The 55642-nt window shown below is 73.0% G+C and carries 54 protein-coding genes (1 of these 54 running past the window's edge); 16 read left to right on the top strand and 38 right to left on the bottom strand.

What is annotated here, in order from left to right; translation table 11 throughout:
• From IF19_RS0102150 to IF19_RS0102175, 6 genes are all read right to left on the bottom strand, one after another.
• Positions 1–560: the 5' end (the start) of a collagenase gene (locus IF19_RS0102150; RefSeq protein WP_234310341.1), read on the bottom strand. The gene continues 1702 nt to the left of window position 1, outside the view; 560 of the gene's 2262 nt are visible here — the first part of the coding sequence; the start codon lies at positions 558–560; its stop codon lies beyond the left edge, outside the window.
• Between the two features lie 346 nt (positions 561–906).
• A complete protein-coding gene (locus tag IF19_RS0102155; RefSeq protein ID WP_078580402.1) occupies positions 907–2040 on the bottom strand; it encodes an ABC transporter ATP-binding protein in 1134 nt (377 codons plus the stop codon).
• Positions 2037–3107 carry an ABC transporter ATP-binding protein gene (locus IF19_RS0102160; protein ID WP_030114702.1) on the bottom strand — a complete coding sequence of 357 codons (1071 nt, stop codon included), beginning with the start codon at positions 3105–3107 and terminating at the stop codon, positions 2037–2039. Before IF19_RS0102160 ends, IF19_RS0102155 begins: the two co-directional genes overlap by 4 nt.
• 3 nt (positions 3108–3110) lie before the next feature.
• Positions 3111–4097: an ABC transporter permease gene (locus IF19_RS0102165; RefSeq protein WP_030276100.1), complete on the bottom strand. Its 987-nt coding sequence runs from the start codon at positions 4095–4097 to the stop codon at positions 3111–3113.
• On the bottom strand, positions 4094–5065 hold the full coding sequence (locus IF19_RS0102170) for an ABC transporter permease (protein WP_030114699.1): 972 nt from the start codon (positions 5063–5065) through the stop codon (positions 4094–4096). Before IF19_RS0102170 ends, IF19_RS0102165 begins: the two co-directional genes overlap by 4 nt.
• Before the next feature lie 20 nt (positions 5066–5085).
• Positions 5086–6831 (bottom strand): ABC transporter substrate-binding protein, encoded by a 1746-nt coding sequence (locus IF19_RS0102175; protein ID WP_030114698.1) that lies wholly within the window; start codon positions 6829–6831, stop codon positions 5086–5088.
• Positions 6832–7141: 310 nt separating this feature from the next.
• Here IF19_RS0102175 and IF19_RS0102180 point away from each other — a divergent pair, with 310 nt between their 5' ends.
• Both IF19_RS0102180 and IF19_RS0102185 read left to right on the top strand, forming a co-directional pair.
• Positions 7142–8605, top strand: a complete 1464-nt coding sequence (locus IF19_RS0102180) for an aminopeptidase P family protein (RefSeq protein WP_030119810.1) — start codon at positions 7142–7144, stop codon at positions 8603–8605.
• 171 nt (positions 8606–8776) lie between these two features.
• Positions 8777–9487, top strand: coding sequence for a GntR family transcriptional regulator (locus IF19_RS0102185; protein ID WP_030114695.1), 711 nt, complete (start codon positions 8777–8779; stop codon positions 9485–9487).
• A gap of 190 nt (positions 9488–9677) precedes the next feature.
• Here the strand turns inward: IF19_RS0102185 and IF19_RS0102190 are convergent, their stop codons facing one another.
• The 7 genes from IF19_RS0102190 to IF19_RS0102225 all read right to left on the bottom strand — a co-directional run bounded on the left by IF19_RS0102190 (position 9678) and on the right by IF19_RS0102225 (position 16735).
• Positions 9678–10631: an ornithine cyclodeaminase family protein gene (locus tag IF19_RS0102190; RefSeq protein WP_030114694.1), complete on the bottom strand. Its 954-nt coding sequence runs from the start codon at positions 10629–10631 to the stop codon at positions 9678–9680.
• The gene (locus tag IF19_RS0102195) at positions 10628–11782 is read right to left on the bottom strand and encodes a proline racemase family protein (protein WP_078580403.1); all 1155 of its coding nucleotides are present in this window, start codon (positions 11780–11782) and stop codon (positions 10628–10630) included. Before IF19_RS0102195 ends, IF19_RS0102190 begins: the two co-directional genes overlap by 4 nt.
• Positions 11779–12780 (bottom strand): proline racemase family protein, encoded by a 1002-nt coding sequence (locus IF19_RS0102200; protein ID WP_030114692.1) that lies wholly within the window; start codon positions 12778–12780, stop codon positions 11779–11781. The genes IF19_RS0102195 and IF19_RS0102200 overlap by 4 nt, the downstream gene beginning before the upstream one ends.
• A 1-nt stretch (position 12781) precedes the next feature.
• Positions 12782–13705, bottom strand: a complete 924-nt coding sequence (locus tag IF19_RS0102205) for a dihydrodipicolinate synthase family protein (RefSeq protein ID WP_050490830.1) — start codon at positions 13703–13705, stop codon at positions 12782–12784.
• A gap of 9 nt (positions 13706–13714) precedes the next feature.
• On the bottom strand, positions 13715–15106 hold the full coding sequence (locus tag IF19_RS0102210; RefSeq protein ID WP_234310340.1) for an NAD(P)/FAD-dependent oxidoreductase: 1392 nt from the start codon (positions 15104–15106) through the stop codon (positions 13715–13717).
• A gap of 208 nt (positions 15107–15314) precedes the next feature.
• Positions 15315–15578: a (2Fe-2S)-binding protein gene (locus IF19_RS0102220; RefSeq protein ID WP_030114689.1), complete on the bottom strand. Its 264-nt coding sequence runs from the start codon at positions 15576–15578 to the stop codon at positions 15315–15317.
• A complete protein-coding gene (locus IF19_RS0102225; protein ID WP_030276096.1) occupies positions 15575–16735 on the bottom strand; it encodes an NAD(P)/FAD-dependent oxidoreductase in 1161 nt (386 codons plus the stop codon). The genes IF19_RS0102220 and IF19_RS0102225 overlap by 4 nt, the downstream gene beginning before the upstream one ends.
• 144 nt (positions 16736–16879) lie before the next feature.
• Between IF19_RS0102225 and IF19_RS0102230 the strand changes: the two genes are divergently transcribed.
• Complete coding sequence (locus IF19_RS0102230) at positions 16880–18523, top strand: aldehyde dehydrogenase (NADP(+)) (protein ID WP_078580405.1); 1644 nt, start codon at positions 16880–16882, stop codon at positions 18521–18523.
• Between the two features lie 291 nt (positions 18524–18814).
• On the top strand, positions 18815–19750 hold the full coding sequence (locus IF19_RS0102235; RefSeq protein WP_078580406.1) for an alpha/beta fold hydrolase: 936 nt from the start codon (positions 18815–18817) through the stop codon (positions 19748–19750).
• A 68-nt stretch (positions 19751–19818) separates the two neighbouring features.
• Here the strand turns inward: IF19_RS0102235 and IF19_RS0102240 are convergent, their stop codons facing one another.
• The 3 genes from IF19_RS0102240 to IF19_RS0102250 form a co-directional block, all read right to left on the bottom strand.
• The gene (locus IF19_RS0102240; RefSeq protein WP_050490831.1) at positions 19819–20886 is read right to left on the bottom strand and encodes an FUSC family protein; all 1068 of its coding nucleotides are present in this window, start codon (positions 20884–20886) and stop codon (positions 19819–19821) included.
• 137 nt (positions 20887–21023) lie between these two features.
• Positions 21024–22487: a glucose-6-phosphate dehydrogenase gene (gene zwf / locus IF19_RS0102245; protein WP_030114682.1), complete on the bottom strand. Its 1464-nt coding sequence runs from the start codon at positions 22485–22487 to the stop codon at positions 21024–21026.
• Positions 22487–23965 (bottom strand): sugar porter family MFS transporter, encoded by a 1479-nt coding sequence (locus IF19_RS0102250; protein WP_030114681.1) that lies wholly within the window; start codon positions 23963–23965, stop codon positions 22487–22489. The genes zwf and IF19_RS0102250 overlap by 1 nt, the downstream gene beginning before the upstream one ends.
• A 444-nt stretch (positions 23966–24409) precedes the next feature.
• On the opposite strand from IF19_RS0102250, the gene IF19_RS0102255 reads away from it, so the two are divergent.
• The gene (locus tag IF19_RS0102255) at positions 24410–25213 is read left to right on the top strand and encodes a hypothetical protein (protein WP_030114680.1); all 804 of its coding nucleotides are present in this window, start codon (positions 24410–24412) and stop codon (positions 25211–25213) included.
• Between the two features lie 292 nt (positions 25214–25505).
• Positions 25506–25787, top strand: a complete 282-nt coding sequence (locus IF19_RS0102260; RefSeq protein ID WP_030114679.1) for a hypothetical protein — start codon at positions 25506–25508, stop codon at positions 25785–25787.
• 199 nt (positions 25788–25986) lie between these two features.
• On the opposite strand, the gene IF19_RS0102265 is transcribed toward IF19_RS0102260, so the two are convergent.
• Positions 25987–26574, bottom strand: coding sequence for a DoxX family membrane protein (locus IF19_RS0102265; RefSeq protein WP_030114678.1), 588 nt, complete (start codon positions 26572–26574; stop codon positions 25987–25989).
• Between the two features lie 107 nt (positions 26575–26681).
• Here IF19_RS0102265 and IF19_RS0102270 point away from each other — a divergent pair, with 107 nt between their 5' ends.
• The 3 genes from IF19_RS0102270 (at position 26682) to IF19_RS0102280 (ending at position 28942) form a co-directional block, all read left to right on the top strand.
• Positions 26682–27011, top strand: coding sequence for a hypothetical protein (locus IF19_RS0102270; RefSeq protein WP_030187040.1), 330 nt, complete (start codon positions 26682–26684; stop codon positions 27009–27011).
• A gap of 265 nt (positions 27012–27276) precedes the next feature.
• The gene (locus IF19_RS0102275) at positions 27277–28032 is read left to right on the top strand and encodes an SDR family NAD(P)-dependent oxidoreductase (protein ID WP_030114676.1); all 756 of its coding nucleotides are present in this window, start codon (positions 27277–27279) and stop codon (positions 28030–28032) included.
• Between the two features lie 64 nt (positions 28033–28096).
• Positions 28097–28942 (top strand): helix-turn-helix transcriptional regulator, encoded by an 846-nt coding sequence (locus tag IF19_RS0102280; protein WP_030276092.1) that lies wholly within the window; start codon positions 28097–28099, stop codon positions 28940–28942.
• Positions 28943–28981: 39 nt separating this feature from the next.
• On the opposite strand, the gene IF19_RS0102285 is transcribed toward IF19_RS0102280, so the two are convergent.
• The 5 genes from IF19_RS0102285 to IF19_RS0102305 form a co-directional block, all read right to left on the bottom strand.
• On the bottom strand, positions 28982–29749 hold the full coding sequence (locus IF19_RS0102285; RefSeq protein ID WP_030187033.1) for a glycosyltransferase: 768 nt from the start codon (positions 29747–29749) through the stop codon (positions 28982–28984).
• Positions 29750–29766: 17 nt separating this feature from the next.
• On the bottom strand, positions 29767–30354 hold the full coding sequence (locus IF19_RS0102290; protein ID WP_030114671.1) for a class I SAM-dependent methyltransferase: 588 nt from the start codon (positions 30352–30354) through the stop codon (positions 29767–29769).
• 155 nt (positions 30355–30509) lie between these two features.
• Positions 30510–31274: a PIG-L deacetylase family protein gene (locus tag IF19_RS0102295; protein WP_030119799.1), complete on the bottom strand. Its 765-nt coding sequence runs from the start codon at positions 31272–31274 to the stop codon at positions 30510–30512.
• Positions 31271–32260, bottom strand: coding sequence for an acyl-CoA dehydrogenase family protein (locus IF19_RS0102300; RefSeq protein WP_078580411.1), 990 nt, complete (start codon positions 32258–32260; stop codon positions 31271–31273). Before IF19_RS0102300 ends, IF19_RS0102295 begins: the two co-directional genes overlap by 4 nt.
• Positions 32261–32478: 218 nt before the next feature.
• Positions 32479–32943, bottom strand: coding sequence for a DUF6389 family protein (locus IF19_RS0102305; protein WP_050490832.1), 465 nt, complete (start codon positions 32941–32943; stop codon positions 32479–32481).
• Positions 32944–33137: 194 nt separating this feature from the next.
• Between IF19_RS0102305 and IF19_RS0102310 the strand changes: the two genes are divergently transcribed.
• Together IF19_RS0102310 and IF19_RS0102315 are read left to right on the top strand one after the other, a co-directional pair.
• Positions 33138–33713 carry an SsgA family sporulation/cell division regulator gene (locus IF19_RS0102310; RefSeq protein ID WP_050493742.1) on the top strand — a complete coding sequence of 192 codons (576 nt, stop codon included), beginning with the start codon at positions 33138–33140 and terminating at the stop codon, positions 33711–33713.
• 153 nt (positions 33714–33866) lie between these two features.
• Positions 33867–35117 carry a GNAT family N-acetyltransferase gene (locus IF19_RS0102315; protein ID WP_030114665.1) on the top strand — a complete coding sequence of 417 codons (1251 nt, stop codon included), beginning with the start codon at positions 33867–33869 and terminating at the stop codon, positions 35115–35117.
• 53 nt (positions 35118–35170) lie between these two features.
• Here the strand turns inward: IF19_RS0102315 and panD are convergent, their stop codons facing one another.
• On the bottom strand, positions 35171–35596 hold the full coding sequence (gene panD, locus IF19_RS0102320) for an aspartate 1-decarboxylase (RefSeq protein WP_030114664.1): 426 nt from the start codon (positions 35594–35596) through the stop codon (positions 35171–35173).
• Positions 35597–36389: 793 nt separating this feature from the next.
• On the opposite strand from panD, the gene IF19_RS1000000138060 reads away from it, so the two are divergent.
• On the top strand, positions 36390–36695 hold the full coding sequence (locus IF19_RS1000000138060) for a hypothetical protein (protein ID WP_030276090.1): 306 nt from the start codon (positions 36390–36392) through the stop codon (positions 36693–36695).
• Here IF19_RS1000000138060 and IF19_RS0102330 read toward each other — a convergent pair.
• Positions 36642–38120, bottom strand: a complete 1479-nt coding sequence (locus tag IF19_RS0102330) for an MFS transporter (RefSeq protein ID WP_030114663.1) — start codon at positions 38118–38120, stop codon at positions 36642–36644. The two genes, IF19_RS1000000138060 and IF19_RS0102330, sit on opposite strands and share 54 nt — an antisense overlap.
• 628 nt (positions 38121–38748) lie before the next feature.
• The gene (locus tag IF19_RS1000000137530; protein WP_156095445.1) at positions 38749–38886 is read right to left on the bottom strand and encodes a FeoB-associated Cys-rich membrane protein; all 138 of its coding nucleotides are present in this window, start codon (positions 38884–38886) and stop codon (positions 38749–38751) included.
• 162 nt (positions 38887–39048) lie between these two features.
• On the opposite strand from IF19_RS1000000137530, the gene IF19_RS0102340 reads away from it, so the two are divergent.
• Positions 39049–39318, top strand: a complete 270-nt coding sequence (locus tag IF19_RS0102340) for a hypothetical protein (RefSeq protein WP_030114662.1) — start codon at positions 39049–39051, stop codon at positions 39316–39318.
• Positions 39319–39340: 22 nt separating this feature from the next.
• Here the strand turns inward: IF19_RS0102340 and IF19_RS1000000135835 are convergent.
• The 3 genes from IF19_RS1000000135835 to IF19_RS0102355 form a co-directional block, all read right to left on the bottom strand.
• Positions 39341–40086, bottom strand: a protein-coding gene (locus IF19_RS1000000135835; RefSeq protein WP_172674260.1) for an IS5 family transposase whose coding sequence is annotated in 2 segments (ribosomal slippage) — positions 39341–39801 and positions 39801–40086 — 747 coding nt in all. Because the reading frame shifts where the segments join, the coding sequence is not laid out codon by codon here.
• A gap of 346 nt (positions 40087–40432) precedes the next feature.
• On the bottom strand, positions 40433–41761 hold the full coding sequence (locus IF19_RS0102350) for a class I SAM-dependent RNA methyltransferase (protein ID WP_030114660.1): 1329 nt from the start codon (positions 41759–41761) through the stop codon (positions 40433–40435).
• 114 nt (positions 41762–41875) lie between these two features.
• The gene (locus IF19_RS0102355) at positions 41876–43954 is read right to left on the bottom strand and encodes an APC family permease (protein ID WP_030119795.1); all 2079 of its coding nucleotides are present in this window, start codon (positions 43952–43954) and stop codon (positions 41876–41878) included.
• 322 nt (positions 43955–44276) lie between these two features.
• Between IF19_RS0102355 and IF19_RS0102360 the strand changes: the two genes are divergently transcribed.
• Together IF19_RS0102360 and IF19_RS0102365 are read left to right on the top strand one after the other, a co-directional pair.
• Positions 44277–44945 carry a potassium channel family protein gene (locus tag IF19_RS0102360; RefSeq protein ID WP_030114657.1) on the top strand — a complete coding sequence of 223 codons (669 nt, stop codon included), beginning with the start codon at positions 44277–44279 and terminating at the stop codon, positions 44943–44945.
• Positions 44945–45652: a potassium channel family protein gene (locus IF19_RS0102365; RefSeq protein ID WP_030114656.1), complete on the top strand. Its 708-nt coding sequence runs from the start codon at positions 44945–44947 to the stop codon at positions 45650–45652. Before IF19_RS0102360 ends, IF19_RS0102365 begins: the two co-directional genes overlap by 1 nt.
• Before the next feature lie 105 nt (positions 45653–45757).
• On the opposite strand, the gene IF19_RS0102370 is transcribed toward IF19_RS0102365, so the two are convergent.
• From IF19_RS0102370 to IF19_RS0102405, 8 genes are all read right to left on the bottom strand, one after another.
• Positions 45758–46546 carry a DUF3159 domain-containing protein gene (locus tag IF19_RS0102370; protein ID WP_030114655.1) on the bottom strand — a complete coding sequence of 263 codons (789 nt, stop codon included), beginning with the start codon at positions 46544–46546 and terminating at the stop codon, positions 45758–45760.
• Between the two features lie 3 nt (positions 46547–46549).
• A complete protein-coding gene (locus tag IF19_RS0102375; protein WP_170757205.1) occupies positions 46550–46975 on the bottom strand; it encodes an OB-fold nucleic acid binding domain-containing protein in 426 nt (141 codons plus the stop codon).
• A gap of 108 nt (positions 46976–47083) precedes the next feature.
• Entirely contained in the window at positions 47084–47779 is a 696-nt protein-coding gene (locus tag IF19_RS1000000138065; RefSeq protein ID WP_030114653.1) for a response regulator, read from the bottom strand.
• A 231-nt stretch (positions 47780–48010) separates the two neighbouring features.
• Entirely contained in the window at positions 48011–50554 is a 2544-nt protein-coding gene (locus tag IF19_RS0102385; protein ID WP_030119794.1) for a sensor histidine kinase, read from the bottom strand.
• Between the two features lie 227 nt (positions 50555–50781).
• The gene (locus IF19_RS0102390; RefSeq protein WP_030114651.1) at positions 50782–51516 is read right to left on the bottom strand and encodes an ABC transporter ATP-binding protein; all 735 of its coding nucleotides are present in this window, start codon (positions 51514–51516) and stop codon (positions 50782–50784) included.
• Positions 51517–51699: 183 nt separating this feature from the next.
• Complete coding sequence (locus IF19_RS0102395) at positions 51700–52473, bottom strand: DUF3710 domain-containing protein (protein WP_030114650.1); 774 nt, start codon at positions 52471–52473, stop codon at positions 51700–51702.
• Position 52474: 1 nt separating this feature from the next.
• Entirely contained in the window at positions 52475–53005 is a 531-nt protein-coding gene (dut, locus tag IF19_RS0102400; protein WP_030114649.1) for a dUTP diphosphatase, read from the bottom strand.
• Positions 53002–53586 (bottom strand): PaaI family thioesterase, encoded by a 585-nt coding sequence (locus tag IF19_RS0102405; RefSeq protein ID WP_030114648.1) that lies wholly within the window; start codon positions 53584–53586, stop codon positions 53002–53004. Before IF19_RS0102405 ends, dut begins: the two co-directional genes overlap by 4 nt.
• A 58-nt stretch (positions 53587–53644) precedes the next feature.
• Between IF19_RS0102405 and IF19_RS0102410 the strand changes: the two genes are divergently transcribed.
• The gene (locus IF19_RS0102410) at positions 53645–54103 is read left to right on the top strand and encodes a DUF3093 domain-containing protein (protein ID WP_030114647.1); all 459 of its coding nucleotides are present in this window, start codon (positions 53645–53647) and stop codon (positions 54101–54103) included.
• Positions 54104–54163: 60 nt separating this feature from the next.
• Here IF19_RS0102410 and IF19_RS0102415 read toward each other — a convergent pair whose 3' ends face one another.
• Positions 54164–55126, bottom strand: a complete 963-nt coding sequence (locus tag IF19_RS0102415) for a hypothetical protein (protein WP_030114646.1) — start codon at positions 55124–55126, stop codon at positions 54164–54166.
• A gap of 13 nt (positions 55127–55139) precedes the next feature.
• A complete protein-coding gene (locus IF19_RS0102420) occupies positions 55140–55436 on the bottom strand; it encodes a DUF4193 domain-containing protein (protein WP_003965732.1) in 297 nt (98 codons plus the stop codon).
• Positions 55437–55642 lie beyond the last annotated feature (206 nt).

The following is a 55642-nucleotide window of genomic DNA, read 5'->3' on the forward strand; positions in this document are numbered from 1 at the left end:
ACGACGTCCGGGTTGTACCACTGCACGTAGTACCCCGCGCGGAGGTAGAGCACGAGCTGCGGCGTACCGGTGCTGCCGTCGCCCGGGTAGTAGGCGGCGTTGTCGCGCAGCGCGTAGGCCACGGTGGTCATCTGGGCCTCGCGGAAGGCCAGTCGGGCGTTCTCGCCGGTCAGGCTGAACAGCGTGTTCACGCAGTCGACGGAGGACGCCTTGATCTGCCGTACGAGATCGGCCCCGGTGCGGCCGGTGAAGTCGGCCGGGTCGCAGGCGGCGGCGGACGCCTTCGCCGAGGAGTTCCCGTCTGCCTTCCGCTGCTCGGGGGCGCCGTGGTCGTACGCCTCCTTGAGGGGTGACTTGTCGGCGCTCACCGGGGGTATCCGGGACGCGTCCAGGCGGTCCGCGGTCTGGTGGCCGGCGTCCGACTCGGCGAACTGCTGCGCTTGGGGCGCGAGTTCGGCGGACGCGTCCGGTCGGGACAGCGGTGACGCGGTCGATGCCGTGGCTGCCGATGGGGATGTCGGCTGCGCCTGGGCCGGCTGCGCGAGCAGCGCGACGCCCATCGCCCCGGCCAGAGCCAGGGGCAGGACGGCACCCACACCTCGGCGGACGAGTGTGGTTCTCACGTTGGGTTCCTCCCATGAGGGGATCGGAGGCACGCACGGGCGTGACCGATGGGATGGAGGGCGTGGGCCGGGGGGTGTACTCGCAGCCGTGCTGTCGCCGGACGGAAGGGGTACCGGCCGGAATTGACATGCCCACGCCCTGTGCCATGTACCATTGCACAGGTCACACTCCACTGGGAAGGCTCCGAACCGAATCCGATCCGGCTCCTCGGTGAACGCCCGGCGAAATGACGGCTGTTGTACGCCCGCCGGTGGTCCGGAGGGTGCGGACCACCCGCGGCGCTCAGTCCGTCTCGGGGAAGTGGCAGGCGGCCGTACGCGTACCGGGGCCCACGGTCCGCAGCAGCGGCCGCTCCGTACGGCAGACGGCCTGCGCCTTGGGGCAGCGCGGGTGGAAGCCGCAGCCGCCGGGCGGCGCCGCCGGGCTCGGCGGGTCGCCCAGCAGGATGATCCGCTCCCGTCGCCGCTCGGCCGCCGGATCCGGCAGGGGGACCGCCGAGAGGAGCGCCCGGGTGTAGGGGTGCGCCGGGCGGCCGTACAGCTCGCGCTTGTCGCCGATCTCGACGACGCGGCCCAGGTACATCACCGCCACCCGGTCGCACACCCGCTTCACGACGGAGAGGTCGTGGGCGATGAAGAGGAACGACAGCCCCAGCTCCGCCCGCAGACGCTCCATCAGATTGACGACCTGGGCCTGCACCGACACGTCCAGCGCGGAGACCGGTTCGTCCGCGACGATCAGACGGGGCCCGGTCGCCAACGCGCGGGCGATCCCGATGCGTTGCGCCTGGCCCCCGGAGAACTGGTACGGATGCCGGTCGAGGTGTTCCGCCCCCAGGCCCACCAGTTCGAGCAGTTCGGCGGCCCTGTCCCGGGCCGACCGGACCGAGGCCCCCTGCACCAGCAGCGGTTCGGAGATGATCCGGGCGACGGTCTGCCGGGGGTTCAGCGAGGCGTGCGGGTCCTGGAAGACGATCTGGAGGCGACGCCGGGTGGACCGCAGCTCGCGCGGGGACAGACGCGTGATGTCGCGCCCCTCGAACTCGACGGTCCCCGCCGTGGGTTCGAGCAGTCGCACCAGCATCCGGCCGGTGGTGGACTTGCCGCAGCCGGACTCGCCGACCAGCCCGAGGGTCTCGCCCGCCGCCAGCTCCAGATCGACGCCGTCCACCGCGCGGACCGGCGCTGCGGCACGCCCCAGGACGCGGCGGCCGGGGAACGTCTTGGCCAGACCGCGTACGGACAGCAGGGGCCCCGCCCCGGCGTCCCCGGCCGTGCGGGGACCCGCCCCGCCGGCCGCCTTCGCCGTACGGGGGCCCGGCCCGCCGCCCGCCACCGGGCCTCCGGGCGTCGCCACGGCTCCGGCGCCCCCGGAAGGGTCGTACGAACTCCGTGATGTGGAAGGCGGGTTGTTCATCGGGCCTCCTCGGCCGGTACGGGCGCCCCGCCGGACGGACCGGGGCGCGGAGCGGGCGGGGCGGCCGTCAGGGGCAGATGGCAGGCGATCGACCGCCCGCCGGGCAGGCCCGTGGAGCGGGGCGTCTCGGCGGCGCAGCGGGCCCGCTCCGGGGCGGTGGCCGCGGCCGCCCGGGGACAGCGGGGCTCGAAGGGGCAGCCGGCGCGCGGCTCGGCCGGGGACGGCGGACTGCCGGGGATGGCCCGCAGCGGGGCGTCGTCGGGATCGTCCAGCCGGGGCAGCGAGTCCAGCAGCCCCCGGGTGTAGGGGTGGGCAGGTTCCTCGAACAGCGCGTCCACCGGGGCCTGTTCGGCGCCGCGTCCGCCGTACATGACGAGCACGTCGTGGGCGACGCGCGCCACCACGCCGAGGTCGTGGGTGATCATCAGGACGCCCAGTCCGCGTTCCTCCTGGAGGCGGACGATCAGGTCCAGGATCTGCGCCTGGACGGTGACGTCGAGCGCGGTCGTCGGCTCGTCCGCGACGAGCAGTTCCGGTTCGCAGGACAGGGCCATGGCGATCATCGCGCGCTGGCGCATCCCGCCGGAGAACTGGTGCGGGTACTCCCCCGCCCGGCGGGCCGGTTCGGGGATGCCGACCTCGCCGAGCATCTCCACGGCGCGTCGGCGGGCGGCGCGCCGACCGCTGCCGAAGTGGTGGCGGTGGGCCTCCGCGATCTGTTCGCCGACCGTGTACGCGGGGTGCAGCGCGGACAGCGGGTCCTGGAAGACCATGGCCATCCGGCGGCCCCGCAGCCGGCCGAACCGCCGGTCGCCCAGGCCGACCAGCTCCTCCCCGGCGAGGGCGATCGATCCGCTCACCCGGGCCCGGCGGTGCAGGCCCAGCACGGCGAGGGAGGTGACCGACTTGCCGGAGCCGGACTCCCCGACCAGCCCCAGGGTGCGGCCGGCCTCCACGGTGAACGAGACCCCGTCGACGGCCTGGACGGCTCCCGCCGGGGTGTCGAAGGCGACCCGCAGGTCGCGGACGCGCAGCAGCGGGCGGTCCGGTGCGGTGGTGTGCGGCACGGGTCAGTTCCTCACCCTCGGATCGACGACGGCGTACAGGAGGTCGATGACGACGTTGGCCGCCACGATGAAGAAGGCGGCGAGCAGGGTGACGCCGAGCACGACGGGCTGGTCGGAGCGTTGCAGGGCGTCGTAGAAGAGACGGCCCACCCCGGGGATGCCGAAGATGGACTCGGTGATGACCGCGCCGGCGAGCAGCGCGCCGAGGTCCATGCCGAAGAGCGTGAGCACCGGCGTCATCGCGGAGCGCAGTCCGTGCTTGACCACCACGCTCCGGGCGGGCAGCCCCTTGGCGCGTGCGGTGCGGATGTAGGGCTGCGCCATCGTCTCGATCATCGAACTGCGGCTCTGGCGGGCGTACATGGCGGCGTACAGCAGGGCCAGGGCGGTCCAGGGCAGCAGCAGGTTGGCGGCCCAGGAGACGGGGTCGTCGGTCAGCGGGACGTAGGCGGGGTAGGGCAGCAGCCCGGTCAGCCGGACCAGTGCGTACAGGAGCATCATCGCGGTGAAGTAGACGGGCAGGGAGGCCGTGGCCACCGCTGTGACCATCAGCGTGCGGTCGAGCAGTCCGCCCTTGCGCAGGGCGGCGGTGACCCCGGCGCCCAGACCCAGCACCAGCCACAGGCAGGCGGCGCCGAACGCCAGGGAGGCGGAGACGGGCAGCCGGTCCATCAGCAGGTCCCACACCGGCAGGGCGTTCTCGTAGGAGTAGCCGAGGCAGGGGAAGCCGCACTGGAGCGCGTGCGGGCCGCTGCCCAGCTCGCGACCGGCGAAGATGCCGACGAGGTAGTCGCCGAACTGCCGCCACACCGGCTGGTCGAGCCCCATGAAGCGGCGCACTTCCGCGAGCCGTTCGGGGCTGCACGTCTTGCCGCAGGCGGCCGCGGCGGGGTCGGCGGGCAGCAGGTGGAAGATGACGAAGGTGACGGCGCAGATGGCGAGCAGGACGCCGGCCACTCCGAGGCATCTGCGGGCCAGGTAGGCGATCACGGGCGGCCTCCCTGGGGGTCGAGGATGTCGCGCAGCGCGTCGCCGAGGACCGTGAAGGCGAGGACGGCGACGAAGAGGAAGACGCTGGGGACGACGAAGTACATGGGGTCGGTCTCGTAGTACGCGACGGCCTCGGCGATCATCTGGCCCCAGGACGGGGTGGGCGGACGCACGCCCACCCCGAGGAAGCTGAGCGCCGCCTCGGTGCTGATCATTCCGGGGATCAGCAGCGTGGTGTAGGCGATGACGGGCCCGGAGATGTTCGGCAGCACCTGCCGCGTGAGGATGCGCCAGGGGCCGCTGCCGCAGGCGCGGGCGGCTTCGACGAACTCGCGGTGCCGCAGGGAGAGGGCCTCGGCGCGCACCACGCGGGCGATGCCGGGCCAGCCGAAGACGCCGATGACGACGGTCATCAGGACGACCCGGTTGACGTCCTGGGCCACCGACATCATCGCGATCATGAAGATGAGCGAGGGGAAGGACATGGTGAGGTCCATCAGCCGGCTCAGGACGGTGTCGACGCGGCCGCCGAAGTAGCCGGCGGCGATGCCCGCGGAGGTGCCGGTCACGACGACGATCGCGGTGGCGGCGAAGGCGATCAGCAGGGAGACCTGCGCGCCGTGGACGACGCGGGCGAACAGGTCGCGGCCGGTGACCGGTTCGACGCCGAGCCAGTGGTCGGCGCCGATGCCGCCGAGGGCGCCGTGGGGCAGGCCGCCGAGGTAGGGGTCGATGGCGTCGGGGTCGAAGTCGGTGGGCGACCAGCCGCCCAGCCGGCTGAGCAGGGGGGCGGTGAGGGCGACGAGGATCAGCAGGGCGGCGGCGATCAGGGCCGTACGGCTGCCCCGGTCGCCCCACAGGCGGCGCCAGGTCGTCCGCCAGAGGGCGTCGGGCAGGACGGGGGAGCCGGGGCCGGCGGCCGGCGGGGCGTCACCCGGCCCGGTGGCGGGCACGGTGGGGATGCTCATGGTGAGGTGTCCTCGCCCGCTCAGCCCTTGCTCCGGGACGGGTCCTTCAGGCCGATCACCGCGAAGTCGAACTGGCCGGTCCAGGAGGGGTGTCCGAAGGCTCCGGCGATGTTGTCGCCGGCGAGCAGCGGCTTGCGCTCCCAGAGCAGGGGGACGGCGGGGGACTTGCGCTGGATCTCCCGGTCGAGCTCGTTCCACGCCCGGGCGGCGGCACCCGCGTCGGGCATCGCGGCGATCTCGTCCATGCGGCGCTCCACGGCCTTGTCGCGGAACTGGGAGACGTTGCCCTGGTTGCCCTTGGCCTTGATGGTGCGGCCGTCGAAGACGAAGGGCAGGAAGGTGGCGGCGGAGGGGTAGTCGGGGCACCAGCCGCTGATCGCCATGTCGGGGGCGTTGGCGGTGTCGCCGATGGTGTCGTAGTAGACGGAGGGGTCGACGGTCTCGATCCGCAGCCGGACGCCGACGCGGGCCAGGCTCTGCTGGAGCGCCTCGGCGCGGGTCTTGTCCCCGGTGGAGACGGTGATGGTCGTGTCGAAGCCGTCGCCCCTGCCCGCCTCGGCGAGGAGCTTCTCGGCCTTCTTCACGTCGCCGGTGGCGGGCCCGGTGTGGACGGGGTCGGCGGCGCGGCCCCCGGTGAGGGACGGCGGGAGGTAGGCGGTGGCGATGTCGTTGAGGGCGGGGCCGCCGTTGGCGGTGACCTGGGCCTGCTTGTCGACGGCGTACTGCATCGCCTCCCGGAGCTTCGGGTCGTCGAAGGGCGCGCGGGAGGTGTTCAGGGCGAGCATGTCGGTGCAGCCGGTGCGCTCGGCGGAGAGCCGCTGCCGTATCCCGGGCTTCGGCAGGACCTTGGCGACGCTGGAGGGCTGGAGGTCGGACCACTCGACGGCGGAGGCGTCCGCGCCCGCGCTCTCGATGATCCGGTCGTCGATCTGGCCGCCCTTGAGGCCCTGGACCACGACGATCCGGTCCGGGTACGCCTTGCGCACCGGGTCGGTCGCCGCGTCCCAGTGGGGGTTGCGGACGAGCACCAGCTTCTTGCCGCGGGCGTAGCTCTCGATGCGGTACGGACCGGAGGAGAAGGGCCGCAGGTCGTACTGGACGCCCTTCTCGCGGGAGGCGGGTACGGGCGAGAAGGTGGGCAGCGTGACCGTGGAGGAGAACTCGGCTACGGGTCTGCGCAGCGAGAAGACGATGGTCCGGTCGTCGGGGGTCGTGATGGAGTCGAGGTGCTCGCCGTCCAGCGGGCCCGCGTACCCCTCGGCGCCGGCCAGGTAGCGCTGGGCGTAGTCGGGGCCGCCCGCCAGGTCCGGGGCGAAGGAGCGCTCGACGTTGTACTTGATGTCGCGGGCCCTGATCGGGGTGCCGTCCTCGTAGGCGAGGCCGGACTTGAGCGTGAAGGTCCAGGTGCGGCCGCCGTCGGAGGGCGTGCCGAGGTCGGTCGCCAGGTCGGGGACGACCTCGCTGCCCGCCTTGCCGGGTGCGGCCCGGAAGGTGGTGAGGGTGCGGTAGATCAGCCGGGTGCCGAAGTCCATGGTCGGCATGACCCAGTTGCGGGCCGGGTCCAGGTGGGCGAAGTCCTGGTTGGACAGCACGGTCAGGGTGCCGCCGCGCTTCGGCGTTCCGCCGATGACGGTGCCGGTCGCCACCCCGGGCTGCCGCTTGTCCGGGCCTCGGTCGTCGCCCTTCTGCGGGGAGCAGGCGCTGAGCAGGGCCAGGGCCAGCGAGGCGCTCAGCGATACGGACAGCGCACGGCTGCGACGGGACATGGGGCACTCCTCGGTACGGGAAAGGGCGCGGCGACGGCGGAAGCGGGCCGCCGTCGGGCGAGGGTCCGAAAGGGGATCCGGGGCTCCGGGCAGCCGAGCGGCCCGGAGAGCTACTGCTTGCGGAACGCGAGGCGGAGCGGACCGGAAACACCTCCGCCCTCACGCGATGTGACCCGTAACATAGTAATGTGAAATTGCACAGCCAAGGAGTGCGTCATCCCGTTACCGAAACGTGTCCGGCGACCGAACCTCCCGGGCCCTTTCCCCGGCCTTCCCGGCCCACCCCCGGCACCCCCTCCGAAGGAGACCCATGACCTCCTCCCCGCCCCCCTCCCGACCGCACACGGGCAGCCACGACCTGCCGGTCCCGGCGGCCCTGGACGCCTTCATGGCCACCGGCTGGGCGCCCTCCCCGCTGCCCGCCGACGCGCGGGTGCCCGGCCGCACCCTGCTGCCGGGCCGGATCCAGCGGCTGTCGGCGCGCTTCCCGGGCGAACGGCTGGTCATACCCGCCGGAACGCTCAAGGTCCGGTCGAACGACACCGACCACCGCTTCCGCCCGCACAGCGCCTACGCCTGGCTGACCGGCCTGACCGGCGAGGAGCAGCCCGACCATGTCCTCGTCCTCGAACCGTCCGGCCCGGACGGCCACGAGGCGCTGCTCCACATCCGCCCCCGCTCCGCCCGGAACACCAGCGACTTCTACCGCGACCGCCGCTACGGCGAGTTCTGGGTGGGCCGCCGGCCCGACCTGGACGAGACGGCCGCGCTGACCGGGCTGCGCTGCGCTCCCCTGGACGAACTGCCCGGGCTCCTCGCCGGACCGCAGCCGCCGACCCGGCTCCTCGCCGGCGTCGACCCCCGCGTCGACAGCCTGCTGCCCGAGCGTTCCCACTCCCCCTCCGGAGACGCCGAGTTGGACGCCGCGCTCGCCGAACTCCGGCTGCTCAAGGACCCCTGGGAGGTGAGCCAGCTCCAACTCGCCGTCGACCACACGACGGTGGGCTTCGAGGACGTGGTACGCGCCCTGCCCGACGCCCTGCGCCACCCCCGCGGCGAACGCCGGATCGAGGGGGTCTTCAACCTGCGCGCGCGGACCGAGGGGAACGGCACGGGATACGAGACCATCGCGGCGGCCGGCGCGCACGCCTGCGTCCTGCACTGGATCCGCAACGACGGGCCACTCTCCCCCTCCCACCTGCTCCTGCTCGACGCGGGGGTGGAGACCGACACCCTCTACACCGCCGACATCACCCGCACCCTCCCCCTGTCGGGCCGCTTCTCGCCGGCCCAACGCGACGTCTACGAACTGGTGCTGGCCGCGCAGGAGGCCGCCATCGCCGTCCTGCGCCCCGGCGCCCGCTTCCGGGACTTCCACCGTGAGGCCATGCGCGTCATCGCCGAGGGACTGCACACCTGGGGAGTCCTGCCGGTCCCGCCCGAGGAGGCGCTCGCCGACGACAGCGGCCTCCACCGCCGCTACACCCTGTGCAGCAGCGGGCACATGCTCGGCATCGACGTGCACGACTGCGCCCGGGCCCGCGCGGAGACCTACCTCGACGGCGTACTGGAGGAGGGCCACGTCCTGACCGTCGAACCCGGGCTCTACCTCCAGCCGGACGACGAGACGCTGCCGCCCGAACTGCGCGGCATGGGCGTGCGCATCGAGGACGACCTCGTGATCACCGCCGACGGCGCGCGGCTCCTCTCCGGCGCGCTGCCCCGCACGGCCGACGGTGTCGAGGAGTGGATGGCCCGCATGCTGGACGGCTGACGGAGAAGGGCCGAGTGCCCCCTGTCTGCCGCGAAGGGCCGGGGACGCCTGACGGCCGCGAAGGGCCGGGGCCCCGGCCCCGGCCCCCCGGACGATGCCGGGTTCCCCCGACGATTCCGCACCGCGCAACGTGACATTGTATAGTGCGGTGACAAATCTGAAGGGGAACGCATGAGTGAGCTGAAGTCCCGCAAACTCATCTCGGTGCAGGAGCATCTGCGCGACCAGGTGGCCAACGCCCTGCGCGCCGCGCTGATAGCGGGAGAGCTACAGCCCGGCGTGATCTACTCGGCGCCCACGCTCGCGGCCGAGTACGGCGTATCGGCCACGCCCGTACGCGAGGCCATGCTGGATCTGGCCCGCGAGGGGCTGGTCGAGGCGGTCCGCAACAAGGGGTTCCGCGTCACCGAACTGTCCGAGCGCGACCTGGACGAGTACACGGAGATCCGCGCCCTCATCGAGATCCCCACGATCGGCCGCGTGACCCGCACCGCCTCCCGCGAGCAGTTGGAGGCGGTGCGCCCGGTGGCCGAGGAGATCGTGGCCGCCGCGCAGCGGGGCGACCTGATCGGCTATCTGGAGTCGGACCGCCGCTTCCACCTCGACCTGCTCGCGCTCGCGGGCAACGCGCGCCTGGTCGAGACGGTGGCCGACCTGCGCAAGCGCTCCCGGCTGTACGGACTCACCGACCTGTCCCAGGAGGGGTCGCTGGTGGGTTCGGCCCAGGAGCACACCGCGCTCCTGGACATCATGATCGAGGGCGACGCGGAGGCGGCCGAGGAACACATGCGCAGCCATCTCGCGCATGTCAGGACGCTGTGGGCGGCCCGTAAGGAACAGGCCGGCCGGGCGGTCCCGCCCCGCAAGCTCGGGGCGCGCTGACGCCGAAGCGGGGTGCCCGCCGAGTCGGCCGCCCGTCCGCCCGGAGCCGCCCCGGGCCACGGCGACCGGGGCCGCCCCGCCCCGTCGTGGCCCGGGGCGGCTCCGGTACGTGGAGCGCGGCGACCCCCGGTACGTGGAGCGGGACGGCCCCCGGTACGTGGAGCGGGACGGCCCCCGGTACGTGGAGCGCTCAGTTCCGCCCCTCCGCTCCCCCCTCCCGCGCCTTCCGCCGGTGGGCCGCGACGGCGACCACCAGGTCCTGCCAGCCCATCCCGCACGTCTTCACGACCAGCGGCCGGCCGGCCGGCGGCACCGCGCGGGAAGCGGCCGGGTCCGACAGGGCGACCAGGGCGTCCGGGGCCAGGGCCCCGTCACGGACCGCCAGAACGACGTCGCCCGCCTCGCGGAGCGCGGTCGCACGGCTCTCGACCAACACCGTGGCACGTTCCATCAGGGCGCTGTCCAGCTCTCGTACGTCCGGTTCGTGCGAGCCGACCGCCAGCACCACCGCGCCGTCGCGCACCAGCCGCCCGTCGACCACCGGTTCGCGGGCGGACGTCGCGGTGACGACGACATCCGCGCGCCGCACCAGTTCCGCGGTCTCCCGGGCACCGGCCGGCCGGCGGCGGTCGGCCCAGCCGGGGGCGGCCCCCTCGCCCCGGGTGACGACCGTGACGTCGGCCACCGGGACGTGCGCCCGTACGGTGACGGCGTGTCCGCGGCCCTGGGGGCCCGCGCCGAAGACCACCAGCCGCAGCCCGGCGCCCGCCCTCTCCCCCGCGAGGGCGCGCAGCCGGTCCAGGCAGGCCGCGACCGAGACGGCCGGGGTGCGCAGGGTCGTCAGCGCCACCCCGTCCAGGAGCGCCACCGGGGTGAGGGTCGCGCTGTCGTGCAGCAGGTACGTGGCGTTGATCCGCCGGAGCCCGCGCGCCGCGTTGCCGGGGGCGACGGTGGCGACCTTCACGCCGAACCAGCCGTCGTGCTCGGAGGGCATGAGCAGCCCCTGCCCCCGGGCCAGCGGCACGACCGTCCGCGCTACGTCGCCGTCCGGGTCGAGGCCCCCGGACAGCGCCTCCCTGACCGCGGCGACGGCCCCGGCCGGACCGAGCGCGAAGACGTCCGCCGCGTCGAGCGTCACCGTCATCGCAGCACGAACCCGGGTACGAGGGTGTCGTCGGGATCGACGGTGAAGGCTCCGGTCCCGGTGGCGTACGCGGTGCCCGTCACCGCCGGGACGACCGTGCGGCGGCCGTCGACCACGGACGTCCGCTCGATCCGCGCGCGGAAGAGCGAACCGACGACCGACTCGTGGAGCAGTTCGTCGCCGGGACGCAGCTCCCCGGAGTCGGCGAGGAGCGCCACCCGGGCGGCGGTGCCCGAGCCGCACGGGGAACGGTCCACCTGGCCGTCCGCGAAGACCGTGACGTTCCGGTGGTGCAGCAGCCGGGTGGAGTCGGAGCGGCGGACGGGGGCGCGGGCCTCCTCGGTGAACACCGTCCCGTAGACGCCGGACAGCCGGTCGTCCCCGGGGTGTTCGGCGGCGCGGGCGGCGTTCAGCGCGTCGCGGATCTCGCGGCCGGCCGCGATGAGCGCGGTGACGTCGTGCGGCCGGACCCGCGCGCCGGTGCCCAGCCGGCCGACCGGGAGCACGGCGTACATGGCACCGCCGTAGGCGATGTCGACGGTGAGCGTGCCGTACGAGGTCGCCACCTCGACGCCGCGTGCGTGGACGTGTCCGGGGACGTTGACGAAGGTCACGTCCGCGACCCTGCCGCCGGCCGTGCGCACGCTCGCCGTGACCCGCCCGGACGGGACGTCGATGACGACGTCGGTCGTGCCCTCGGGCGGCGCCGGGACCAGCCCTTCGGCGACCGCCCAGGCGCCGAGGGCGATCGTGCCGTGGCCGCAGGCGGTGGAGAAGCCGTCCTTGTGCCAGAAGAGGGCGCCGAGATGGGCCCCGGCGTCGTCCGGCGGGACGACGAACGCCCCGTACATGTCGGCGTGGCCGCGCGGTTCGCCGCACAGCAGGGCCCGGGTCCACTGCGTCCCGGCGTCGGCCATGGCGAGGGTACGCCGCTCGGCGACGGTGGGACCGGGCCCGGTGACGGCCGGCGGCGGCTCGGGAACGATCCGGAACGGCTCTCCCCCGGTGTGCCAGTCGGCCGTCCGTATCGGCCACGTGCGGGGGTGGCCGGTTCCGCCGGGTGGGTGGTGGGTCCCGGCACGCGGGTGGCCGGTTCCCGCGCCCGGGAGGCGGGATCCGGCCGGCCCGGCGGGCGGTCGGCCGGTGGTCATACGGTGAATCCCGTCGGATAGGGGTCCGTGGGGTCGAGCAGGTACTGCGCGGTCCCGGTGATCCAGGCGCGGCCGGTGATGGACGGCAGGACGGCGGGGCGTCCGCCGACCGTGGTCTCCGCGAGGAGCCGGCCGGTGAAGCGGGAGCCGATGAGGGACTCGTTGACGAAGTCCTGCCCGGTCTTCAGCTGTCCGCGCGCGTGCAGTTGGGCCATCCGGGCGCTCGTCCCCGTCCCGCACGGTGAGCGGTCGAACCATCCGGGGTGGATGGCCATCGCGTGCCGTGAGTGCTCGGCGGTGGAGCCGGGCGCCTCCAGGTAGACGTGGTGGCAGACGTCGATCGACGGGTCCTCGGGATGCGCCACCGGGTTCTGTTCGTTGATCGCGTCCATGATGCTCATGCCGGCGGCGAGCAGCCGCCCCTTCTCGGCCCGGTCGAAGGGGATGCCGAGATCGTCGGTGCGGACGACGGCGTAGAAGTTGCCGCCGTAGGCGATGTCGTAGCGGACCGGGCCGTACCCCTCCACCTCCACGACCTGGTCCAGCGCGTGGCTGTAGGAGGCGACGTTCTCCAGGGTGACGGACTCCGCGCGCCCGTCGTGCACCGCGACCCGTGCCGTCACGAGACCGGCGGGGGTGTCGAGGCGGATGACGGTCTCCGGTTCGACCGCCTCGACCATCCCCGTCTCGACGAGGACCGTCGCCACGCCGATGGTGCCGTGACCGCACATCGGCAGGCAGCCGGAGACCTCGATGAACAGCACGCCGAAGTCGGCGTCCGGCCGGGTCGGGGGCTGGAGGATCGCGCCGGACATGGACGCGTGCCCGCGCGGCTCGCACATCAGCAGGGTGCGCAGCCCGTCGCGCTCCGCCGTGAACCGCTCCCGGCGCTCGGCCATCGTCGCGCCCGGCAGGACACCCACCCCGCCGGTGACGACCCGGGTCGGCATGCCCTCGGTGTGCGAGTCGACCGCGTGGTAACAGACTTGGGAACGCACGTCAGTTGACCCCCGCCTCGATGAGGGCCCGGGTGGCGGACCGTACGACGGACTCGGTCTCCGCGGTCAGGGGCTGCCGGGGCGGACGGCAGACGCCGCCGGTGCGGCCGATCATGTCCTGGCCGAGCTTGATCGCCTGGATGAACTCGGTCCGGCTGTCCCAGCGCAGTACGGGGTGGAGCGCGCGGTAGAGCGGCAGCGCGGTGGCGAGGTCACCGGCCAGCGAGGCGTTGTAGAGGTCGAGGCAGGCGCGCGGGAAGACCTGGGGGTAGCCGGCGACCCAGCCCTTGGCCCCGGCGACGGCGACCTCCAGGAGGGTGTCGTCGGTGCCGATGATCAGGTCGAGGCCGGGGGCGAGTTCGTTGATGGCGTAGCAGCGCCGTACGTCGCCGGAGAACTCCTTCACCCCCACGATGAACCCCTCGGCGTGCAGCTTGGCCAGCAGTTCGGGGCGCAGGTCGACCTTGGTGTCGATGGGGTTGTTGTAGGCGGTGACGGGGAGCCCGACGGAGGCCACCGCCGCGTAGTGCTCCAGCACCGCGCGGTCGTCGGCCCGGTAGGCGTTGGGCGGCAGGCACATGACGGCGTGGCAGCCGGCGTCCTTGGCGAACTGCGCGTGCCTGCGCGCCTCGATCGCGCCGTACGCCCCGACGCCCGGCATCACGGTGAAGCCCTCGGGGGCGTTGGCGACGGCGGTCTCCACGACCCGGTCGCGCTCCTCGTACGTCAGGGTCTGGTACTCGCCCAGCGAGCCGTTCGGAGCGACGCCGTGCAGGCCCTGTTCGGCGAGCCAGGCGACGTTGTCGCCGTAGGCCCCGTGGTCGACGGCGAGGTCGCGGCCGAAGGGGAGGCTGGTGGCGACGATGACGCCGTGCCAGGGCATGCGGGGGGCGTCGGCGGGGGTTCGGCGTTCGGTGCTGTCCATGGACTCTCCTCAGGTGGTTGCGGAAGGGGGCTCGACGGAGTCGGCGAGCGCGCCGAGGGTGACGGGGGTGGCGATCAACCGTTCGGCCGGGGCGTACGGCCGGCCGGGGGCGGCGACGAGGCAGTGCACGGCGGGTCCGCACATGCGGCCCTGGCACCAGCCCATGCCGGCCCGGGTCAGCTGTTTGACCTGGCGGTGGTCGGACGCTCGGCCTTCCTCGCGGGCGGTGCGGACGGCCACCGCGGTGACCTCCTCGCACCGGCAGACCGTGGTGTCGTCGGTCAGCCAGGCGGGCCAGGCCGGTGGCAGGGGGTGGGCGCCCGCCATGGCGCGGGCGAAGGCGCGGTGGCGGGCCGCGGTCCGCCGCACTCCGGCGGTACGCCGGGGGTGGGGGCGGCCCGGAGCGGCCAGGTCGGTCAGGACGGAGACGGCGGCGAGGCGGCCCTCGGCGACGGCGAGCGCCGCCCCGCCGACCCCGCAGGTCTCGCCCGCCGCGTACAGACCGGGCACGGTGGTGCGCTGCCCGGCGTCCACGGTGGCGGCGAGGGTGCCGTCGCCCGCGTCGGCGAGGTCGCAGCCGAGCGGGAGGAGGAGGTCGAGCTGGGGGACGAAGCCCCAGCCGACCCCGACGGTGTCGGCGTCGATCCGGCGCTCCGTCCCCGGGAGCGGGCGCCCGTCGCCGTCCAGGGACGCGGTCCGCACGGCGGCGACCCGCGCGTCCCCCTCGGCGGCCACGACGGCGGTGCGGGTGCGGACCGGGACCCGGTGGCGGGCGAGTACGGCCGCGTACCGTGCGGCCTCGGCCCACTTGGCGGGGTCGCGCAGCAGCGGCAGGGGCCGGCGCAGCCAGTTCGAGGGCGCGGCGGCCTCGCACACGGCGACGACCTCGGCCCCGCGTGCGGCGAGGGCGGCGGCGACGGGCAGCAGGAAGGGCCCGGTGCCGCCGAGGACCACTCGGCGGCCGGCGACGACTCCCCCGCCCTTGAGCAGCGACTGGAGTCCTCCGGCGGTGAGGACGCCCGGCAGGTCCCAGCCGGGGAAGGGGAGTTGGCGGTCGTAGGCGCCGGTCGCGACGAGCAGCGCCGGGGCGTGCAGGACGACGGCGCGTTCCTCGGGCGGGTGGGAGCGGTCCATGGCGTGGACGGCGAACCCGTGCTCCGCGCGGACGGCGGTCCACACGTGGTGGTTCAGCAGCAGCGCGAGCCGTCCCGCGCGCCGGTGGGACTCCAGGGTCGCGCGCAGCGCGCGGTAGGCCGGCAGGTCGTGGTGCAGGTCGGCGGTGGGGACGGCCTCGCGGGCGTGGTCCGGCGGGTGCCGCCAGAACTGGCCGCCGGGGGCGGCGCCGGAGTCGACGAGAGCGACCCGCAGCCCGCCGTCGAGGGCGGTCGCGGCGGCGGCCATCCCGGCCGGTCCCGCGCCGACGACCACGAGGTCCGGGGGCTCGGACGGCAGCCCCGCCGCGCGCTCCGGGCGCTCCGGGCGCTCCGGGCGCTCCGGGTGCTCCGGGTGCTCCGGGTGCTCCGGGTGCTCCGGGTGCCCGCCCGTCGCGTTCCGCGAGGGCTCGCGCGTCGAGTGCTCCGAAGACCGGTCCGGCCCGCGCTCCGAGGGCTCACGCATCGTCGCCCTCCCCCGTCGTGACGGCCATGCCCGCGCGGGCCTGCACCAGGCAGGCGCGCTGGCCGCCCGTGCCGTCGACGGTGACGAGGCAGTCGTAGCAGACGCCGATCCCGCAGAAGACGCCGCGAGGCCGTCCCCCGCCCCGGGTGGTCCGCCAGGCGATCCGGCCCGAGGCGACGAGCGCGGCGGCCAGGGTCTGCCCCGGTACGAACGGCAACGGCTCGCCGTCCACGGTGAACACGGTCACTGCGGTCACGTCGGCACACCTCCGGTGGTGAGGAATCGGTCGGGCAGCAGGCCGGTGTGGGCGGCCGGGTCGGCGCCGCGCCACGGGCGGCCGAGCAGATGGGCGGTGACGAGCGCGCCGGTGCCGGGGGCGAGGCCGATGCCGGCGCCCTCGTGACCGCAGGCGTGGAGGACGCCGGGGACGCGGGGGTCGGGTCCGACGACCGGCAGATGGTCCGGGCAGTACGGGCGGAAGCCGCGGTAGGCGCGGATCAGGTGGACGTCGCGCAGGAACGGGAAGAGGCGGCACGCCTGGGCGGCGAGCACGGCCACCACGGCCGGGTTCATCGTGGTGTCGAAGCCGACGCGTTCGCGGCTGGCGCCGATCAGGATGGTGCCAGCGCGGGTGCCCTCGACGACGCAGGAGGTCTCCAGGCCCGCGCCGTCGGCCGCCACGTTGGCGACGTAGTCGGCGGAGTAGACCTTGTGCCGGATCATCGGCGGCAGCGGTTCGGTGACGAGGACGAAGCCCCGGCGCGGCAGGATCTCGACGGGGGCGCCGAGCCGGCGGCCGACCTCGCCGCCCCAGGTGCCCGCCGCGTTGACCACGGCGTCGGCGGCGAGCACCGTGCCGTCGGCCGTGCGCACTCCGGTGATCCGGCCCCCGGCTCCGGTGACGGCGGCGGCGGCCTCCCCGGTGTGCAGCCGGGCCCCGCCCCGGACGGCGGCCCGCAGCAGGGCGGCCGCCGCGAGGACGGGCTGGACCTGGGCGTCCTGCGGGTAGTGGACGCCGCCGGCGAGTCCGGGGGCGCTGTGCGGTTCGAGGTCGGCGGGGCGGTCGACGCGTACGGTACGGACTCCGGCCGCCGTCTGGCGCTCCGCGAAGGCGTGGAGGGCGGTGAGGGCTTCGGGTGAGGCGGCGACGACCAGACCGCCCTTGGCCTCCCACTCGAGTGACGCGGAGCCGAGTTCCTCACCCGCCTCGTCCCAGAGCGTACGGCTGAGCCGGGCCAGTTCCAGTTCGGGGCCGGGCTCCTTGTCGGAGAGGAGGATGTTGCCCTCCCCCCGGCTGGTCGTCCCCGCGCCGACGGGCCCCCGGTCGAGGACCGTGACGTCGAGGCCCGCGGAGACGGCGTGGAACGCGCAGGCGGCGCCCACGATGCCCGCGCCCACGACGATGACTTTCACGACGACCCCCTAGTGCAATGTCACATGCCATTGCTTAGGCTATACATCCGGACGACCCGAGGACAACGCCACCGCCCGAACGACTTTCGTCGGGCCCCGACGACCGCGCGCCCCACGCGGACGCGCACAGGGAGACGCAGAACCGTGCACCCGACCGAAGACGCATCGCGATCCGCCGCCGACGACTCCCCCGCCCACGGCCCGACTTCCTCTCCGGGCGGCCGACTCCCCACCGGGCGCTCGCTCCTGGCGGGACGCGAGGTCACCGGCGACGGGGACGCCTGGTACGCGGTCGCCGCCGCCACCGGCGAGCCGTTCGGCACGCCGTACCGCGACGCCTCGGCGGCGCAGGTGGCCGAGGCGGCCCGGCTGGCGGCGGCGGACGCCCGCGCCTACCGCGCGCTGCCGGCCGAGCGCCGGGCGGCCTTCCTCGACGCCTGCGCGGAGGAGATCGAGGCGCTGGGCGATTCCCTCCTGGAGTCGGCGGCCCGGGAGTCCGGGCTGCCCCTGGCCCGGCTGACCGGCGAACGGGGCCGCACCTGCGGTCAGTTGCGCCTCTTCGCCGATCTCGTCAGGAGCGGATCGGCGTCCGGCGCCCGGCTCTCGTCCGGCCCCTCGGGCGCCGACGTACGGCTCCGGCGCATCCCCCTCGGCCCGGTGGCGGTGTTCGGGGCGAGCAACTTCCCGCTGGCGTTCTCGGTCGCGGGCGGTGACACGGCGTCCGCACTGGCCGCCGGCTGCCCCGTGGTGGCCAAGGCGCACCCCGCGCACCCGGGCACCTGCGAGGCGGTGGCCCGCGCGGTCACGGCGGCCGCCGCGCGGACCGGGATGCCGGCCGGCGTGTTCTCCCTGCTGGTGGGGCGGGGCCATGCGGTGGGCCTCGCCCTGGTCGGCGACCCGCGCATCGCCGCCGTGGGCTTCACGGGCTCCCGGGCGGGCGGGCTGGCCCTGGTCGCCGCCGCGCAGGCCCGCCCCGTACCCGTCCCGGTCCACGCGGAGATGTCCGCGGTCAACCCGGTGATCATGCTCGACGGGGCCCTGTCCGCGCCGGAGGGGACCGCCGCCGCGTACGTGGCGTCGCTGACCAACGGCGCGGGCCAGTTCTGCACGAACCCGGGTCTCCTGCTGCTGCCGGCGGGAGAGGCGGGGGACGCGTTCCTGGCCGAGGCGGCCCGGTTGACCGAAGCGGCGGAGGGCCAGGTCATGCTCACCCCGGCCGTGGCGCGCTCGTACACCGAGGGCGTACGCCGCTGGGCACGGACCCCCGGCGTACGCGAGGCGGCCCGGGGCACGGCGGGCCCCGGGCCCTGCGCCCCGGCGCCCGCCCTCCTGGAGTGCGACGCGGCCGTGTACACCGCGCACGAGGTGCTCACCGGCGAGGTCTTCGGCCCGGCGGGCCTGGTCGTACGCTGGCGGGACACGGCGGAACTCGCCGGACTGCTCGATCAATTGGAGGGCCAGCTCACGGCCACCCTGCACGCGGCGGACTCCGACCGGGCGACGGCGCTGGAGCTGCTGCCGGTGCTGGAGGAGCGGGCGGGGCGCGTCCTGTGGAGCGGCTGGCCCACCGGCGTCGAGGTCTGCCACGCGATGGTGCACGGCGGTCCGTGGCCCGCGACCAGCTCCCCCGGAACGACGAGCGTGGGCGCTCTCGCGATCGACCGCTGGCTGCGTCCGGTCTGCTACCAGTCCTTCCCCGAGGCCCTGCTGCCCCCCGAACTCCGCACCGACGCCGCGCCGGGGACCCCCCGCCCGACCGGGCCGGGTTTCACCCCGGAACTCCGGTAGGAGCACGGCCGTACGGCCTTCGCCACCCGGACCCGGGGTGCGGTTTCCCGCGCCCGGGTCCGGGTGGGGGGCGCCCGGATGGTTCGCCGGGCCGGGTCGGCCGAAGACCGGCCCGGCCCGGCCCCGGATGCCGGATGCCGGATGCCGGAGCACCCACCGGCAACACCGTTGCCCGGCAAGCCTGTTGTCACCCCTCACTTTCGGGTAGGTGTCCCCGACGTCCGGCTCCCGTCCATCCGGTCGGCCAGGGCCTGTCGCCCGTTCGAACTCGTACACCGCGGAGGAGTGTTCATGGGCATCCATCACAGCGGCCGGGATCACGGCGGGCCGCACCCGGGCCGGGCGGACGGTCGGCGGATCACCTCGTACGACCGTGACGGCCTGGTCTTCGACGTCGTGGACGGGGGTCCGCTCGACGGGGAGATCGTGGTGCTCCTGCACGGGTTCCCGCAGACGTCCTCCTCGTGGGCTCTGCTCGCGCCGCTGCTGCACGCTCAGGGGTACCGCACCCTCGCCCCCGACCAGCGGGGGTACTCGCCCCGGGCCCGGCCGCGCGGCAGGTTCGCCTACCGGATGTCCCAGCTCGTCGAGGACGTCGTCGCGCTCATCGGGGTGGCTTGCCCCGCCGGGCGCACGGTGCACGTCGTCGGGCACGACTGGGGCGCCGCGGTCGCCTGGACGCTGGCCGGCGCGCGGCCGGACCTGGTGGCCACGTTGACGGCGCTCTCGGTCCCGCATCCAGCCGCCTTCATGCGGTCGCTCGTCACCAGCCGCCAGTTCCTGATGTCCTGGTACATGTACGCCTTCCAAGTGCCGTGGCTGCCCGAACTGTTGCTGCGCCGCATCGACCCGGCCTCGGCCCCGCGCGTCACCGAGCGGCTGGCGGCGGGGCAGGAACCGGGGCGTCTCGTCCGGGACATGGAGCACCTGGTGGCCTCGGGAGCGCTCACCCCCGCGCTCAACTGGTACCGGGCGATGCCGTTCAGCACACCGGGGCAGCTGGCGAGGATCACCGTGCCCACCCTCTTCGTCAACAGTGACAGCGACCCGGCCCTGGGGCAGGCGGGCGCGCGGCGCACCCGCGCCCTGGTGTCCGGCCCGTACACCTTCCGTACGCTGGCCGGGGTCGGCCACTGGATCCCGGAGCAGGCCGCCTCCGAGGTGGCCGGACTCCTGCGCGCACACCTCGCGGACCGGTCCCGGGGCGGCCCGGAACGGCCGCGGTAGCCCGTCTTCGGCAGGGCCCGGGGCCTACCTCCGGGGGTACGCAGGAGCGCCTTCGGCAGGGCCCGGACCTACTCCCCGGGGTGGGCCCGGCGCTCGACCGTGATGTCGGTGGATCCGTCGCGCACCGCGCGCTCGGCCTCGTCCGCGTCGGCGCCCGCGAAGACCAGGATGTCGGCGGCGACCAGCCGTACGCTCTCCCCCACCGCGACCGGCACGGCCGAGCCGCGTTCCGGGGCGTCCCGGACGATGTCGAGGGTGCGCCGGGCGGCGTGCTGGAACACGACATGGCTGCCGCGCGCCTCCCCGAGCGCGTCCAGGACCCCGGACAGCCCCCGTACCGTGGCGGCGAACGCCTTGCGGTGGACGGGGTCGAGGATCGTGGCGCCCCGGATGAGGGTGAGACAGCTGTTGCCGAGCAGGTCCAGATGGCGTGTGGCGGCGATCTCCCGCCGAATGGGCTCGCGCCGGCCGCGCCAGCGCGGCGTCCGGCGGGCGACGGCGATCGCGTCGTCACGGGTGTGGCCGAGATCGTCCAGCAGCGTGTAGACGGGCCGCAGTTCCCTCCACGGCTGGTCCTCCCGTTCGTCCGCCGAGGCGTCCAGGGTCCGGGCCGTCAGCTCCAGCGCCCGGCCCAGCCCCTTCAACGTGTCGGCCTCGGCCCGTCTCAGCAGGGTGAACGGGTGCGGCGGGAAGAGGACTTGGCTGAACACGAGCGCGACGCCGGCTCCGAGCAGGGCGTCCAGTACCCGGTCGATACCGGCCTGCTGCCCGGCCGCGACGGAGATCACCGCGCCCACGGCGGCCTGCGCCATGGTGATGCGCTCACCGTCGATGAGGAGCGCGACGAGGAGCGCGCAGAGCACGGCGGCGCCGACCGCCCCGTCGCCGTGGCCGAGGAGGCGGAAGGCCGCCTGCCCGACGACCACCCCCGCGATGACGCCGGACATGACCCGTACCGCGTTGGTGCCGCGCCCGCCCACCGGGGTGTTGAGGGCGACGAGGGTGGCGATCGGGGCGAAGAGGGGGACGTGGTGGTCGAAGACGGTCCCGGCGATCCACCAGGAGAGCGCGGCCGCCGCGGACTGCTGGAGCACCGGCCACAGATTGCCCTTGACGCGCGACCACGCCTCGTACATCGTCCTCCTTCACTTCCCGGGGCTCCCCTGCCTGCCCGGACTCGCGGGCACCGGACTTCCGGGACACCGGCCTCGCGGGCACCGGACTCGCGGGCTCCGGGCTCCCGCCCCGCCCGGCCACGGTCCGCGGCGGGCGCTCAGCCGGTCGGCGCTGCGGGCCCCCGCTCCCCTGCCGGGCGGGCGTCGTCGAACAGGCGGGGCCCCAGCTCGTGCCAGTTCCGCAGCCCGGGGAGCCGGTCCCCCGCCTCCGGGCCCCAGCTTCCCGGCGCGTACGACAGCGGCGGTTCCACCGGGTCCAGGACCGGGCCCACGATGCGCCAGCACTCCAGGACGGTGGGGAAGAAGGCGAAGCACTCGGGGTCGCCGACGACGGCCCCGTACAGGATGTTCTCGTACGGGAGTTCCTGCCGCCCCAGCACCTGCGCGAAGTCGACGCCGATGGGCACGGTCAGCGGCCCGTCGGTGCTCTCGGGCTTGTTCAGCATCAGGTCCGCCCGGATGCCGGTGTCGCCGTCGATGCGGAAGCGGATGACGTTGGGCGGCGTCTGGACGTCGTCGCCGCCGAAGAGTTCCAGCGGGGGCTTGCGCAGTTCGACGACGACCTCGGTGGCGGAGACGGCCAGCGCCTTGCCGCTGCGCAGGTAGAAGGGGACGTCGGCCCAGCGCCAGTTGTCGACGAACATGCGGGTCGCGAAGTAGGTCTCCGTGGTGGAGCCCGGCTCGACGCCCTCGACGTCGCGGTAGCCGTCGTACTGGCCGCGTACGGTCGCGGCGGGGTCCATGGTGCGGGTCGCGTGCAGGGCCCGCCACTTCTCCAGCCCCTGCGCCTGGGCGTTGGTGGCGCTCGGCGGTTCCATCACGAGGAGGGCGAGGACCTGGAGCATGTGGTTCTGGACCACGTCGCGCAGACAGCCCACCGCGTCGTAGAAGGAGCCGCGGTCGGCGACGTCGAAGTCCTCGGCGAGGGTGATCTGCACGTTGTCCACGTAGGCGCGGTGCCAGATCGGCGCGAGCAGCGTGTTGGCGAACCGGGAGACCATCAGGCTCTCCACCGCCCGGTTGCCGAGGAAGTGGTCGACGCGCAGCAGATGGGCATTGTCGAAGTGGGCGGAGAGGTCGTCCTGGAGCTTCCGCGCCGAGGCGAGGTCGTGGCCGAACGGCTTCTCCACCACCAGCCGGGCGTTCCGGTTCAGCCCCTCGGCGGCCAGCGACCCGGCGACCGCGGTGAACAGCGACGGCGGGATCGCCAGGTAGTACGTCACGAAGCCGCGCCCCGCCACGGCCTCGCGCAGCCGGGTGAAGGTGGCGGCGTCGGTGAAGTCGCCGGTGACGATGGACAGGTTCGCCGCGAACCGGGCGAAGACCTCCTCGTCGATGTCCGTCCCCTCGGCGGCGACAGCCTCCCGCGCGTGCCTGCGCAAGCCGTCGTCGTCCCAGTCGGTGGCCGCCACCCCGATGACGGGCACGGTGAGCTTGCCGGACTCGGTGAGCCGGTACAGGGCGGGCAGCAGCATCTTCTTGGCGAGGTCGCCGGAGATGCCGAAGAGGACCAGGACGTCGGACCGTTCCATCTCGGGCGGGCTGAGCAGGTTCTCGGTCATCACGACCGTCCTTTCCGGTGCGTGGCCGGCTTCGGGGCGTTGTCAGGCGGTCCCTGGTCGCGTCCGAAGCGGGCGTTCAGCGCCGCCTCGATCTGTTCCGGGTCGCGGCCCTTGGTCTCGGGCAGGTAGCGGCCGACGAAGAAGAACGCGGCCACGCAGATCGCGGCGAAGATCCAGAAGGTCTCGCCCTGGCCGAGGGCGGAGGCGACGGGCAGGAAGGCGAGGCTGACGGCGAAGTTGGAGATCCAGTTGACCGCCGTGGCCACGCTCGATCCCTCCGCCCGCACCGACGGCGGGAAGATCTCGCCGAGCAGCGTCCAGAAGACGGGGCCGAGGCCGCCGGCGTAGGCCGCGATGTAGACGACCATGAACAGCAGCGTCAGCACCGAGTTCATGCCGACCACGAACGCCAGCCCCAGCATGAAGATCGAGACCGCCATGAGGGCGAGCGAGACGAGCACCATGACGCGGCGGCCGGCCCGGTCGACCAGGCGGATCGCGACGAGCGTCATGACCAGGTTGATCAGGCCGATGAACACGGAGTAGAAGATGGAGTTCGACGCGTTCAGACCGGTCTGCTGGATGATGGTCGGGGCGTAGTAGATGATCGTGTTGATGCCGCCGAACTGCTGTACGGCCGCGAGGGTGAGCCCGACGACGAGCGCCGGACGCAGGTCGGGCGTGAGCAGCCTCCTGGCCGTCCCGCCGGAGGACGCGGCGTTCCGCTTCCGCTGCTCGCGCTCCTCGGCGATCCGTTGCTGGGCCCGGGCCACCAGGGTGTCCGCCGTGGCCTCGTCGGCGACCGAGGCGATCCCCTTGCGCGCCTGTTCGGCCTGGCCGTTGGCGATGAGCCACTGGGGCGATTCGGGCAGGAACCACAGGGCCGCCGCCACCATGAGGGCGGCCGGGACCGCGCCGACGGCGAACATGGCCCGCCACATCTCGCTGCTGGAGAAGGCGAGGTTGACCAGGTACGCGATCAGGATGCCGAGGGTGATCATCAACTGGTTCATGGTGAGCAGCCGGCCGCGGATCTTCGTCGGCGAGATCTCGGAGAGGTAGACGGGAACCGTCGCCGACGCCGCCCCGACCGCGAGGCCGAGGATGATCCGGCCCACCATGAGGACGGGGTAGCCGTTCGCGGTGCTCGCGATCGCCGTGCCGACGATGAACACCGCGCCGATCAGTCCGAGCGCCTTCCTCCGGCCGAGGCCGTCGGAGAGCCGCCCGGCCGAGGTGGCGCCGACCACCGCGCCGATGAGCAGCACACTGACCACGCTGCCCTGCTCGAAGGAGTTGAGGCCGAAGTCCTGCTTGATGTACAGCAGGGCTCCGGACACGACCCCGGTGTCGAAGCCGAACAGGAAGCCGCCGAGCGCGATCGCGGCCGCCCAGCGGGTGATCTTCCGTTGCCCTTCCGGCGGGATCTCGGTGAGCGGCCCGTGGGTGCCCGGTTCCTTGGAGAAGCCCTGAACCATCTCGCTCCCTCTGTCGTGCTCTGTCGTGAGCGGGCTCGTCCTGGCCAGACCACCACCTTTCCGGACGAAACGATGACCGTACGACGCAATCGGGTGGTTCGCGGAGACGGAACCGTACGGAACGCCGTACGCCCCCGTCTCCGGTCGGCGCGGGCGTACGGAACGCGATACCTGACGCCCGCCACTGGTCAGCACGCAGGCGGACGGGACGCGGCGCCGGGCGACACGCGGACCCGGCGTCGGCGGCGCGTACGCGTACGGGACGTCGCGCCGGGTGATACGCGGACCCGGGTGCCGCCTCGGCAGGCAGGCGGTACGCGCGGGTGGCACCCCGGCCGGCGTAGCGCGAGTGGCCGGGCCGGGGCGGGAGAGGCAGGCTGCCGAGCAGGCGCGGCGACTCCCCGCCGCCGCCCGCTGTCGGCCGTACGGGAGGCGGGAACGCTCATGGCCCACCCGGACGAGGAGGCCGAGGAACGCTCGGCGGACAGCAAGGGCGGCCCCGGGCACACGGTCCTGCTGGCGGTGGCGTTCGCGGTGCCGGTGACGAAGGTGGCGTACACGGTCGGGGGCGGGGCCGCGGCGCGCGACGTGTTCGTCGGGATGGAACCGGCGAACTGGCCCGACGTCCTGATCGGCATGGTGCTCACCGACCCGCTCCTCGCCTCCGTACTGGCCGTGGTCGTCTCCCGCGTGGTGTTCGCCCTGTTCGCGGCGCGCGGCGCGGTCCCGGTGGGCGGGGGCGTCGTCCGCGCGCTCCAGCGGGTGGCGCTGACGGTGGTCAACCCGGTCGCGATGGCGGTGCTGGTCACGTGCTTCTTCGGCCCGTGGTGGGGTCTGGGCACGGGGCTCGCGGCGTACGCGCTGCGCAAGGGCGTCGTGGTGGAGTACCGCACCGGCAGGCGGCGCCCGCACGGGCACCGGGGCGGCTCGCACCGGGACGACGGCAGCTTCCGGCCGCCCCGGGGACTGCGCCGGGCGGCGGCCCTGGAACAGTGGGCGGCCCTGGGCCTGACGGTGTTCGCCCTCCCGGTACTGGCGTTCGTCGCCGCGCTGGACGGGCAGGCGTGGACGTCGATCGTTCGCTGCGAGGTCACCGAGGCCACCCGGACCGAGAGCAACCGCCTGATCGAACTGGGCCGCAAGGGCAACGGAGTCGTGGGCTGGAACCTGGACACGGAGGAGATCTCCAACGGCACGGGCTGCACGGGCGAGGAAAGCCTGTACGTCCGCGAACCGTGGTGGCGCTGATACGCCGACGGAGCCCCCGAGCGGAGGATCCCGAAGGATCCGGCATCCGCGCCGAGCCGCTTACCGGACACTCCGGGGCGAACACGGCACGTTCACATCGGGTCACCCGAATGCCGCACTTCTTCCGGCGAAAGAGCTCGTTGTGCGGGGTGCGGCACTAGAAAACATGTTTCGTTTCAAACCTTGACTACCTCCGGGGCGGCGAGGCCACAGCTGACGCGCCTTCGGTGAACATCTGTGCGTTCCGACTCCAGTACAGGGTGATGGGAACCATGCAGGAAACGAGGAGCAGATGCACGAAGGAAGCGTTCCGCTCAAGGACTTCCTCGACACCTTGAACCGGCTGCAGGCCGACTTCGAGCAGCGCCTGGGCGGCATCGAACGCAAACCGGCCCCGCTGCCGCACACCCCGGCGCAGGACCGTTCCGCCACGTCCCCCTGGACCCAGGAGGACGGCTACCGCCCGCTCGGGCTGGCGGCCATCTGGACCTCACCGGCCCCCGGCCCGGACGACCGGCCGGCCTCGCACCGACGTCCCGCGCCCTCGCACGGCGGAGAGCTGTTCCCGGACTGACGCGGGGTCGGGAAAAACGTTTTGCTCTACCGCGTGCTCCCCGCGTGCCGCGCCCGCTGACGTACGAACGGCCGCCTGGACGACACCCCTCCATCAGACGGACCGGCCTGGCCACGTGACGCGGAGGCACCGGCGCCCAGCACGAGGACCGGCCCCCGCTCGTCGCGCGGAACGGCCGGTCCTCCGTGTGGTGGCGCTGTCAGGGGAGGCGCTTGCGTGCTGCCTCGACCGAGTCGGAGACGGTCTTGACCGCCGAGTCCGCGACATCGCCCACCCGGTCCGCCACGTCGCCCACCCGGTCGGAGACGGTGGTGACGCGATGGGTGACCGCGCCGGACGCGTGGCCCGCCGCACGGCGGGTCCGGTGGGCGAGCGAGGGCTTGCCGTGCGTGTCGGCCGCGGCGATGAGCAGGCCGCCGAGCAGCGAGACGTCCGTGAGCAGGTCCGCCCGCTCGGCCTCCCTCGCCTCGGGGTCCGCGTCTCCCGCCTTCGGGTAGACGTACGGCGTCAGCGCCGACGCCACCAGCGTCGCCGCCAGGGCCGCCGAGGCCGTACGCGGGGCCCGCCCCAGGGCGAGGAGGACGCCCGCGCCGAGCCGTACCGCCCCCTGGATACGGACGAACTGCTCGGGATCGTCCGGCAGGCGCAGCCGGGAGACGGCGGGGACGGGGCCTCTGCCGACCTCCCCTCGGGCAGCGGGGACGGCCGGGTTGCGTACCGCCGCGTACCCGTCACGGATGAACTTCGAGGCCAGAAGGGGCCGGGCGAATCTGCGGAGAACAGCCATGTCCGTCGGCTGCCCCGTCACGGGCGGAGCACACGCGCCCGCGTGCCCGTGTCCTCCGGGTGGCCCCGTCGCGGGCCCCGGACGGCGGAGCGGCGCATCATGAGGGCATGCCATCGGAGCGCAGCGGTCCGGACCGGACGGACGACGGGCGGTACGTGATCATCGACGGCCGCCGCTGGCGGGCCACCGATCCGGACATCCCGGAGGACGCGGCCGCCGCCCTGCGCTCCCACCTCATGGCGGCACGCCGGGCGGTACGGGAGGCCAAGCGCGCCGAGGACGAGGCGGCGCTGCGGCGGGCGCGCGCACGGGTGCAGCGGGCCAAGGTCGCGCTCGGGGAGCGGGGCGACCCGTGGTGGGAGCAGTCCGCGCGCGAGCGCACCCGGCGATGGCGCGACGGGCTCGCGTGGTTCGACGGCGACGAGGCGAAGGCATGAGCCGGGTGAAGACCTGAGCCGGGGAAGATGTGGCGGGGCGGAGCGCGGGCCGACCGGGCCCGGCCGCGTGCGGATGGCCTCGGGGAGAGCCCTCCGGCCCGTGGAGGAGGGCCGCTTCTCCGCCCGTACCGGCGGCCGGAGCCCGTATGGGGGGATTCGCGGTCCCTGGATCACCACTGCCTTCATCCGCCCTTCCGCCTGCGACACCGTGGAGGGGAAGGCGGCGGACCGAGGTCCGCCCGCACCTGGCTGAAAGGCAACCACCATGACGCGCATCGCTCTGATCACCGGCGCCAACCGGGGCCTCGGACGCAGCACCGCCCTCCACCTCGCCGCGGCCGGCACCGATCTGATCCTCACCTACCGCTCGCACCACGGGGAGGCCGAGGCCGTCGTGGAGGAGGTCCGGAAGCTGGGGCGCACGGCGGTCGCCCTGCGGCTGGACGCCGGAGACACTTCGACGTTCCCGGCCTTCACCGCACAGGTACGGGAGGCACTGTCCCGGGAGTGGGAGCGCGACGACTTCGACGTCCTCGTCAACAACGCCGGTCACGGCGTGCACGCGCCGTTCGAGGAGACCACCGAGGAGCAGTTCGACGGGCTGATGGACGTCCACGTCAAGGGCGTCTTCTTCCTCACGCAGGCCCTGCTGCCGCTGATCAAGGACGGCGGGCGCATCCTCAACGTCTCCACCGGGCTCACCCGCTTCATCGCCGCTCCCACCGCCGCGTACGCGTCGGCCAAGGGCGCCGTGGAGATCCTCACCCGCTACCTCGCCAAGGAGCTGGGCCCGCGCGGTATCGCGGTCAACGCCCTGGCGCCGGGAGCCACCGGCACCGACTTCGGCGGCGGCGGAGTCCGCGACGACGACGGGATGCGGTCCATGCTGAGCGGCGTCACGGCCATGGGCCGACCCGGAGAACCCGAGGACATCGGAGCCGCTGCCGCCGCGCTGCTCGCCGAAGGCACGTCCTGGGTCACCGGGCAGCGGATCGAGGCGTCGGGCGGCATGCTGCTCTGAGCCACCCCGCCCGCCACCACCGCTCCGGCCTTCGAGGCCCGGACACGAGGGAGAGACCACAACCGTGGACCGAGCCCAGCTCGCGGACTTCCTGCGCACCCGCCGCGAAGTCCTGCAACCGGAGGACGTGGGCCTGCCCCGCGGGCCGCGCCGCCGTACCCGAGGGCTTCGGCGGGAGGAGGCGGCGGCGCTGAGCGGCATGTCCACCGACTACTACAGCCGGCTGGAGCAGCGGCGAGGCCCGCAGCCGTCGGAGCCGATGCTCGCCGCGATCGCCCGCGGCCTGCGGCTCTCGCTCGCCGAACGCGATCACCTCTTCCGTATCGCCGGGCACAACACTCCCTCCCGCCCGGGCTCTCTCCGCTCGGACCACATCACGCCCGGTCTGATGCGCATCCTGGGGCGACTGGACGACACCCCCGCACAGGTCGTCAGCGATGTCGCGGAGACCCTGGCCCAGACCACGATGGCGGCCGCGCTCCTCGGCGACCAGACGGGGTACACCGGTTCCGAACGCAGCCTCACCTACCGGTGGTTCACCGATCCCGCCACCCGGCTGCTGTACCCGGAGGAGGACCATCCGCTGCACAGCCGCTTCTTCGCCTCCGGCCTGCGCGCCGCCTACTCCCGGCAGGGGGCGGGCGGCCGCGCCGAGGAGCTGCGCGACCTCCTCCTGGAGCGCAGCGAGGAGTTCGCCTCGCTGTGGAGCGTGCACGAGATCGACGCCCCGCGTGTGGACCCCAAGCGCGTACGCCACCCGGAGCTGGGCGTCCTCACCCTGCAGTGCCAGGTGTTGGTGGACCCGGAGCAGAACCAGACGCTGCTGGTGTACACCGCCGCGCCGGGGTCGGCGGACGACGAGAAGCTGCGGCTGCTGCCGGTCCTGGGAGCGCGTCCCGCGGGCACCTAGCGGCGGCTCACGGGCAGCGGGGGGGCGGGGGCCTCCCGCTCAGCTCACGGGCTCCCCGCTCGACGCGGCGAGCGGGGGAACCGCCCGTTCGAGGTTGGCCAGGTGGTCGCCGAAACCGCCCTGCGCGCGCGGGGTGGTACGGGTCGACGTGGTCACGGGGCAGTCGGCGGTGCGCAGGATGCGTGCGCCGGTACGTTCCAGCGCGTCGACCAGGCCCCGGTCCTCGTCGAGCGCGGCGGGCGGGAAGCCGCCGGCCGCCGTATAGGCCCGGCTGCCGACGCCGAGGTTCGCCCCGTGCACGTGGGGGTGGTGCCAGGGGCGGCCCGACGGTGGACGGGTCGTCTCGTAGAGGCGGTGGTAGCGCGCGGCCAGGTGGGGCTTGCCCGGCGGCCAGCGGTCGGCGGTCACCGTGCCGACGACCGCGTCCCAGCCTTCGGCGGCGCGGGCCAGCTGGTGGGCGAGCCAGTCCGGGCGCACCGTGCTGTCGGCGTCCGTCGAGGCGATCCACACCGGGCCGGGGACGTCACCGAAGAAGCTGAGCGCGGTGAGGACGCCCGCGGCGCGGGACCGGCCGACGTTGCGGAACCCGACCGGTACGACCTGGGCGCCCGCGGCGCGGGCGACGGCTGCGGTGGCGTCCGTACAGGTGTCGGCCACGACCACCGTGAGCACGGGCGTCGCGCCGACACCGGGATGCCCGGCCGCCGCACGCACCGAAGCCAGGGCGGCCGGAAGCAGGGCTTCCTCGTCGCGGGCCGGGATGACGACGGCGACGGCGACGGGAGGGGCGCCGGCTGGGGCGCGCACCGCCCCGCTCCGGCCGCTCACACGAGTCCTTCGCGCGCGGCCGGCGAGAGGACGGCCGCGCCGTCGGGTCCGGTGCGCTCGTACACCTGGAGCACGAAGTCGGCCTCGCGGTGGTCCGCCGTCAGCGTCAGTCCGGGGACGGCGGCGACCGTACGGGCGAGCGTGGCGCCCGTCCCCCGGTGGTCGGGGACCGGGTGGTTCCAGTGGACCGTGGCCAGGGTGCCGCCGGGCTCCAGGGAACCGGCGGCGAGGTCCAGGACGCGGTCGAGGGTGGGTGCGTCGAAGTAGTAGAGCAGTTCGGACAGGACGATGAGGTCGAAGCCGCCGGAGGGCCACTGGTCGGGGACGGTCAGGTGGCGCACGTCCACGTGAGGCAGCGCGGACGTGCGCTCGCGGGCGGTCGCGACGGCGGACTCCACCCGGTCGCAGGCCACGACCCGATCGCACCGCTCGGCCAGTCGCACCGTCAGCTCCCCCACTGAGCAGGCGGGTTCGAAGGCGCGGCGGTAGCGCGGCAGCGGAAGGCCCGCCAGGGTGAGGTCGTACTTGCGGCGCTCGTACCACCGCTCGGCGAGGTGCCAGGGGTCGGAGGCGTCGCGGTACATGTCCTCGAAGTACGCGGCGGGGGTGCCTGCCGCGCCGGAGGCGTGCGACGCAGCGGAGGCGTCCGGCGTACGGCCCGCGTCGGCGGCACGGGAGGCCGCCGGGGCCCGGGGCACGTCCGGCGCACGGGACGCGCCCGGTGCCGTGCGGTCGCCGCTCATCGGAAGACCACCTCCCGGTCGCGCAGGTGGTGTGCCAGCTCGTGCGGGGGCAGGATCGCCGCGTTGCCCGGCCCCGGTCCGAGCGGGGCGATCTGGGTGACGAACCGCCCGACCGCCGCCGTCTTGCGCTCCAGCGCCGTCGGGGACAGCCGGACGACGGCGGCGCTCCGCCAGGGCACCCGGGAATCGCCCGGCTCGGCCCAGTGCCACATCCACACCGGATAGAGCCAGCACGGGATGCCCGCGGAGGCCGCAGCCCGCACGGCGGCCCTGCCGGCCGCCTCGTGGTCGCCGTGCACGTCCCCGGTCCAGGGCGCGACCAGCAGGTCCGCCCCTTCGGCCACGGAGGCGATCCGGGCCGCGACCTCGTCCTCGTACGCCTCCACCCGCGTGTCCGGGATCCGCAGGCGTACGACGGTCGCGTCCGCCGCGCCGAGTTCGGCCAGCGCCGCACGCGTCTCGGCCGTACGCAGCCGTACCAGCTCGGGCGCGGTGACGAGGTCGCTGTCGGGGTGGGAGCCCTCGCCGTCGGTGACCGCGACGACCGTCACCTCCGTGCCCGACGCCGCGAGCAGCGCCAGCGCGCCGCCGAATCCGAGCACCTCGTCGTCGGGGTGGGCGGCGACCACCACCACGCGGCCGACGGAGTCCAGGGCGGCCTCCGGAAGGTCCTGCCACCCCGGCCACGCCTGCCAGGCCGCTTCGGGGGTGCCGGGGGCCTGGATGGGATCGGCGTGACCACCGTCGAGGACGCCCGTCATCGCCCCGCCTCCGGCCTGGCCAGGTACGCGCCGAGCCCGGCGAGGTCGCGTTCGGCGTGGTGCTGGCGGATGTAGACGCCCAGGTCGGCCACCGTACGGGCGTGCCCGGTGTCGTGGCACAGCGGCCCCGCCCCGGTCGCCCGGCCCACGTGGTCCAGCACCTGCCGGCAGACCGACTCCACGAACGCGCGCGTCCGCATCGCCCGCAGCCGGCCCTCGCCCCGGTCGTCACGGGGGTCCTCGTCGATCTCCCGGGCAGCTCGCTCCAGGAGCGTCCAGGCCGCGTGCAGTTGTACGTCCACCGCGCCCAGGTGGGCGTCGGTGTGCGGGTCGGCACGGTGCTCGGCCGCTTCCCGCAGCACTCGGGCCACCGCCACCGCGCCGCCGTACCAGCAGGCGGCGACGCCGATGCCGCCGTGCCAGAACCCCGGCCTGTCCACGTACGCCTCCGGCTCGCCGACCGCGGTCGCCGGCACGTCCGTGAACCGCACGTCCGGGGTGTCGCTGCCCGCCATGCCCACGGCGCCCCAGGTGCCCTCGACCGGTCGGCATCCTTCCGCCGCCACCCGTACGGCGAAGAGCCTCCGCGACTCCCCGGCCCGGGCGGTGACCAGGGCGTCGGTGCAGCTGTGCGCGCCGGAGCAGTACTGCTTCAGGCCGTTCAGCACCCAGCCCGCCCCCTGCCGGACGGCGGTGAGCCCCTCGCCCGGGGGCTCGGCCGCCCACACCCCCCACCGCTCACCCGGGCCCGGCGGCGGCGCCCCGAGTTCCGCGAGAATCGCGGCGGCGTCGACATGCCCCTCGACCAGGCGCGCCGTGCTCAGCCCCGCCTCGGCGACGGTGCGCAGGGCCGCGAACCGTTCGGCGGTCCGCCCGGAGCCCGGCAGCGGAAAGGCAAGCTCCCCGGCCTCGATGCGCGCGACCGCGTCGGCGAAGCCTCGCGCCGCCGCCGCCACCTCGTCGGGCGCGCCAGGATCTGCCGGCATCGTTCGGGACCTCTCGGGGCTGATGAGCACGTCGGACACGGCTGGTCACACCTCCACCTTCGCTCGGTTCCCGTGCCCGCACGATCGGGCGGGCACGGCTGGCGGCTCCACCCAGTGCCCCTCTCACCAGGAGTGAAACGCCCCGGCCGGGAGAGCGGGGCACGCACCGGGGCGGCCGGGGATCCCTCGGGGACGGCGGGGGCGCGCGTCGTCGCCGCTCAGCGGCTCGGTCCGAGCGGATGGTGGTCCTGGGTGCCGCCGGGGACGGTGGCCTCCCAGTACAGTCGCGCGGCATCGGCCGGGACGAGCGCGTCGATCCACTCGACGACCGTGGCGAGCAGAACGTCCTCGAACTCCGCGTCGGACCAGGATCCGGGCCGTGCGGGGACGGCCGGCTCCCAGCCTCGCTCGCCGTGGACGACCGCGAAGAGCTGACGCTCGTCGCCGAGTCGCCGGTCGAGGGCGAACGAGTCGGCCCCGTCGAACCGCGCCCAGACGGCGAAGGTGCCGTCACCCTCCTGGTCAGGGAACACGTCGATGATCACGCCGTCCGTACGCGCCGTGGCAGCGTCCCGGATCAGGCCGAGCCGGCGTGCGACCGCCGGTGACGCCTCGTCGAGCACGCGCCTGAGCCCGGCCCGGTACCGGGCACGGTCCGCATCCTCGGGTACGTCGAGATCCACGGGCACAGGATAGGCGGCGCGGGCGCGGTCGACGGCGGGAGAGAGCGCCGATGAGACGTCTCCCCCGCCAGCGGCAGCGGGGCCTCCCCCGTGGAGGGGCGTCGGCGGGCATAGGACACCCGAAGGCGGGTATCCGCGCATTGCTCGACGGTCAGGAAGCGGCTGTCCTCCTCCCCCTCGCACCCGGAGTTCCCATGTTCATCCTGCCCGCGTTCCGCCGTCGGCTCGCCCGCGTCGTCGCCCTGCTGGGGCCCTCCGCGCCGCAGCCCCCGGCCCTCCGGGCGGACATCGGCCACCAGGACCCGGATCCGGCCTCCGTGTGCCTGCGAAGAAGACCGGTCGACGTGTCCGGCCACCCCGGGGCCCTTCCGGCCCGGCTCCCCGCGCTGGTGCACGGCGGAGAGCAGACCTGGATCCCCGTCGTCATGGATCTTCGCTACGACCGTGACGACCCGCTGGCCGTGGACTTCACGTTCCACGGTCCGACCGGCGCTCTGGCCCGGTGGAGGTTCTCCCGCGATCTCCTGCTGGCGGGCCTGGACGAACTCGTGGGACAGGGCGAGGTGATGATCTGGCCTTCCGACGAGGGCCCGGCCGACAGCGTCCTGTTCCTGCGCCTGGGTCTCCAGGAACGCCACGCCCTCCTCGCCGTACGCCGTGAGCCCGTCCACGAGTGGCTCGCCGGCACGCTCGCCGCCGTACCGCTCGGAGACGAGCTGGCGGGCACCGACTGGGACGAGGAGCAGCGGCGGCTTCTCCGCACGGCGTGAGGAACGGCGGCTTCTCCGCACGGCGGCGGCCTCCCCGCACGGGGTGATGCGGGCATCGGGGAGAATGCGCTTGCCCCCGGTACAGGACAGGACTCCACCGGGGCCGGCGGCCACACCTCGTGGTGCCGACATCATGAGGGAGCAACCGCAGCGATGGAGATCCGTTCCACGACCGACGAGGACCGTGCCGTCTTCGTCGACACCGTCCATGCCGCGTTCGGGCACTTCCCGGAGACCCCGGTCGACGGCGGCGGACTGTGGTGGTCGGCCCTCGAAACGGACCGCTGCCTGCTCGCTCTGACGGCGGACGGGAAGCCGGTCGGCACCGCGTCCGCGTACTCCTTCGAGCTCACCCTGCCCGGCGGCGCCCTCGTCCCGGTGTCGGGGGTGACCTCCGTCGGGGTCCTGCCCTCGCACCGGCGCCGGGGCGTGCTCAGCGCGATGATGCGCCGCCAGCTCGGCGACCTCAAGGCCCGCGGGGAGTTCCTGTCGGTGCTGCTGGCCTCGGAGGCCCCGATCTACGGCCGTTACGGCTACGGTCCGGCGACCCACACGGGGCGGCTGACGGTGCAACGCCACCGGGCGGCCCTCGCCGCACCCCGGGCGGACGATGCGGCCGGCGCCCAGGACGTACGAGCGACACGAGGGGCTCCGGGGGCGGACGCCGGCACGATCGAGATCCTGCGGCGCGCCGAGTGCGGGGAGATCCTGGAACAGGTCTACGACCGCTACCGGCGCACCCAGCCCGGCGCGCTGTCCCGGCCGCACCGCTGGTGGGAGCTGCGCGCGGGTCAGCCTCCGATCTCACCGGCGCCACGCTACATCGCCGTGCACCGGGACGACGACGGCGTCCCGGACGGGTACGCGAGCTACGCGATCGAGTCCGGTGCCCTGACGGTCGACGAGACCATCGCCGGCGACGACGCCGTCTTCACGGCCCTGGCCCGGTTCCTGCTCGGGCACGACCTCGTCTCCCGCGTCGTGTTCAAGCACGTGCCGCCGCAGCATCCGCTGCGCTGGCAGTTGGCGGACTTCCGGGCCGGCGAGGTCAGCAACGACACCGACTGGCTCTGGGTACGGCTGCTGGACGTCCCGGGCGCGCTGACCGCCCGCGCCTGGCCCGTGGACGGCGAACTCGTCCTCGACGTCCGGGACCCGTTCCTCGGCGACCACGGCCGCTACGCGCTGACCGTCCGCGACGGCAAGGCCGACTGCGCCCCGACGGACCGGGCCCCCGACCTGTCCCTGGACGTACGCGACCTGGGCTCGCTCTACCTCGGCGGCACCGCCCCGAGCACCCTGGTCCGGGCCGGCCACATCCGGGCCCACCACCCGAGCGCCGCCGCCCTGGCCGACGCCCTCTTCCGCACCGACCTGTCCCCGCACTGCCTGCACTGGTTCTGAATGTCATCCCCCGGCGTGTGCGCGCCCCGCCCGGTGTGTGCCGGACCGCCCGGTCAGCCGGCGTCCGCCGTGACGGTGTCGCCGGGCATCAGTCCGTAGCCGTCCGGCACCGCTGTGGCGTCCTGGCCGCAGGCCACCGGGGCGTTGGCGGAGTCCACGAACACCACGCTGGGGCGGAAGGCGGCGGCCTCGTGGTCCTCCACCATCGCGTAGGCGATGAGGATGACGAGGTCCCCCGGGCTGATCAGCCGGGCAGCCGCGCCGTTGATGCCGATGACGCCCGAGTCGCGCGGACCCTCGATCACGTAGGTGGTGAGCCTCGCCCCGTTGTCGATGTCGACGATGTCGACCTTCTCCCCGGGCAGGAGGTTCGCCGCCTCCATCAGGTCGGCGCTGACGGTGACGGAGCCGACGTAGTGAAGATCGGCCTGGGTCACCGTGGCCCGGTGGATCTTCGACTTCATCATGGACCTGAACATGGGGTGCGTTCCCTCACTGCTGTGGGTTCTCTACGGATGGGCGGGCCGCCGCGCGCGGCGGAGGTGCGGGGACGGAGTGCGGCCGGAGGTCGTCCGGCCGCACGGGCCGGTCAGCCCGCCACGCACCACTCCAGTACGGCGGCGGCGACCGCGGCGGGCCTGCTGGGCCGAGGCTGGGCGGGACCGTTCGACTCGAAGTTCACCGTCGCGACGGGAAAGGCCACCTACCGGGCGGACGACGGAGCGTCGTTCGTGTTCACGCGGAACAGCGGCGGGACGTACGCATCCCCGGCCGGGTCGAGGGCCAAGCTGGTCGAGGGGACCAGTGACTACGTCCTGACGACGCCCGACCACACCAGGCGGACCTTCACCAGCGGCGGCCAGCTCACCTCCGTCGCGGACAAGGCGGGTAAGGGGCTGACCCTGACCTACGCGTCCGGCAGGCTCGCTTCCGTCAAGGACGCCGCCGGACGCACGACGACGTTCACGGTCGGCGCCGACGGACTGCTGACCAAGGCGGCCCTGCCGGACACGACATCGGTGTCCTACGGCTACACCGGTGATCTGCTGACCTCGGTGACCGACCCCGCCGGAAAGACCTCCTCCTACACGCACGACGCGAACCAACGGTTGTCGTCCTACACCGACCCCGCGGGCGGCAAGGTCGGCAACACCTACGAAACCGCGGGCCGGATCACTTCCCAGACCGACCAGAACGGAGCTGCCCACCCGCAAGTACTCCGACGGCAACACCATCGGCTACACCTACGACGACGACGGCCGCACCGCCACGATGACGGCCGACGGCACCACCACCTACACCTCCGACGCGGCGGGCCACCTCACCAGGACGGCACTGCCCAACACGGAGACCGAGGAACGCACTTACGACCGAGCGGGCCGCGTCACCGCCGTCACCGCCACCAAGGCGGGCACCGCGGTCACCAAGACCGCCCTGACGCTGTCGGCGGCTGGCCTGCCCACCCGCGTCGAGGTCACCCGGGCCGCAGTCGGCACCGGCGGCTACGAGAAGACCTACGTTTCGTCAGGGTTTCTCAGGTGTCCTGGCCATGGCCGCGACCAGTGCCGCAAGGAGTAGCACGCCCGCCGACCACCAAGCCGCGACGGTGAAGCCGTGCACCATCCCCTCCCCCAGGTCCCGGCTCCGGGACGGGTAGGCGTCGATGTAGCGGGTGGCGGCGGACGACGCGATCGTGTTCAGCAGGACGGTGCCCAGGGAGCCGCCGATCTGCTGGAAGGTGGAGACGACGGCGGACGTCACTCCGGCGTCCTTCGGGGCGACCCCGGCGGTCGCCGTCGCGTAGACGGGCATGAAGGTCAGCCCCATACCCAGACCGAGCAGAACCAGCGCTGGCAGTACCCCGGTGGCGTAGGTGGAGTTCGTGCTCAGGCGGGTCAGGAGCAGCATGCCGCCGGCCGCGAGGAGCGCGCCGGGGGCCATCAGGTTGCGGGGGGCGGTGTGGGGCAGGAGCCGGGAGGCAATCTGCGTCGCGCCGACGACGATCGTGACGGACATCGGCAGGAACGCCAGTCCCGTCCTCAGGGGTGAGTAGTCGAGGATGGTCTGGAGGTAGTAGGTCAGGAACAGGAAGGCTCCGAACATGGCGACGGTGGCCAGGCCCATCGTCGCGAGTGCCGCCGCACGGGTTCTGTCCCTGACGATGTGCAGCGGCAGCATCGGATGCTTGGCGCGGGACTGCCACCACACGAAGACGGCGAGCAGGGCGACGCCGGCTGCGAACAGGGTCAGGACCACCGGGTCGGCCCAGCCGGCGGATTCGGCGTCGCTGGAGCCGTACACGATTGCCACAAGCCCGCCGGAGGCGAGCAGCGCGCCGGGAACGTCGAGGCGCACTCCCCGCTGGCCGGGGCTCTTCTTGAGGAAGGCCAGCGCGCCGCCGAGGGCGGTCAGCGCGATGGGGACGTTGACGTAGAGGCACCAGCGCCAAGTCGCGTACTCGGTGAGCAGGCCGCCCACCAGCAGCCCGATGGCACTTCCGCCACCGGCGAGCGCACCGTAGATCCCGAACGCTCTGCCCCTCTCGGCGGGGTCGGTGAACGTCGTCGTCAGCAGTGACAGCGCGGACGGGGCCAGAACCGCGGCGCAGGCCCCTTGCAGGGCCCGCGCCGCGAACAGCGTCCCGGGGCCGTCGGCCGCGCCGCCGAGCGCAGAGGCGGCGGCAAACCCGACCAGACCGATCATGAAGGTGCTTTTGCGGCCGACCAGATCGGCGATCCGGCCGCCGAGGAGGAGCAGGCCGCCGAAGGACAGGGAGTACGCGGTGATCACCCACTGCCGGTTCGCGTCCGACATGCCCAGCCCGTTCTGGACGGAGGGCAGGGCGATGTTCACGATCGTGCCGTCGAGAATCACCATGAGCTGAGCACCTGCGATGACGGCGAGAGCCCACCACCGCTTCGGATCGGGCGACTCGGCCGCATCAGCGGTGGTGTGGGGAACCGGCGAGGGCACGGTGTCCCCGGAAAAGGACTGCTTGGTCAAGGCGATGACATCCTGTGTCGGAGGTGTAGGAGCAGACGCGCGGTCCTGCACCCCGTCACACGACACAGAAGATCGCGAGAACGATGGACACCACCATGAGGTGCCGCAAGGGGGGAGTTCTACCGCGCGCCAAACGGGGGCACACGGCCGGGGGCAACTATGGCCGCCACACTCGTCGTCCAGTCCCAGTCCATGTTTCCCACCTCCTCCCGGCCGAGCACGCGCTACACATCGACGCCGAACGCGCCGAGCGGTGCGGCAGGGAACCCGCCGCACATGACCTCCCACAGAATAGGTCAGCCAGCCGGGTGCACAAGCGAATTTCTCCAGCGCCTGAGCACGGGCTCCTCAGGCTTCGACAAGCAACGATCGGGCCGTGGCTACCGAGAGGACGCGAAGCCCTTCTTGGATCCGCTTCTCCAGGTCGAAAACCCGCCTACCAGGAGCTTCTTAGCGCCGTCAGCCCAACGAGTTCGTCAGTCCGGCAGGTTGAAACAGGCTCACTGGCGGTCTTCGGTCCGGTCCACGCGCTGGGGATGACCGACTGAGCACACGCACCGCTGGAGAAGGGCACCCGGACCGGAATCCGATCGGACGCCTCTGCACGCGAAGTCAGACGTGCGGAAAATCAGTCCTTGTTCTTCCTCCGCTTCTGATCCCGGAAGAAGGCCCAAGTGGCCACGGCCACCACCACGATGCCGATGATCGTGGTCCACAAGGGACTTCCCTTGACCCCGGTACCCATTGCCAGGAGCGTGATCGACATGCCGTGTCCTTTCAGAGCCAGGATCCGCTGATTCCCGCGCCCCCTCCAGACAACCGCCCACCGTGTACGCCTTCTCGGGCAGGTTGCCGGCTGTGCTGGCAGTGGCTCCGGCGGCCTTAGGACATCGTGTCATTTGGCGTCGATCGGTAGGCTCTGGCCGAGATGAGCATGGACGACAAGACCGAGACCGCCTGCCGGATCTGCGGGTACGACGATGGCGAAGCGGTGTTCGACGAGTACGGCGTACCGAAGTACGTCATCTGCCCCTGCTGCTACAACGAATCCGGCATCGGCGATGACAACGTGTCGCAGGTCCGCGAGTTGCGTGGATACTGGGTCGCCAGCGGCGCCCAATGGCACGACCCGAAGTTCCGTTCGGCTGACTGGGACCTGCTGACGCAGCTCGCCAACATTCCGCCCGAGTGGCGCTGACCTGGAGTGCCGAAGGGTATTGCTATCTGGCGAGTCGCCGGTAGCAGATGAGGGTAGCGGCGATGCCGGCGAAGGCGAGGAAGTGGTCAGCCTTGCGCTCGTAGCGACGGTGCAGACGGCGGCATCCTGCAAACCAGGACATCGTTCGCTCGATCGTCCAGCGGTGGCGCCCGAGCCGCTCGGAGGACTCGATGCCTTTACGGGCGATGCGGGGTGTGATGTGCCGGGAACGGAGCCATTGCCGCAAGTGGCGGTTGTCGTGGGCCTTGTCCGCATAGAGTTTGGCCGGTCGTCCTCGACGCGGGCCACGGCGGGATCGGATCGGCGGTATCCCGCGCACGAGCGGCTCAAGTGCCTGGCTGTCGTGGAGATTTGCGCCGGAGATGCCGACGGAAAGGGGCAGACCGGTCCGGTCGGTGATCAAGTGAATCTTTGAGCCGAACTTGCCCCGATCTACAGGATTGGGACCCGTCAGGTCGCCTTTTTCAGGGTCCGCACGTTCACCGAATCGATCGCGCACCGCGACCAGTCCAAGTCCCCGCGGGCACCCAGCTCGTCCAGCACCAGGCGGTGGAGCTTGGCCCGCACCCGGGCCTGGCTCCACTCCGTGAAACGCCGGTACACCGTCGACCACGACGGACCGAACACCTCGAGGGTCTGCCGCCAGGTGCAGCCGGAGGTAGCCACGAACGGGACGGCGGCCAGTACCTCCCGGTCGCAGTAGCGCCGCCGTCCACCACCTTGCGGTCGCACAGGCGCCACTGGCATCACTCGGTGGAACAACTCGGCCCCATCAAGCTACACGAACGTGAAGTAGCCGAAAGATCATTCGCGCAGGTCAGCCACCATTAACCGCTCATCGCGGCAGGTCACTGCACTCGCTGGTCTCTTCCGGCACATCTGATCAGCACGACTCAGTAGGTCTGCGCTCAGCGTCGCCTACCCTCGGCGTCCCATCGATACTCGCCACCTTGTCGGGGTCTGACCTGCCCGACAAGGCACCTGACATGCCATCAGAACGAGGGTCAAATGAGCGTCACAAGCGTCATTCCAGCGTCAGGATATCGCCCGTAACGCCCACACCGCACATTATGCGCACGGGCAAAACCCCAGGTCAGGCGTCCTTCTTCACCGGCTCCAGGATCGCCACGCACTCCACATGATGCGTCATCGGGAACAGGTCGAACGCCCTCAGCGTCCGCACCCTGTACCCCCCGTCCCGGAAGTACGCCAGGTCGCGGGCCAGGGCTGCCGGGTCGCACGCGACGTAGGCGATGCGGCGGGCGCCGAGGGAGGACAGGTGCTTGACGACCTGCTTGCCGGCGCCCGCGCGGGGCGGGTCCAGGACGATCAGGTCGCACTCGGTGATGCCCGTGCGGGGCAGGACCTGGTCGACCTTGCCGTGTTCGATGCGGACCCGGTCCAGGTCCTTCAGGTTGTGGCGGGCGTCCTCCACCGCGCGCTTGCCGGACTCGATGCCCAGCACCGCGCCCTTCTCGCCGATGCGCTGGCCGATGGCCCCGGCGAACAGGCCGACGCCGCAGTAGAGGTCGAGCGCCGTGTCGCTCTTGCGGGGCAGCAGTCCCTGCATCACCGCGCGCACCAGGGTGTTGGCCGCCTGCGGGTGGACCTGCCAGAAGCCGCCGGAGCCGACGCGGTAGGTGCGGTCGTCGGCGCGCTCGCGGACGAAGGCGCGGCCGTGGACGCGGTGGACCCCGCCGTCCTTCTCGTCGACGCGGAGCACGGAGACCGGCTTGTCCAGCTCCACCAGCGGGAGCCGGCCGCCCGGCTTCGGGGTGAGGATGACCTGGCGGTCGTTCGAGCCGGTGGCGGTGATGGCCTCCACCCCGGCGATCTGCGGCCACTCGCGCTTCTCGACGCCCAGCTCGGAGACCCCGGGCGCCGCGATCAGGCAGTGGTCGACCGGCTGCACCTCGTGCGAGCGGTGCTTGCGCAGGCCCACACGGCCCTCCGCGTCCACGGCGTACTGGACCCGGGTGCGCCAGGCAGGCACCTCACCGGCGGGGAGCTTGTCGCCGTCCGCCGGCATGACCGTGCCGTCCCAGCCGGCCTCCTCCGGGGTCAGCCCCGCGAGACGCCGCAGCTGTTCGGCGATCACCTCGCCCTTGAGGCGGCGCTGCGCACCCGGCTTGGCGTGCTGCCAGTCGCAGCCGCCGCACATGCCGGGACCGGCGTACGGGCAGGGTGCCTCGACGCGGTCCTTCGACGGTTCGAGGATCCGTACGGCGTCGGCCCGCAGGAAGCGGGAGTCCGCGTCGCCCTCGGTGACCCTGGCGACGATCTTCTCGCCGGGGAGCGTGTGGCGTACGAAGAGGACCTGGTTCTCCGCGGTGCGGGCGATGCAGTGGCCACCGTGCGCGACCGGCCCGACCTCGACCTCGTACTCCTCCCCGACCAGCGACGACGTGGGTTCGTTCTGCATGAGGGGAGGCTCCTGGAGGAAGGGGGTGAACGGTCGGGCCCGTGGCCGGACGACAGCCCACCAGTCTACGCGGACGGGCCCGGGGCGCCGACCACGGCGGCCCGGACCGCGGCGCTACCCCTTCCCGTTCCGGCCCCTGCCGTTGTGCTCCTTGCGGTGCGGGTCCTTGTGCCGGCGCTCCACCGGGCCCCGGCGGACCGACCCCGGGGCGCTCCAGTCGGCGCGGCGGCGGGCCCGTCGCTTCGCCGCCTCGGAGGACTGGAGCTGGTACGGGACGGAGGTCACCATCACGCCCGGGGTGAAGAGCAGACGGCCCTTGAGGCGCAGGGCGCTCTGGTTGTGCAGCAGGTGCTCGTACCAGTGGCCGACCACGTACTCGGGGATGTAGACGCTGACCACGTCGCGCGGGCTCTCGCGGCGCAGGCCCTTGACGTACTCGATGACCGGGCGGGTCACCTCGCGGTAGGGCGAGTCGAGGATCTTCAGGGGGACGTTGATCCCGCGCCGCTCCCAGTCCTCGCGCAGGGCCCGCGTCTCATCCGGGTCGACGCTGATGGAGAGCGCCTCCAGGTGGTCCGCCCGGATCAGCTGGGCGTAGGCGAGGGCGCGGAGCGTGGGGCGGTGGAGCTTGGAGACGAGGACGATGGCGTGGACGCGGGAGGGGCGCGCGGTCTCCTCGGCGGGGGTCTCGTCGGCGGCGATCTCGGCGGCGACCCGGTCGTAGTGCTTCCGGATCGCGGTCATCGTGCCGTAGAAGATGACCATCCCGAGCAGCGCCACCCACGCGCCGTGGGTGAACTTGGTGGCGAGGACGATCACCAGGACCACGCCGCAGAAGAACGCGCCGAAGGCGTTGATGGCGCGGGAGCGGATCATGTGGCGGCGCCTGGCCTGGTCCCGTTCGTCGGTCAGGAGGCGGTTCCAGTGCCGGACCATGCCGGTCTGGCTGAGGGTGAAGGAGACGAACACCCCGACGATGTAGAGCTGGATCAGCTTCGTGGAGTCGGCTCCGTAGACCCAGACGAGCAGGATCGCCGCTCCGGCCAGCAGCACGATGCCGTTGGAGAAGGCGAGGCGGTCGCCGCGCGTGTGGAGCTGGCGCGGCAGGTAACGGTCCTGGGCGAGGATCGAGCCGAGCAGCGGGAAGCCGTTGTACGCGGTGTTCGCGGCGAGGAAGAGCACGAGGGCGGTGGCGGCCGCGAGCACCATGAAGAGGAACGAGCCGTGGCCGAAGACCGCCTCGGCAACCTGGGCGATGACCGGGTCCTGGGTGTAGCCGGCGCCGACCGGGACGCCGTCGCGGAGCAGGTCGACCGCGGGGTTCTCGGCCATCTTGACGTCCGTGACCAGAGCCAGGCCGATGATGCCGCAGAACATGGTGACGGCGAGCAGGCCCATCAGCGCCAGCGTGGTCGCGGCGTTCTTGCTCTTCGGCTTGCGGAAGGCCGGTACGCCGTTGCTGATCGCCTCGACGCCGGTGAGGGCGGCGCAGCCGGAGGAGAAGGCCCGCAGGAGAAGGAAGACGAGGGCGAATCCGGCCAGCCCCTGGTGCTCGGGTTTGATCTGGAGTTCGGAGGTGGGGGCGTGCATCGCATCGCCGAGGACCAGCCCGCGGAAACTGCCCCACAGAATCATCAGGAAGACGCCGGCCACGAAGAGATAGGTGGGGACGGCGAAGAGTTTTCCGGACTCCTTCACTCCGCGCAGGTTCATCAGAGTGAGCAGAACGATGGCGCCGACGGCGCAGAGCGTCTTGTTCTCGACGACGAACGGGACGGCGGAGCCCAGGTTCTCGACGCCGGAGGAGATCGACACGGCGACGGTCAGGACGTAGTCGACGAGCAGGGCGCTGGCGACGGTCAGTCCGGCCTTGGGCCCGAGGTTGGTGGTCGCGACCTCGTAGTCGCCGCCGCCGCTCGGGTAGGCGTGGACATTCTGCCGGTAGGAGGCGACGACCGTGAACATCAGGACGACGACCGCGACGGCGATCCAGGGGCTGAAGTGGTACGCCGACACCCCCGCGATGGACAGCACGAGGAGGACTTCTCCGGGTGCGTACGCCACCGAGGACAGCGGGTCGGACGCGAAGACGGGGAGTGCGATGCGCTTGGGCAGAAGGGTCTCGCCCAGCTTGTCGCTGCGCAGCGCCCGGCCGATCAGGATCCGTTTGGGCACGTCGGTCAGTTTGGACACGCTGAGGATCGTAAGCGGAGCCGACGGCCGAAACGCACGCCCTTTCGACGCGCCCCCGCAATCTCCTGCGGTCGGGGGAGAACGCCTCGCCATTCTTTAACGCGATCCTTGCACTCGTACGCCCTTTTTTGCATTTCCTTTACTGGTACGGGCGGTGATGGGGAGACGCGGATGAGGGATCGGTCTGTCCGGCGCTTAAGCTCGACTTCGGGCCACACCGCGGGTGTGTGCCCCGTTGTTTGCCCGGCAAGCCGAGAGAGAAGTGTGAGCAGCGTGTTTTCGCAGGTCAGCGGGATGACCAGGACGGCGGGGTAGGCGCACAGTGCACATCGTCATCATGGGCTGCGGGCGCGTCGGAGCCGCTCTCGCACAGACCCTGGAACAGCAGGGGCACACCGTCGCGGTGATCGACCAGGACCCGACGGCGTTCCGCCGGCTCGGGTCCGGATTCGGCGGTCGGCGGGTCACCGGCGTCGGTTTCGACCAGGACACGCTGCGCGAGGCCGGAATCGAGGACGCCGGGGCGTTCGCCGCGGTCAGCAGCGGTGACAACTCCAACATCATCGCGGCCCGGGTGGCCCGCGAGATGTTCTCCATCGAGAACGTCGCGGCCCGGATCTACGACCCCCGGCGCGCCGAGGTCTACCAGCGCCTCGGCATTCCCACCGTGGCGACGGTCCGCTGGACGGCGGACCAGATGCTGCGGCGGCTGCTGCCGTCGGGCGCGGAGCCCCTGTGGCGCGATCCGAGCGGTGGCGTGCAGCTCGCGGAGGTGCACACGACGCCGTCCTGGATCGGTCACCGGATCAGCACGCTCCAGGAGGAGACGGGGGTCCGGGTGGCCTTCCTGACCCGGTTGGGCGAGGCCATACTGCCGACCTCGCAGACCGTCCTGCAGGAGGGCGACCTGGTCCACGTGATGATGCGTACGGACGAGATCGCCAAGGTCGAGGCGGCGTTCGCCCAGGGTCCCGAGGAGGACGGTCACTGATGCGTGTGTCGATTGCCGGGGCGGGCGCGGTGGGACGTTCCATCGCCGCCGAGCTGCTGGAGAACGGGCACGAGGTGCTGCTGATCGACAAGGCGCCGACCGCCATCTCGGTGGAGCGGGTCCCGATGGCCGAATGGCTGCTCGCGGACGCCTGTGAGATCACGTCGCTGGACGAGGCGGCGCTGCAGCGGTGCAACGTCGTGATCGCGGCGACCGGGGACGACAAGGTGAACCTGGTCGTCTCGCTGCTCGCCAAGACCGAGTACGGCGTGCCGCGCGTGGTGGCCCGGGTGAACAACCCGAAGAACGAGTGGCTGTTCAACGAGTCGTGGGGTGTGGACGTCGCCGTGTCGACGCCGCGGCTGATGTCGGCGCTGGTCGAGGAGGCGGTGAGCGTCGGCGATCTGGTCCGGCTGCTGCGCTTCAGCCACGGCGACGCCAACCTGGTCGAGCTGACGCTGCCCCCGGAGTCGGCGCTGGCCGGTACCCGGGTCGGTGACGTCGCCTGGCCCGAGGACACCTCGCTGGTGACGATCATCCGGGGCACGCGCGTGCTGACGCCTAGCACCGAGGAGACGCTGGAGGCCGGCGACGAGCTGCTGTTTGTGGCCGCCCAGGCGCGCGAGGAGCAGTTGGAGGACCTGCTGTCGGTACGGAACGGCCCGGACGCGGAGTCGACGCCGAGGCCGAGGGCGTCGGAGGACTGACCCTCACCGGCCCGCTGAGCCGAGTCATGCGGAAGGGGCCCGGAACCGCCGAGCGGTTCCGGGCCCCTTCGTCGGTCGCGTGCGTGACGGTGGGCGCCGTACGGATCAGGCTTCCGGATCGCGTACGGCGGCGGCCGCGGCCTTGCGCTCCTTCTCGGCCTGCTCCTCGGCCTCCATCTCGGCGAAGACGTCGATGGGCGCCGGCGCCTTCGCGAGGAAGACCCAGGTCAGGTAGACGGCGAGCAGGAACGGCGGGATCTTCAGCGCGATGAGCACCCAGCCGAACTGGGTGGTGTCGGCCCACCAGTAGAGCGGGAAGAGGATCGCGCACTTGGCCAGCAGGATGAAGCCCCACGCGTAGCTGGCCTTGGTGTACGCCTTCTTCCGGCCCGCATTGCGGGTCCGCCAGGAGAGGTTCTCCTTGAAGACCGGGCCGAGGATCAGCCCGATCAGCGGCACCCCGGCGGCGGCGGTGGCGATGTAGGCGACCGCGAGGCCCAGGGTGTAGAGCATGCCCGGCAGGTAGAAGTCCTTGGCGTTGCCCGTCATCATCGCGAAGACGACGCCGAAGGCCACCCCGAAGACTCCGCTGAAGGCGTGCTTCACGGTGTCCCTGCGGATCAGCCGGACGGCGACGAGCAGCAGGGACACGGCCAGGGCCGCGATGGCCGAGATGTGCAGGTCCTTGTTGATCGTGAAGATCGTGACGAAGAGCAGCCCGGGCAGGACCGTCTCCACCATCCCGCGCACGCCGCCGAACGCCTCGAAGAGGGCGGCCTCGGTGACGGTCCGCGTCTCCGCGTCCTGCTGGGCGGCGTGCCTGCCGCCGGTGGGCTGCGGATCGGTGCGGTGGGGCTGGTCCGTGTCGGACGTCGGCTTGTCGAGAGACGTCACCGGCTACTCCTTGCCGAGCGGTCGGAGTTCGTATGTGGGGTTGAACAGCACCCGGCGGCCGTGGCTCATGGCGACCCGCCCCGAGGCGATGATTCTGCGGCCGGGTTCTATCCCGACGATGGAACGGCGGCCGAGCCAGACCACGTCGAGCGGCTCGGTGCCGTCGAAGAGCTCCGCCTCCAGGGCGGGGACTCCGGCCCGGGGGCGGAGGGTGACCGTCCGCAACGTACCAGCCACCTTCACGATCTGGCGGTCGGAGCACTCGGAGATCCGGGTGCATCCGGTGGCCTGCGCGTCCTCCCGCAGCTCCTCGGACTCCAGGTCCTCCTGCGAGCTGGAGAGCCGGTCGAGCATGCGGCGGAAGCGGCCGGAAGGTCTCGCCGCCTTCCCGGCCTTCCCGGCTTTCTCGGATCGGGGAACAGCACTCATACCCGAAGGGTACCGGTCCTCACGCCGGTACACGGAGGCCCGGAAAGACCACTCGGAAGAGTGGTGCCGCAGGCGCTTCGGCGGATGACTCCGGGGCGGGCCGGCCTCTCAGCCGCGCTCGAACCGGTAGCCCATGCCGGGCTCGGTGACGAAGTGGCGGGGGTGCGAGGGGTCGGCCTCCAGCTTGCGGCGCAACTGGGCCATGTAGACCCGCAGGTAGTTGGTCTCGGTGCCGTAGGACGGGCCCCACACCTCCTGGAGGAGCTGCTTCTGGCTGACCAGGCGGCCGGCGTTGCGGACGAGGACCTCCAGCAGGTGCCATTCGGTGGGGGTGAGGCGGACGTCTCGGCCGTCCCGGTGGACCTTCTTGGCCGCCAGGTCGACGGTGAAGCCGTCCGTCTCGACGACGGCGATGTCCTCGGCGCCGTTCTCCTGACCGACCGGTTCCGCCCGGCGCACCGAGGCGCGCAGGCGGGCCAGCAGCTCGTCCATGCCGAACGGCTTGGTGACGTAGTCGTCCGCCCCCGCGTCCAGGGCCTCCACCTTCTCGTCGGAGCTGTGGCGCGCGGAGAGGACCAGGATCGGGACCCGGGTCCAGCCGCGCAGCCCCTTGATCACCTCGACCCCGTCCATGTCGGGCAGCCCGAGGTCGAGGAGGACCACGTCGGGGTGACGGGCGGCGGCGAGCTGGAGGGCAGTCGCCCCGTCGGGCGCGGCGTCGACCTCGTACCGCCGGGCCTTCAGGTTGATCACGAGGGCGCGGACGATCTGCGGCTCGTCGTCGACCACAAGCACCCTGGTCATCGGGGACCTGCCTTTCTGCTGTACGGGAGGAGGGAGGGGGCTGGGGAGGGGTGTACTGGGCGCGCCGGCGCGCCCCGGACCGGGGCGCGGCTCACGGCGCACGTCCCGGCGCGCCCCGGACGGGGGTGCGGCCCAGGGTGCACGCGCATGCGCGCCCCGGTCCGCGGCGTTTCACGGCGTACGCCCCGGCGCACCCCGGTCTCCGGGCGCGCGTCCTCACGCGGGCGCGCGTCATGAGGTCACCCGGGCCGGCAGTTCGGCTTCGGCACGGCCGGTCTCCCCCGCCGCCGCGAGGGTGAGGACCATGGTCAGGCCGCCGCCGGGGGTGTCCTCGGCGTCGAGCGTGCCGCCCATGGCCTCGGCGAAGCCCCGGGAGACGGCGAGGCCGAGGCCCACTCCGGAGCCGCGCGGGGCGTCCCCGTACCGCTGGAAGGGTTCGAAGATCCGGTCCTTGGCCTCGTCGGGGACGCCCCGGCCCCGGTCCACCACCCGCAGCTCGACCCGGCCGCCGAGGGCGCTGGCGGCCACGGCGACGGGCTCCCGGCCGGGGTTGTACTTAACGGCGTTCTCCACGATGTTGGCGACGACCCGCTCCAGAAGGCCGGGGTCCACCGCCACCATCGGCAGCGTCTCGGGGATGTCGAGCTCGACGCTCCCCTCGGGGACGCCGCCGAGCGCCATCGGGACCACCTCGTCGAGGTCGATCTCGCGGATCAGGGGGGTCACCGTGCCGGTCTGGAGGCGGGACATGTCGAGCAGGTTCCCGACGAGGTGGTCGAGCCGGTCGGCGCCGTCCTCGATGCCCTCCAGGAGCTCCGCCTCGTCCTCGTCGGACCAGGCCACGTCGTCGGAGCGCAGTGAGCTGACGGCGGCCTTGATCGCGGCGAGCGGGGTGCGCAGGTCGTGGCTGACGGCGGCGAGCAGCGCGGTCCTGATCCGGTTGCCCTCGGCGAGCCTGCGGGCCTGCTCGGCCTCGCCCACCAGACGCTGACGGTCGAGGACGACGGCGGCCTGGGCGGCGAACGCGCCGAGCACCCGGCGGTCCTCGGCGGGCAGCACCCGGCCGGACAGCGCGAGGGCCAGGTTGTCGCCGACCGGCATGTCGACGTCGGCGTCGTCGGGCCGGCTCACCGGGGCGGGCCCCACCGCCCCGGCGCGGGTCCACGGCTCCACGTCGCTGCTGCGCTCCAGCAGGGCGACGGACTCCATCGCGAAGGTCTCGCGGACCCGCTCCAGCAGCGCGTCCAGGGCGGTCTCGCCGCGCAGCACGCTGCCGGCGAGGAAGGAGAGGATCTCCGACTCGGCGCGCAGCCGGGCGGCCTGGTGGGTGCGGCGGGCCGCGAGGTCCACCACGGAGGAGACCGCGACCGCCACCGCGAAGAAGATCACGATGGCGACCAGGTTCTCCGGGTCCTGCACGGTCCAGGTGTGGGTGGGCGGGGTGAACCAGTAGTTCAGCAGCATGCAGCCGACGGCGGCGGAGGCCAGCGCGGGTCTCAGCCCGCCGAGCAGGGCGGCGGCCACCGTCAGGAAGAGGAAGAGCAGGACGTCGTTGGCGAGGCCGGGGGCGTCCTCCATGGTGCGGAGCACCACCGCGAGCAGGAGGGGCCCGACGACGCCGACGAGCCAGCCCCAGATGATCCGGGCCCGGCCGAGCCGGGCCCCTCGGGCGATGGGCAGGCCGCGGCCCTTGGCGACCTCCTCGTGGGTGACGATGTGGACGTCGAGGTCGGGGCCCGACTCGCGGGCGACGGTCGCGCCGACCCCGGGCCCGTAGACGTACTGCCAGGTCTTGCGGCGGCTGGAGCCCAGCACGATCTGGGTGGCGTTGACGCCCCGGGCGAACTCCAGGAGGGCCGCGGGTATGTCGTCGCCGATGACATGGTGGAAGCTGCCGCCCAGGTCCTCGACCAGGGTGCGCTGGACCGTCAGCTCCTTCGGGGAGGCGGAGGTCAGGCCGTCGCTGCGGGCGATGTAGACGGCGAGGATCTCGCTGCCGGAGCCCTTGGCGGCCATCCGGGAGGCGCGGCGGATGAGAGTGCGGCCCTCGGGCCCGCCGGTCAGCCCCACGACGATGCGTTCGCGGGCCTGCCAGGTGGTGCGGATGTTGTGCTCACCGCGGTACTGCTGGAGGTACTCGTCGACCCGGTCCGCGACCCAGAGCAGTGCCAGCTCGCGCAGGGCGGTGAGGTTGCCGGGGCGGAAGTAGTTCGAGAGGGCGGCGTCCATCTTGTCGGGCTGGTAGATGTTGCCGTGCGCCATCCGGCGGCGCAGCGCCTGGGGCGACATGTCGACCAGCTCGATCTGGTCGGCCCGGCGGACGACCTCGTCGGGGACGGTCTCACGCTGCCGGACGCCGGTGATCGACTCGACGACGTCGCCGAGTGACTCCAGGTGCTGGATGTTGACCGTCGATATGACGTCGATCCCGGCCTTCAGCAGCTCCTCGACGTCCTGCCAGCGCTTGGCGTTGCGGGAGCCGGGCACGTTGGTGTGGGCCAGCTCGTCCACCAGGGCGACGGCGGGGGCGCGCTCCAGGACGGCGTCGACGTCCATCTCGGTGAAGACGGCGGAGCGGTAGCTGATCTCACTGCGCCGGACCTGCTCCAGGCCGTGCAGCAGCACCTCGGTGCGCGGCCGGTCGTGGTGCTCCACGAGGGCCACCACGCAGTCGGTGCCGCGCTCGACCCGGCGGTGCGCCTCGGACAGCATCGCGTACGTCTTGCCGACGCCCGGTGCCGCGCCCAGGTAGATCCGGAGTGTGCCGCGTCCCATGGCCCCATTGTCTTCTTCCGTCCGGCCCCGTGGTCCCGGCGGCCGGTGGCGCGCCCGGTGCGGCTGCCGCCTTCGACGCTACTCCGCCGGGGCCGGTGATTCGGTCCCGGGAGCACGGGCGGGCGGCGTATTGACGGAATTCTGATGCGCGCCGAACCGGGAAAGGTCCAGGTCAGAAGGGGGCCGAGGGGCGGGGAGCCGGTCTGTGGCTCCCCGCCCTCCTCAGCTCAGTCCCGCTCGACGATGTGGCCGTCGCTGAGCTCCAGGACCCGGTCGGCCAGGCCCAGCAGCTGGGGGTCGTGCGTGGCGACGAGCGCGGTGACGTTCTCGCTGCGGACGACGGCGCGGAGCAACTCCATGACGGCGAGGCCGGTCTCGGCGTCGAGCTGTCCGGTGGGCTCGTCGGCGATCAGGAGGGCGGGGCGGTTGGCGAGGGCGCGGGCGATGGCGACGCGCTGCTGCTGTCCGCCGGAGAGCTCGCCGGGGCGCTGTTCCGCGTGGTCGGCGAGGCCGACGAGGGAGAGCAGCAGGGCGACCCGCTCGTCGCGCTCGGCCGGGTCGGCCTTGCGCAGCCGCAGGGGTACGCCGACGTTCTCGGCGGCGCTCAGGATCGGGATGAGGCCGAAGGACTGGAAGATGAAGCCGACGCGGTCCCGGCGCAGCTCCAGCAGGCCCTTCTCGCCGAGGCCCACGATCTCGGTACCGTCGACGGTGATCCGGCCGCTGTCCGGGGCGTCCAGGCCGCCGACGAGGTTGAGCAGGGTGGTCTTGCCGGAGCCGGAGCGGCCCTTGAGCGCGACCAGTTCACCGCGCGGGATGTCGAAGGAGACGCCGCGCAGCGCGTGCACCGCCGCCTCCCCGCTCCCGTACGAGCGGTGCAGGTCCTCCACCCTGACCATGACCGTGCGGGCCGGGTCCTCGGCCAGGGCCGTGCCGGACTGCCCGCTGGTGCTCTCGGTCATGCTGCTCCCCCGTCATGGTGTACGTGGCCTGCGTCGTCGCCCGCCAAGTATGTGCGTGCGCCACGCGGCCGGGCAATGGGGTACGGGCGGCGGTCCGGATACGAAAGGGCCGGTGGGCCGCACCCGGGCGAGGGTGCGGCCCACCGGCCCGCGTGTGCGGGGGGCGTGCCCCTGCGGCAGCGTCTAACGGACCTCGGTGATCTCGGGGCCGCGCTGGAGCTGGCCCATGCCGCCGGAGAACTTCGAGCTCTCCTGGTCCTCCTGCTGGACGCCCTCGGGCACCATCTGGGCGTCGTCGGGGAGCTTGAGGACGATCGGGTCGCGGGGGGCCATCGGGCCCTCGCCGCGCACGACCACGGTGTCCCGGAAGATCGTCTCCAGCAGGCCGGCCGCCTGCGGCTGGACCGCGCCCTGGCCGGAGATCACTCCGCGCAGGAACCAGCGGGGGCCGTCGACGCCGACGAAGCGCACGAGCTGCACCCCGCCCGTGCCGTCCGGGAGCTGTACGGGGACCTGCGCGCGCAGCTCCCAGCCCAGCGGGCCCTCGACCTCGTCGATGACCCCGCCCTGCTGGGTGATGCCCGAGGCGATCTCGTCGCGGACCTCGCCCCAGATGCCCTCCTTCTTGGGGGCGGCGAACGCCTGCAGCTGGATCGCGCTGTCGCGCAGCACCACGGTGGCGGCGACGATCGCGTCCCCGGCCACCTCGACGCGCAGCTCCATGCCCTCGACACCGGGGACGAAGATGCCGCCCAGGTCGACCCGGCCGTCACCGGGCTGGGTGACCTCGGAGCTGTCCCAGGGCCCGTCCGGCCGGGGGGCCGGCGGGAGGTTCATCCGCCGGGCGCCGGTGTCGGCCCCGTCGGATGCGCCCGACTCGTCGGCGACCTGCTCGGTCTCGCGCACCTCGTCCGCCGTGTCCTCGGCGGAACCACTCTTCTTGCGACGTCCGAACACGTCACTGTCCTTCCCGGTCGGATACGACCGAAGCGTAGCTGTTCCCACCGTGGGTGATCCCGCCCTCGGCGCCGTCCACCGACGCATGGCCGCCGGTGGACCCGAAGCCCCCTCCGGCCCGCGCCGAGCCGGGAAGTTCCGCCACCTCGTGGAAGCGCACCTTCTCGACCTGCTGGACAACCAGTTGGGCAATCCGGTCGAACCGCTCGAATCGCACGCTCTCGCGTGGATCGAGGTTGACCACGATCACCTTGATCTCCCCACGGTACCCGGCGTCAACCGTCCCCGGGGCATTCACGAGGGCCACTCCGCAGCGGGCCGCGAGGCCGGAACGGGGGTGCACGAACGCGGCGTACCCGTCGGGAAGCGCGATCGAGACCCCGGTGGGGAGGACGGCACGCTCGCCGGGGGCGAGTTCGGCGGCCTCGGTGGTGACCAGGTCGGCCCCGGCGTCGCCCGGGTGCCCGTACGCCGGAACGGGGACCTCCGGGTCGAGGAGGCGGATCAGTGCGTCGACGGGGGCTCGGGTCACGGGTTCACCTCGAAGGCGCGGGCCCGGCGGACCTGGTCCGGGTCGGACATGGCCGCCTGGATCTCGGCGGGGCGGCCGTTGTCGATGAAGTGGTCGACCTTGACCTCGATGAAGAGGGCGTCGGCGCGGACCGCGACCGGGCCGTCGGGGCCGCCGATCCGGCCGGTGGCGGTGGAGTAGATCTTGCGGCCGTGCACGGCGGTGATCCGGGCGTCGAGGTGCAGCACGGTGTCCACGGGGACGGGGCGCACGAAGTCGGTCTCCAGCCGTCCGGTCACCGCGATCGTGCGCAGCAGCCAGTTCAGCGAGCCGAGGGTCTCGTCGAGAGCGGTGGCGAGCACACCGCCGTGGGCGAGGCCGGGAGCGCCCTGGTGGGCCGGCTGCACGGTGAACTCGGCGGTGACGCTCACGCCTTCACCGGCCCGCGCCATCAGGTGCAGTCCGTGCGGCTGTCCCCCGCCGCAGCCGAAACAGTGTTCGTAGTGCGCTCCGAGGAGCTCGCCGGGGGCGGGCGCGTCGGGATGCCGGACCGGCTCGACGGCGTCGGCCGGAGGTGTCAGAGCTGCTGATGTTCCACTCACAGGCGCAGACCTTACCCGCGCGGCGGTCCGGCGGTCCCGCCGTGCCAAGCTTGGTGCCATGCAGCCTTCCGCTCCGCCCTTCGACGAACGCCTCACCGCGCCCCGCTCCTGGTGGTTCATCGCCTTCGGGGTGGGGATCGCCTGCGCCTTGATGCTGCTGCCGCTGGGCACCCTGCCGATGCTCGCCGGGCTGGTGGGCGGCGGGGCCGCTGCGGCGGTCGTGGTCAGCGGTTACGGCTCCGTCCGGATCCGGGTGGTGGCGGGGTCGCTCATCGCCGGGGACGCCCGGATTCCGCTGTCGGCGCTCGGTGAGCCCGAGGTGCTGGACGCGGCGGAGGCGCACGCCTGGCGCACGCACAGGGCGGACGCGAGGGCGTTCATGCTGTTGCGCGGCTATGTGCGGACGGCGGTGCGGGTGGAGGTCACGGACCCGGAGGACCCGACTCCGTACGTCTATCTGTCCACGCGGGACCCACAGGGGCTGGCGGCGGCGCTGAGCGCGGTTCCGGCCGCCTGAGCGGACGTTCGGGCGGGACCCCGGAGCCCGGGCGCCGCGCGTTCGGCGTCGGGACGGCCCTCAGTGCCCCTCGATCTCCTTGGGCAGCTCGGCCGGGTCGGCGGGCTGCTCCAGCGGGGGCAGGGCGGGCAGCCGGTCCCAGGGGACCTGCTGCTTGCGCAGGTCGCTCCTGATCCGGTCGGCGAGCTTGCGGGTGTCGCGGCGATTCATCGTGGCGCCCACGGCGGCGCCGATCATGAACGGGATCAGGTTCGGCAGATTGCGCGCCATGCGCTTCATGATCTGCTGGCGCAGCTCGCGCTTCATCTGGCCGCCGAGGGCGGCGTTCAGCGTGGTGGGCCGGGTGACGTCGATGCCGCGTTCCTCGGTCCACGACGTCAGGTAGGCGCTGCTGCGCTGCCCGAGATTGCCGGGCGGGCGGAGGCCGTAGACCTCGTGGAGCTCGGCGACGAGCTTCATCTCTATCGCGGCGACGCCGGTCACCTCCGCCGCCAGCTCGGCGAGCATGGCCGGCGGTACGGGCATCATGGCGGCGGCGCCGATGCCTGCGCCGACGGTCGCGGTGCCCCGGCAGGCTCCCGTCACCAGCTTGTCCGCCAGCTCCTCGGGCCCCAGCCCGGGGAACTGCCTGCGCAGGGTGGCGAGGTCGCGCACGGGCACCCGGGGGGCCGTGTCGATGATGCGGTCGGCCAGCTGCGCGGCCAGCGCCTTCGCACTCTCCCCGCTCTTGCGCATCCCCCGTTTCACGGCGTGCAGGCGGCCCCCTGTCGTGGGCTCCGCCCCGTCCTGCCGGTCGTGCTCTGCGGGCCGGTCCGGCAGCGGAGCCGCCCCGGCCACTTCGAGCGAGGCCGAACGGCCTCGCTCGTCGCCGGAACCGCCGGAGTGATCCGGCGGGGTGGCGGACCGCTCGGCAGACGCGTGAACGCCTTCTGCCGGGCCTGTACCGCCCGTACCGTCGTGCTGTTCCTGCTGGCCGTGCCGACGCCAGGGGCGCCGCTTCCGGAACGGTGTATCGCCTGCCACGGCCGACCCGACCTCAGTCGCAGTCGCGGCAGATGGGCTGACCGTTCTTCTCGCGGGCCAGCTGGCTGCGGTGGTGCACCAGGAAGCAGCTCATGCAGGTGAACTCGTCGGCCTGCTTGGGCAGCACCCGGACGGCCAGCTCCTCGTTGGAGAGGTCCGCGCCGGGCAGCTCCAGGCCCTCGGCGGCGTCGAACTCGTCGACGTCGACGGCGGAGGCCGTCTTGTCGCTCCGGCGCGCCTTGAGCTCTTCGAGGCTGTCCTGGTCGACGTCGTCGTCGGTCTTGCGTGGGGTGTCGTAATCCGTTGCCATGTCGCTCTCCCCCTCTTGGGTTCATACGGGTGTCTCAGCGCACGTAACGCGTGAGAGGCCGGACTTGTGCCCGACCTGAGGCGGAGATTTTGCCTCACATCAAGGTCTGTTACTCAATCGACACCCGACCGGCCGCCTCGGCGAGGCTCGGCTTGGGTGGCGATGGGGACCGTACACGGTCCCGTCGGCGCAGTTCACAGGTGCCA

This window comes from Streptomyces californicus (assembly GCF_000717645.1).
GTDB classification, from domain to species: Bacteria; Actinomycetota; Actinomycetes; order Streptomycetales; family Streptomycetaceae; genus Streptomyces; species Streptomyces californicus.

What these genes read in the sequence shown, in the direction of transcription:
- IF19_RS0102155 (WP_078580402.1), bottom strand. Translation starts at nt 2,040, where the DNA reads ATGAACAACCCGCCTTCCACATCACGGAGTTCGTACGACCCTTCCGGG.
- IF19_RS0102170 (WP_030114699.1), bottom strand. Translation starts at nt 5,065, where the DNA reads ATGAGCATCCCCACCGTGCCCGCCACCGGGCCGGGTGACGCCCCGCCG.
- IF19_RS0102175 (WP_030114698.1), bottom strand. Translation starts at nt 6,831, where the DNA reads ATGTCCCGTCGCAGCCGTGCGCTGTCCGTATCGCTGAGCGCCTCGCTG.
- IF19_RS0102180 (WP_030119810.1), top strand. Translation starts at nt 7,142, where the DNA reads ATGACCTCCTCCCCGCCCCCCTCCCGACCGCACACGGGCAGCCACGAC.
- IF19_RS0102185 (WP_030114695.1), top strand. Translation starts at nt 8,777, where the DNA reads ATGAGTGAGCTGAAGTCCCGCAAACTCATCTCGGTGCAGGAGCATCTG.
- IF19_RS0102190 (WP_030114694.1), bottom strand. Translation starts at nt 10,631, where the DNA reads ATGACGGTGACGCTCGACGCGGCGGACGTCTTCGCGCTCGGTCCGGCC.
- IF19_RS0102195 (WP_078580403.1), bottom strand. Translation starts at nt 11,782, where the DNA reads ATGACCACCGGCCGACCGCCCGCCGGGCCGGCCGGATCCCGCCTCCCG.
- IF19_RS0102205 (WP_050490830.1), bottom strand. Translation starts at nt 13,705, where the DNA reads ATGGACAGCACCGAACGCCGAACCCCCGCCGACGCCCCCCGCATGCCC.
- IF19_RS0102210 (WP_234310340.1), bottom strand. Translation starts at nt 15,106, where the DNA reads ATGGCCGCCGCCGCGACCGCCCTCGACGGCGGGCTGCGGGTCGCTCTC.
- IF19_RS0102235 (WP_078580406.1), top strand. Translation starts at nt 18,815, where the DNA reads ATGGGCATCCATCACAGCGGCCGGGATCACGGCGGGCCGCACCCGGGC.
- IF19_RS0102240 (WP_050490831.1), bottom strand. Translation starts at nt 20,886, where the DNA reads ATGTACGAGGCGTGGTCGCGCGTCAAGGGCAATCTGTGGCCGGTGCTC.
- zwf (WP_030114682.1), bottom strand. Translation starts at nt 22,487, where the DNA reads ATGACCGAGAACCTGCTCAGCCCGCCCGAGATGGAACGGTCCGACGTC.
- IF19_RS0102250 (WP_030114681.1), bottom strand. Translation starts at nt 23,965, where the DNA reads ATGGTTCAGGGCTTCTCCAAGGAACCGGGCACCCACGGGCCGCTCACC.
- IF19_RS0102255 (WP_030114680.1), top strand. Translation starts at nt 24,410, where the DNA reads ATGGCCCACCCGGACGAGGAGGCCGAGGAACGCTCGGCGGACAGCAAG.
- IF19_RS0102260 (WP_030114679.1), top strand. Translation starts at nt 25,506, where the DNA reads ATGCACGAAGGAAGCGTTCCGCTCAAGGACTTCCTCGACACCTTGAAC.
- IF19_RS0102265 (WP_030114678.1), bottom strand. Translation starts at nt 26,574, where the DNA reads ATGGCTGTTCTCCGCAGATTCGCCCGGCCCCTTCTGGCCTCGAAGTTC.
- IF19_RS0102270 (WP_030187040.1), top strand. Translation starts at nt 26,682, where the DNA reads ATGCCATCGGAGCGCAGCGGTCCGGACCGGACGGACGACGGGCGGTAC.
- IF19_RS0102275 (WP_030114676.1), top strand. Translation starts at nt 27,277, where the DNA reads ATGACGCGCATCGCTCTGATCACCGGCGCCAACCGGGGCCTCGGACGC.
- IF19_RS0102290 (WP_030114671.1), bottom strand. Translation starts at nt 30,354, where the DNA reads ATGTACCGCGACGCCTCCGACCCCTGGCACCTCGCCGAGCGGTGGTAC.
- IF19_RS0102295 (WP_030119799.1), bottom strand. Translation starts at nt 31,274, where the DNA reads ATGACGGGCGTCCTCGACGGTGGTCACGCCGATCCCATCCAGGCCCCC.
- IF19_RS0102300 (WP_078580411.1), bottom strand. Translation starts at nt 32,260, where the DNA reads ATGCCGGCAGATCCTGGCGCGCCCGACGAGGTGGCGGCGGCGGCGCGA.
- IF19_RS0102310 (WP_050493742.1), top strand. Translation starts at nt 33,138, where the DNA reads ATGTTCATCCTGCCCGCGTTCCGCCGTCGGCTCGCCCGCGTCGTCGCC.
- IF19_RS0102315 (WP_030114665.1), top strand. Translation starts at nt 33,867, where the DNA reads ATGGAGATCCGTTCCACGACCGACGAGGACCGTGCCGTCTTCGTCGAC.
- panD (WP_030114664.1), bottom strand. Translation starts at nt 35,596, where the DNA reads ATGTTCAGGTCCATGATGAAGTCGAAGATCCACCGGGCCACGGTGACC.
- IF19_RS1000000138060 (WP_030276090.1), top strand. Translation starts at nt 36,390, where the DNA reads ATGACGGCCGACGGCACCACCACCTACACCTCCGACGCGGCGGGCCAC.
- IF19_RS1000000137530 (WP_156095445.1), bottom strand. Translation starts at nt 38,886, where the DNA reads ATGTCGATCACGCTCCTGGCAATGGGTACCGGGGTCAAGGGAAGTCCC.
- IF19_RS0102340 (WP_030114662.1), top strand. Translation starts at nt 39,049, where the DNA reads ATGAGCATGGACGACAAGACCGAGACCGCCTGCCGGATCTGCGGGTAC.
- IF19_RS0102350 (WP_030114660.1), bottom strand. Translation starts at nt 41,761, where the DNA reads ATGCAGAACGAACCCACGTCGTCGCTGGTCGGGGAGGAGTACGAGGTC.
- IF19_RS0102365 (WP_030114656.1), top strand. Translation starts at nt 44,945, where the DNA reads ATGCGTGTGTCGATTGCCGGGGCGGGCGCGGTGGGACGTTCCATCGCC.
- IF19_RS0102375 (WP_170757205.1), bottom strand. Translation starts at nt 46,975, where the DNA reads ATGAGTGCTGTTCCCCGATCCGAGAAAGCCGGGAAGGCCGGGAAGGCG.
- IF19_RS1000000138065 (WP_030114653.1), bottom strand. Translation starts at nt 47,779, where the DNA reads ATGACCAGGGTGCTTGTGGTCGACGACGAGCCGCAGATCGTCCGCGCC.
- IF19_RS0102385 (WP_030119794.1), bottom strand. Translation starts at nt 50,554, where the DNA reads ATGGGACGCGGCACACTCCGGATCTACCTGGGCGCGGCACCGGGCGTC.
- IF19_RS0102390 (WP_030114651.1), bottom strand. Translation starts at nt 51,516, where the DNA reads ATGACCGAGAGCACCAGCGGGCAGTCCGGCACGGCCCTGGCCGAGGAC.
- IF19_RS0102410 (WP_030114647.1), top strand. Translation starts at nt 53,645, where the DNA reads ATGCAGCCTTCCGCTCCGCCCTTCGACGAACGCCTCACCGCGCCCCGC.
- IF19_RS0102420 (WP_003965732.1), bottom strand. Translation starts at nt 55,436, where the DNA reads ATGGCAACGGATTACGACACCCCACGCAAGACCGACGACGACGTCGAC.